General features: G+C 69.3%; 54 protein-coding genes and 4 tRNA genes (1 of these 58 running past the window's edge). 27 read left to right on the top strand and 31 right to left on the bottom strand.

Annotated elements, in window-relative coordinates; translation table 11 throughout:
* A protein-coding gene (locus ACIG5F_RS07865; protein WP_396516665.1) for a lamin tail domain-containing protein crosses the window boundary here: on the bottom strand, window positions 1-828 show its 5' end (the start). Its footprint begins 1,638 nt before the window's first position; the window shows 828 of its 2,466 coding nt (coding positions 1-828); it begins with the start codon at window positions 826-828; its stop codon lies beyond the left edge, outside the window.
* A 218-nt stretch (window positions 829-1,046) separates the two neighbouring features.
* Here ACIG5F_RS07865 and ACIG5F_RS07860 point away from each other — a divergent pair, with 218 nt between their 5' ends.
* The 3 genes from ACIG5F_RS07860 (at window position 1,047) to ACIG5F_RS07850 (ending at window position 4,019) form a co-directional block, all read left to right on the top strand.
* Window positions 1,047-1,487: a hypothetical protein gene (locus ACIG5F_RS07860; RefSeq protein WP_396516664.1), complete on the top strand. Its 441-nt coding sequence runs from the start codon at window positions 1,047-1,049 to the stop codon at window positions 1,485-1,487.
* Window positions 1,488-1,683: 196 nt separating this feature from the next.
* The gene (locus ACIG5F_RS07855) at window positions 1,684-2,115 is read left to right on the top strand and encodes a hypothetical protein (RefSeq protein WP_396516663.1); all 432 of its coding nucleotides are present in this window, start codon (window positions 1,684-1,686) and stop codon (window positions 2,113-2,115) included.
* Between the two features lie 494 nt (window positions 2,116-2,609).
* The gene (locus ACIG5F_RS07850) at window positions 2,610-4,019 is read left to right on the top strand and encodes a HEPN domain-containing protein (protein ID WP_396516662.1); all 1,410 of its coding nucleotides are present in this window, start codon (window positions 2,610-2,612) and stop codon (window positions 4,017-4,019) included.
* Between the two features lie 46 nt (window positions 4,020-4,065).
* Here ACIG5F_RS07850 and ACIG5F_RS07845 read toward each other — a convergent pair whose 3' ends face one another.
* Both ACIG5F_RS07845 and ACIG5F_RS07840 read right to left on the bottom strand, forming a co-directional pair.
* Window positions 4,066-4,632: a class IV adenylate cyclase gene (locus ACIG5F_RS07845; RefSeq protein ID WP_396516661.1), complete on the bottom strand. Its 567-nt coding sequence runs from the start codon at window positions 4,630-4,632 to the stop codon at window positions 4,066-4,068.
* Window positions 4,633-4,645: 13 nt separating this feature from the next.
* Window positions 4,646-5,479, bottom strand: a complete 834-nt coding sequence (locus tag ACIG5F_RS07840) for an XRE family transcriptional regulator (protein ID WP_396516660.1) — start codon at window positions 5,477-5,479, stop codon at window positions 4,646-4,648.
* A gap of 78 nt (window positions 5,480-5,557) precedes the next feature.
* Between ACIG5F_RS07840 and ACIG5F_RS07835 the strand changes: the two genes are divergently transcribed.
* Complete coding sequence (locus ACIG5F_RS07835) at window positions 5,558-5,770, top strand: hypothetical protein (RefSeq protein WP_396516659.1); 213 nt, start codon at window positions 5,558-5,560, stop codon at window positions 5,768-5,770.
* A 12-nt stretch (window positions 5,771-5,782) separates the two neighbouring features.
* Here ACIG5F_RS07835 and ACIG5F_RS07830 read toward each other — a convergent pair whose 3' ends face one another.
* Window positions 5,783-6,508 carry an NAD(P)-dependent oxidoreductase gene (locus ACIG5F_RS07830; RefSeq protein WP_396516658.1) on the bottom strand — a complete coding sequence of 242 codons (726 nt, stop codon included), beginning with the start codon at window positions 6,506-6,508 and terminating at the stop codon, window positions 5,783-5,785.
* 213 nt (window positions 6,509-6,721) lie between these two features.
* A complete protein-coding gene (locus ACIG5F_RS07825; protein ID WP_396516899.1) occupies window positions 6,722-6,967 on the bottom strand; it encodes a hypothetical protein in 246 nt (81 codons plus the stop codon).
* Here ACIG5F_RS07825 and ACIG5F_RS07820 point away from each other — a divergent pair.
* Window positions 6,890-7,210: a tyrosine-type recombinase/integrase gene (locus ACIG5F_RS07820; protein WP_396516884.1), complete on the top strand. Its 321-nt coding sequence runs from the start codon at window positions 6,890-6,892 to the stop codon at window positions 7,208-7,210. The genes ACIG5F_RS07825 and ACIG5F_RS07820 overlap by 78 nt on opposite strands.
* Window positions 7,211-7,275: 65 nt before the next feature.
* Here ACIG5F_RS07820 and ACIG5F_RS07815 read toward each other — a convergent pair.
* From ACIG5F_RS07815 to ACIG5F_RS07805, 3 genes are all read right to left on the bottom strand, one after another.
* Window positions 7,276-7,360, bottom strand: a tRNA-Ser gene (locus tag ACIG5F_RS07815).
* A gap of 32 nt (window positions 7,361-7,392) precedes the next feature.
* A complete protein-coding gene (locus tag ACIG5F_RS07810; protein WP_396516657.1) occupies window positions 7,393-7,854 on the bottom strand; it encodes a nucleoside deaminase in 462 nt (153 codons plus the stop codon).
* Window positions 7,841-8,329 (bottom strand): tRNA adenosine deaminase-associated protein, encoded by a 489-nt coding sequence (locus ACIG5F_RS07805; protein ID WP_396516656.1) that lies wholly within the window; start codon window positions 8,327-8,329, stop codon window positions 7,841-7,843. Before ACIG5F_RS07805 ends, ACIG5F_RS07810 begins: the two co-directional genes overlap by 14 nt.
* 102 nt (window positions 8,330-8,431) lie before the next feature.
* On the opposite strand from ACIG5F_RS07805, the gene ACIG5F_RS07800 reads away from it, so the two are divergent.
* Entirely contained in the window at window positions 8,432-9,670 is a 1,239-nt protein-coding gene (locus ACIG5F_RS07800; RefSeq protein WP_396516655.1) for a M20 family metallopeptidase, read from the top strand.
* 40 nt (window positions 9,671-9,710) lie between these two features.
* Window positions 9,711-10,688, top strand: a complete 978-nt coding sequence (locus ACIG5F_RS07795) for a prephenate dehydrogenase (protein WP_396516654.1) — start codon at window positions 9,711-9,713, stop codon at window positions 10,686-10,688.
* Here the strand turns inward: ACIG5F_RS07795 and ACIG5F_RS07790 are convergent, their stop codons facing one another.
* Together ACIG5F_RS07790 and ACIG5F_RS07785 are read right to left on the bottom strand one after the other, a co-directional pair.
* The gene (locus tag ACIG5F_RS07790) at window positions 10,689-11,321 is read right to left on the bottom strand and encodes a putative glycolipid-binding domain-containing protein (protein WP_396516653.1); all 633 of its coding nucleotides are present in this window, start codon (window positions 11,319-11,321) and stop codon (window positions 10,689-10,691) included.
* Window positions 11,322-11,430: 109 nt separating this feature from the next.
* A complete protein-coding gene (locus ACIG5F_RS07785; RefSeq protein ID WP_396516652.1) occupies window positions 11,431-12,786 on the bottom strand; it encodes a thioester domain-containing protein in 1,356 nt (451 codons plus the stop codon).
* 559 nt (window positions 12,787-13,345) lie between these two features.
* Here ACIG5F_RS07785 and coaA point away from each other — a divergent pair.
* Complete coding sequence (gene coaA / locus ACIG5F_RS07780; RefSeq protein ID WP_396516651.1) at window positions 13,346-14,272, top strand: type I pantothenate kinase; 927 nt, start codon at window positions 13,346-13,348, stop codon at window positions 14,270-14,272.
* Between the two features lie 321 nt (window positions 14,273-14,593).
* Here coaA and ACIG5F_RS07775 read toward each other — a convergent pair whose 3' ends face one another.
* From ACIG5F_RS07775 to ACIG5F_RS07765, 3 genes are read right to left on the bottom strand one after another with little or no spacing between them, the layout of a single operon-like run.
* Window positions 14,594-15,505, bottom strand: a complete 912-nt coding sequence (locus ACIG5F_RS07775) for a LysR family transcriptional regulator (protein WP_396516650.1) — start codon at window positions 15,503-15,505, stop codon at window positions 14,594-14,596.
* On the bottom strand, window positions 15,505-16,647 hold the full coding sequence (locus ACIG5F_RS07770) for an NAD(P)/FAD-dependent oxidoreductase (RefSeq protein ID WP_396516649.1): 1,143 nt from the start codon (window positions 16,645-16,647) through the stop codon (window positions 15,505-15,507). The genes ACIG5F_RS07775 and ACIG5F_RS07770 overlap by 1 nt, the downstream gene beginning before the upstream one ends.
* A gap of 10 nt (window positions 16,648-16,657) precedes the next feature.
* Window positions 16,658-16,963 carry a hypothetical protein gene (locus ACIG5F_RS07765; protein ID WP_396516648.1) on the bottom strand — a complete coding sequence of 102 codons (306 nt, stop codon included), beginning with the start codon at window positions 16,961-16,963 and terminating at the stop codon, window positions 16,658-16,660.
* A gap of 208 nt (window positions 16,964-17,171) precedes the next feature.
* On the opposite strand from ACIG5F_RS07765, the gene ACIG5F_RS07760 reads away from it, so the two are divergent.
* A complete protein-coding gene (locus ACIG5F_RS07760) occupies window positions 17,172-17,828 on the top strand; it encodes a GntR family transcriptional regulator (RefSeq protein ID WP_396516883.1) in 657 nt (218 codons plus the stop codon).
* On the opposite strand, the gene ACIG5F_RS07755 is transcribed toward ACIG5F_RS07760, so the two are convergent.
* On the bottom strand, window positions 17,809-19,287 hold the full coding sequence (locus ACIG5F_RS07755; RefSeq protein ID WP_396516647.1) for an aromatic amino acid ammonia-lyase: 1,479 nt from the start codon (window positions 19,285-19,287) through the stop codon (window positions 17,809-17,811). The genes ACIG5F_RS07760 and ACIG5F_RS07755 overlap by 20 nt on opposite strands.
* 161 nt (window positions 19,288-19,448) lie before the next feature.
* On the opposite strand from ACIG5F_RS07755, the gene ACIG5F_RS07750 reads away from it, so the two are divergent.
* Window positions 19,449-19,880 (top strand): SEC-C domain-containing protein, encoded by a 432-nt coding sequence (locus ACIG5F_RS07750; protein ID WP_396516646.1) that lies wholly within the window; start codon window positions 19,449-19,451, stop codon window positions 19,878-19,880.
* Window positions 19,881-20,055: 175 nt separating this feature from the next.
* On the opposite strand, the gene ACIG5F_RS07745 is transcribed toward ACIG5F_RS07750, so the two are convergent.
* Both ACIG5F_RS07745 and ACIG5F_RS07740 read right to left on the bottom strand, forming a co-directional pair.
* Window positions 20,056-20,128: transfer RNA gene (locus ACIG5F_RS07745), tRNA-Arg, on the bottom strand.
* A gap of 35 nt (window positions 20,129-20,163) precedes the next feature.
* Window positions 20,164-20,252: transfer RNA gene (locus ACIG5F_RS07740), tRNA-Ser, on the bottom strand.
* A gap of 193 nt (window positions 20,253-20,445) precedes the next feature.
* On the opposite strand from ACIG5F_RS07740, the gene ACIG5F_RS07735 reads away from it, so the two are divergent.
* Together ACIG5F_RS07735 and ACIG5F_RS07730 are read left to right on the top strand one after the other, a co-directional pair.
* Window positions 20,446-21,198, top strand: coding sequence for a CoA transferase subunit A (locus ACIG5F_RS07735; RefSeq protein WP_396516645.1), 753 nt, complete (start codon window positions 20,446-20,448; stop codon window positions 21,196-21,198).
* Window positions 21,198-21,842 carry a CoA transferase subunit B gene (locus ACIG5F_RS07730; RefSeq protein ID WP_396516644.1) on the top strand — a complete coding sequence of 215 codons (645 nt, stop codon included), beginning with the start codon at window positions 21,198-21,200 and terminating at the stop codon, window positions 21,840-21,842. The genes ACIG5F_RS07735 and ACIG5F_RS07730 overlap by 1 nt, the downstream gene beginning before the upstream one ends.
* Here ACIG5F_RS07730 and ACIG5F_RS07725 read toward each other — a convergent pair whose 3' ends face one another.
* From ACIG5F_RS07725 to ACIG5F_RS07680, 10 genes are all read right to left on the bottom strand, one after another.
* Window positions 21,843-22,517: a dienelactone hydrolase family protein gene (locus tag ACIG5F_RS07725; RefSeq protein ID WP_396516642.1), complete on the bottom strand. Its 675-nt coding sequence runs from the start codon at window positions 22,515-22,517 to the stop codon at window positions 21,843-21,845.
* Between the two features lie 89 nt (window positions 22,518-22,606).
* Window positions 22,607-23,182, bottom strand: a complete 576-nt coding sequence (locus tag ACIG5F_RS07720; protein WP_396516641.1) for a class I SAM-dependent methyltransferase — start codon at window positions 23,180-23,182, stop codon at window positions 22,607-22,609.
* On the bottom strand, window positions 23,179-23,739 hold the full coding sequence (locus ACIG5F_RS07715; protein ID WP_396516640.1) for a hypothetical protein: 561 nt from the start codon (window positions 23,737-23,739) through the stop codon (window positions 23,179-23,181). Before ACIG5F_RS07715 ends, ACIG5F_RS07720 begins: the two co-directional genes overlap by 4 nt.
* A 64-nt stretch (window positions 23,740-23,803) precedes the next feature.
* On the bottom strand, window positions 23,804-25,378 hold the full coding sequence (locus ACIG5F_RS07710; protein ID WP_396516639.1) for an SdrD B-like domain-containing protein: 1,575 nt from the start codon (window positions 25,376-25,378) through the stop codon (window positions 23,804-23,806).
* A 79-nt stretch (window positions 25,379-25,457) separates the two neighbouring features.
* Window positions 25,458-26,390 (bottom strand): hypothetical protein, encoded by a 933-nt coding sequence (locus tag ACIG5F_RS07705; RefSeq protein WP_396516638.1) that lies wholly within the window; start codon window positions 26,388-26,390, stop codon window positions 25,458-25,460.
* A 76-nt stretch (window positions 26,391-26,466) separates the two neighbouring features.
* Window positions 26,467-27,135, bottom strand: a complete 669-nt coding sequence (locus tag ACIG5F_RS07700; RefSeq protein WP_396516637.1) for a maleylpyruvate isomerase N-terminal domain-containing protein — start codon at window positions 27,133-27,135, stop codon at window positions 26,467-26,469.
* Between the two features lie 402 nt (window positions 27,136-27,537).
* Window positions 27,538-27,924 (bottom strand): PIN domain-containing protein, encoded by a 387-nt coding sequence (locus ACIG5F_RS07695; protein ID WP_396516636.1) that lies wholly within the window; start codon window positions 27,922-27,924, stop codon window positions 27,538-27,540.
* Window positions 27,921-28,199: a hypothetical protein gene (locus ACIG5F_RS07690; protein ID WP_396516635.1), complete on the bottom strand. Its 279-nt coding sequence runs from the start codon at window positions 28,197-28,199 to the stop codon at window positions 27,921-27,923. The genes ACIG5F_RS07695 and ACIG5F_RS07690 overlap by 4 nt, the downstream gene beginning before the upstream one ends.
* 211 nt (window positions 28,200-28,410) lie before the next feature.
* Window positions 28,411-28,495 (bottom strand) — tRNA-Ser (locus ACIG5F_RS07685).
* Window positions 28,496-28,516: 21 nt separating this feature from the next.
* On the bottom strand, window positions 28,517-28,951 hold the full coding sequence (locus ACIG5F_RS07680) for a MarR family winged helix-turn-helix transcriptional regulator (RefSeq protein ID WP_396516882.1): 435 nt from the start codon (window positions 28,949-28,951) through the stop codon (window positions 28,517-28,519).
* Window positions 28,952-29,106: 155 nt separating this feature from the next.
* Here ACIG5F_RS07680 and ACIG5F_RS07675 point away from each other — a divergent pair, with 155 nt between their 5' ends.
* Together ACIG5F_RS07675 and ACIG5F_RS07670 are read left to right on the top strand one after the other, a co-directional pair.
* The gene (locus tag ACIG5F_RS07675) at window positions 29,107-30,801 is read left to right on the top strand and encodes a bifunctional metallophosphatase/5'-nucleotidase (protein ID WP_396516634.1); all 1,695 of its coding nucleotides are present in this window, start codon (window positions 29,107-29,109) and stop codon (window positions 30,799-30,801) included.
* A 458-nt stretch (window positions 30,802-31,259) separates the two neighbouring features.
* Window positions 31,260-32,168 (top strand): neutral zinc metallopeptidase, encoded by a 909-nt coding sequence (locus ACIG5F_RS07670; RefSeq protein ID WP_396516633.1) that lies wholly within the window; start codon window positions 31,260-31,262, stop codon window positions 32,166-32,168.
* Window positions 32,169-32,513: 345 nt separating this feature from the next.
* Here the strand turns inward: ACIG5F_RS07670 and ACIG5F_RS07665 are convergent, their stop codons facing one another.
* The gene (locus ACIG5F_RS07665; RefSeq protein ID WP_396516632.1) at window positions 32,514-33,152 is read right to left on the bottom strand and encodes a GNAT family N-acetyltransferase; all 639 of its coding nucleotides are present in this window, start codon (window positions 33,150-33,152) and stop codon (window positions 32,514-32,516) included.
* A gap of 53 nt (window positions 33,153-33,205) precedes the next feature.
* Between ACIG5F_RS07665 and ACIG5F_RS07660 the strand changes: the two genes are divergently transcribed.
* Window positions 33,206-34,192 carry an NAD(P)H-quinone oxidoreductase gene (locus ACIG5F_RS07660; protein ID WP_396516631.1) on the top strand — a complete coding sequence of 329 codons (987 nt, stop codon included), beginning with the start codon at window positions 33,206-33,208 and terminating at the stop codon, window positions 34,190-34,192.
* Here the strand turns inward: ACIG5F_RS07660 and ACIG5F_RS07655 are convergent.
* Together ACIG5F_RS07655 and ACIG5F_RS07650 are read right to left on the bottom strand one after the other, a co-directional pair.
* Complete coding sequence (locus tag ACIG5F_RS07655) at window positions 34,182-34,811, bottom strand: class I SAM-dependent methyltransferase (RefSeq protein WP_396516630.1); 630 nt, start codon at window positions 34,809-34,811, stop codon at window positions 34,182-34,184. The genes ACIG5F_RS07660 and ACIG5F_RS07655 overlap by 11 nt on opposite strands.
* On the bottom strand, window positions 34,804-36,003 hold the full coding sequence (locus tag ACIG5F_RS07650; protein WP_396516628.1) for a cysteine desulfurase-like protein: 1,200 nt from the start codon (window positions 36,001-36,003) through the stop codon (window positions 34,804-34,806). The genes ACIG5F_RS07655 and ACIG5F_RS07650 overlap by 8 nt, the downstream gene beginning before the upstream one ends.
* 59 nt (window positions 36,004-36,062) lie before the next feature.
* Between ACIG5F_RS07650 and ACIG5F_RS07645 the strand changes: the two genes are divergently transcribed.
* The 9 genes from ACIG5F_RS07645 to ACIG5F_RS07605 all read left to right on the top strand — a co-directional run bounded on the left by ACIG5F_RS07645 (window position 36,063) and on the right by ACIG5F_RS07605 (window position 49,002).
* Window positions 36,063-36,611, top strand: a complete 549-nt coding sequence (locus ACIG5F_RS07645; RefSeq protein WP_396516627.1) for a bacterial proteasome activator family protein — start codon at window positions 36,063-36,065, stop codon at window positions 36,609-36,611.
* An 81-nt stretch (window positions 36,612-36,692) separates the two neighbouring features.
* Window positions 36,693-37,598, top strand: coding sequence for an ABC transporter permease (locus ACIG5F_RS07640; RefSeq protein ID WP_396516626.1), 906 nt, complete (start codon window positions 36,693-36,695; stop codon window positions 37,596-37,598).
* Window positions 37,599-37,612: 14 nt separating this feature from the next.
* Complete coding sequence (locus ACIG5F_RS07635; RefSeq protein ID WP_396516881.1) at window positions 37,613-38,434, top strand: ABC transporter ATP-binding protein; 822 nt, start codon at window positions 37,613-37,615, stop codon at window positions 38,432-38,434.
* Window positions 38,431-39,330: a glycosyltransferase gene (locus ACIG5F_RS07630; RefSeq protein WP_396516625.1), complete on the top strand. Its 900-nt coding sequence runs from the start codon at window positions 38,431-38,433 to the stop codon at window positions 39,328-39,330. Before ACIG5F_RS07635 ends, ACIG5F_RS07630 begins: the two co-directional genes overlap by 4 nt.
* 476 nt (window positions 39,331-39,806) lie before the next feature.
* On the top strand, window positions 39,807-40,217 hold the full coding sequence (locus ACIG5F_RS07625; RefSeq protein WP_396516624.1) for a hypothetical protein: 411 nt from the start codon (window positions 39,807-39,809) through the stop codon (window positions 40,215-40,217).
* A gap of 120 nt (window positions 40,218-40,337) precedes the next feature.
* Window positions 40,338-43,379, top strand: coding sequence for a BTAD domain-containing putative transcriptional regulator (locus ACIG5F_RS07620; protein ID WP_396516622.1), 3,042 nt, complete (start codon window positions 40,338-40,340; stop codon window positions 43,377-43,379).
* 120 nt (window positions 43,380-43,499) lie between these two features.
* A complete protein-coding gene (locus ACIG5F_RS07615) occupies window positions 43,500-45,902 on the top strand; it encodes a hypothetical protein (protein ID WP_396516621.1) in 2,403 nt (800 codons plus the stop codon).
* Between the two features lie 110 nt (window positions 45,903-46,012).
* A complete protein-coding gene (locus tag ACIG5F_RS07610; RefSeq protein WP_396516620.1) occupies window positions 46,013-47,641 on the top strand; it encodes a hypothetical protein in 1,629 nt (542 codons plus the stop codon).
* 74 nt (window positions 47,642-47,715) lie between these two features.
* Window positions 47,716-49,002 carry a hypothetical protein gene (locus ACIG5F_RS07605; RefSeq protein WP_396516619.1) on the top strand — a complete coding sequence of 429 codons (1,287 nt, stop codon included), beginning with the start codon at window positions 47,716-47,718 and terminating at the stop codon, window positions 49,000-49,002.
* 140 nt (window positions 49,003-49,142) lie between these two features.
* Here ACIG5F_RS07605 and ACIG5F_RS07600 read toward each other — a convergent pair whose 3' ends face one another.
* Window positions 49,143-51,080, bottom strand: a complete 1,938-nt coding sequence (locus tag ACIG5F_RS07600; protein WP_396516618.1) for a glycosyltransferase — start codon at window positions 51,078-51,080, stop codon at window positions 49,143-49,145.
* Between the two features lie 7 nt (window positions 51,081-51,087).
* The gene (gene glf / locus ACIG5F_RS07595; protein WP_396516617.1) at window positions 51,088-52,275 is read right to left on the bottom strand and encodes a UDP-galactopyranose mutase; all 1,188 of its coding nucleotides are present in this window, start codon (window positions 52,273-52,275) and stop codon (window positions 51,088-51,090) included.
* 209 nt (window positions 52,276-52,484) lie between these two features.
* On the opposite strand from glf, the gene ACIG5F_RS07590 reads away from it, so the two are divergent.
* From ACIG5F_RS07590 to ACIG5F_RS07580, 3 genes are all read left to right on the top strand, one after another.
* On the top strand, window positions 52,485-54,476 hold the full coding sequence (locus tag ACIG5F_RS07590) for a DUF6541 family protein (RefSeq protein WP_396516616.1): 1,992 nt from the start codon (window positions 52,485-52,487) through the stop codon (window positions 54,474-54,476).
* An 87-nt stretch (window positions 54,477-54,563) separates the two neighbouring features.
* On the top strand, window positions 54,564-55,259 hold the full coding sequence (locus tag ACIG5F_RS07585; RefSeq protein ID WP_396516615.1) for a glycosyltransferase family 2 protein: 696 nt from the start codon (window positions 54,564-54,566) through the stop codon (window positions 55,257-55,259).
* Entirely contained in the window at window positions 55,256-55,618 is a 363-nt protein-coding gene (locus ACIG5F_RS07580) for a DUF2304 domain-containing protein (protein WP_396516614.1), read from the top strand. Before ACIG5F_RS07585 ends, ACIG5F_RS07580 begins: the two co-directional genes overlap by 4 nt.
* Window positions 55,619-55,748 lie beyond the last annotated feature (130 nt).

Genomic DNA, 55,748 nt, shown 5'->3' with positions numbered 1-55,748 from the left:
CGGGTCGCTGTCCGGGTTCGGGTCCTGGAAGAAGAAGCCCTGGCTGCTGCCGAAGGCTCGCACGCCCGTCACGATGCCCGGCACGTCGACCACCTGCTTGCCGACCAGCGGCGAGAGGCGGGTCGTGCCCTGGATGTCGTGGATGCGGGCCGGCACCCCGGTCGGCGGGGTCGTGCCGCCGCCGGTCGTCTCGCCCTTGCTGTTGGTCGGGGCGGGCGCGGCGGCGGCGAAGTCCTTGGAGTTGTCGTCGGTGTCGCCCGCCGTGCGAGTCACCGCCGTCGTGTTGCTCGGGGCCGGGGCGCTCGCGCCCTCGACCACCACCGCGCCGCCGAAGCCCACCAGGTCGTGCACCCTCGGGTCGGCCGCGCAGTCCGCCGCGGTCAGGCAGGTCAACGGATCCGTGCCGCTGACCAGGGCCACCGTGCCGGTCGTGGCCGACATGTTGACGGCGCCCGTGGCGTCCGGAGTCGGCAGCGCCGTCGTGCCGCCCGTGCCCTTGGCCTCGCCCACCAGGTACTTCGCGCCCGGGGCGATGCTGCCGGTCAACGCCGTCGTCTGCCAGGTGCTAGTCGGCTTCGGCGCCCCCGGCAGGTACTGCACACTCCAGCCGTCCACCGACACCGCCGCCGCGGCCCGGTTGGCCAGCTCGATGTAGTCGGAGGTCAGGGTGGCGCCGGCGTTGCCGCCGCCCCCGTACACCTCGGCGATCACGGCGTCCGCGCTCGGCGCGGCCGACGCCGGGGCCGCCGTCACGACCAGGCCGGCCGACAACAGCGCGGTCACCGCCGTGCCGGCCATGGCTCTGCGGCGGTGTGGAGATGGGGTCACCCTCGTCCTCCTAGCTCAGTGGTCGGGGCATCCTCCCCCGGTTGAGTGAACGACGGGAGGCTTTTGCGCAACGGTTACCTGGTAGTACGAAGGGCGGTGGGCCGTTTACCCCGTACGGCCCGTATGTCCGCCATCACCTTCGCCTCCGGAACCCTCGGCCCCGTCGCCCCCTCCTATGCGATGGCGGCGGCGCTCGCCGCCGAAGGGGGGCTTCGGCCATGAAGTGGTGTCTTGTTGCTTCGTTGCTCGGCGCGGCCTCGGCCATCGCCGTTCTCGTGCTGTCCCTGATGTTCGGCCCGGCCCTGCCGATCAGCCCGTTGGCAGCGGGCTCAGCCATCGCGCCCGCCGTCGTGATCGGCGCCTTGGCGCTGCGCGGGACCATCAACGACCGGACCTACCGCGTGCTGCACCGCTTTTCCCCAGCGGCCAAGCGTTTGGCCCTGCTCCACGTCCTGCTCGCGTTGGCCGGCTTTGGTGTGATCCTCAGGTTCAGCGTCGAACTACCGCAGCACCGCGCTGCCGTCACCGCGGCCGAGCAGTACGCCACCCTCGTCGACCCGCTCCGCCTCACCACCGGCATCGCGCTGCTCGTCTACGCCGCCCTCGGCTTGCTGCTCTTGCTGCGAATGCACTACCGGCCGCCAGTAGTCCACCGCTGACGGCATCGATCGCGCTTTGTGGCCCCCGCCGTTCGATGGCAGATCCGGCGGTCTGAGAGCGGGTTTCTGAAGTCGTGGGGCGACAACCCGAACTGGTGATGCTGCTTCACGCACGAGTGGCGACCGGCGCGTAACTCCGTTTGGTCTGGGCAGGGTTGAGGCACTGATCACGACGACCGAAAGGGAACTGTCTCCGATGCGTCTGCCGACTGCGTTCCTGGCCACCGCCAGCGCCGTTGCCCTGGTCTTCACGATGTCCGGCACCGCGTTCGCGGCGGACGGCGAGTTCACCTCTCGCTACCTCGACGAGGAGGGGGACATCCAGATTGGTTCTTTGATCGATCCGCCCAGCGGTCAGTGCATCGAGATCCCCGAAGTCGCCGACCTCGAGGACACCTATGCCTTCCGCCCGCGCAACGACACCAAGTCCCGTTTTTGGTGGTGTTCAAGAACAGCGAGTGCGAAGGTGACGCCCACTTCAGCCTCAAGCCGAACGGTGGACACGGCTCGGACAAGCTCCTGCTGCGCTCGGTGGTCTTCAGCTAGGCCAGCGTCGTTCGAGGTGAGCAACCTCGTGACCGAACGATGGTCACCATGCCGCGATGCCCGGGACAGCCGGCGGCCATGACCGTGATCGTGAGGTCGAGGAACTTCACCGCTGTAGGACGAAACGTCAGAGCCCCGGTTGCCATGATCGGCAACCGGGGCTCTGACCTGCGGTGGCGGTGGGATTTGAACCCACGGAGGGTTGCCCCTCACACGCTTTCGAGGTCTGCGAACCGCCGTCCGGCACAGTTCCTCTGGGTCCACATCGATGCTACGCAGCAGGTCAGCGCATGTGCTCGACCCCCCGAACGAGGACGTACTTGACCGGACACCAGGTAAGTGAGACGACAACTGAGACGGAGTACCGACCGCCGCGAGGGTCTCGCACCCTGACTTTGACCATTGGTGCGGCAGCGATGCCCACCTAGCGCCGCCAACCGGTTCGTGTCGTCGCAGGAGGCGAGCCAACATCGCGACAAGACCGGCGCAGCGTCGACACGACGACGGAGGTGCAGATGGCTAGTACGCTGGACAGAATCGATCGCCGATGAGGTGTCCCAGGGCGAAGGGGACGATGTGGACCCGTTTGAAACACAAGGTTCATGGTGGGTGCCAGGCAAGAAACGTCACCACCACGCGACCGGGAAATTTAAATACTCGCCAGACGAGGGCGGAACGTTAAACGTTTTCGGAAAACGCCTAGAAGCATCCGATTCGCTGCATGTACCAGCACTTTTTGGAGATACCGAGCGCGGTCCGGCCACACTTTTCGGATGCAACTTCAAGGGCGCAGCAGGCCGCCCTGAAAGCCGACATTTTTCACAAGATTTCACCGTGGATCTCATCGTTCTCGGTTGTCACACCGACATTGACTTCGCAGTTAATCACGCATCCGTGCAGGTTGAAAACCTTGACCGATGGGCGAGTATAGGAAAGCTGGATCTCCTAGGCGAAGACGTTCGCAAACTCCTTCCAAACGCCGGATTTGGCGTTTACTTTCAGCACGAACCCGACATGTGGGCAACCCTGGGAAATGGCGACAAGGTTCTACTTAGCGCCCTGGACTCTTTTTTCTTCGGCCGAAACAACGCAACCGTTGCGGTGAAGTACCAGTTCGATATTACATTTGCCCAAGCTAAACGTATTAGCGAAATACGCGAAGACTACATAGTTCCGCTTATTGACCTACTTACCGTCTTCACAGACACACCGTCAAGCCTTCAAAGTTTGACAGTGTCACCTCCCGCAGGAAAAAGGTCTGCGCTGCACGGTCCAAGATTTCAGCCATTGGACATCGGCTTCCAGATCAACCGGAACGAGTCGTCTCGTCAAATCGCAAGCGAATCCCTGTATCCCGTAAAGTTTAGTGAATTCTCTTTCAGGCAACAGTTGCCCCTATGGTTCGAGCTGGCACAGAAGCTCAAGGGCGTCCACGGCCTCACCTTCGGACTTCGCTACGCCGATAATATGTCAGCCGAGAACCGCTATCTAAACTCCACAACAGCCGCCGAAGCTCTCCATAGAGCCACATTTGAATCAGTCAGGGCAAAAATTGACCTAAAGAATGACGCCACAAGGACTTGGATTTCCCAGTTTCCAGCCGAGGAGCAGGCTCTCATTAAAACTAGGCTGAACCAGTACATCAACGATCCAAGTCTAGGCGACCGTCTACACGGATTGATCAAGAAGGCTGGCGTCGCCTTCGATACGCTCGTTCCCGACCCTACAGAGTGGGTCAAGCTCGTCAAACAAGTTCGAAACGATTTGACACACCAGGAGGGAACGCCCAAGGTGCGGGTCACTTCTGAGGAAATGTACTGGTTGGCCGAATCAATCGCACAGCTTGTCACGATCTGCATCCTGGTTGACCTAGGCTATGCGCCAACCGCAATTGATACGCAGATCGTGCGGTCACATAGGGTGCAGGCGCTTATACGACAGATGGCTAGACAATTTTCAAAATCTGCACCAACCGAGTCTGGTTGAGTGACTCAGGCCAACACGGTTGCAGTGACTCACTGGCAGAGCCAGGTCAAAGACCACGCCTGGCCGCCACCGCTCCGGTGTAGGTCTCCGTCGTCAGCTCCCCGTCGGTGATACCCAGTTCGTCCAACACCCGCCGAACCACTCTCGAGCCGCCAGCTACGTCATCGTCAGCGGTTAGCGTCTCGATTTCGACGAACGTCTCGCCACCCAGCTCCGGCACCTCGACCATCGTGGCCAACAGGTTCCGACCGTGGGCGGTGAACCGGAAGTTGGCGCAGTGCTTCTCGAACGCAATCAACTCGACCAGGCCCAGCGCATTGAGCAAGGGAGCGACTGCGGCCGGGTCCCCAATGGACGTCTCGTGCTCCGGTTTCGAGTCGCTCGCGATATCAACCGCCGGCTCTTTGAACGTCAGCAGCGACCGTACGTCGCCGGCGGGTCGGGCGACCGTCCGCAGCCTCACCTCGTAGCCGGCCGCAGTGAGCCGACGGTCCGGGAAGTCGAAGTAGCGATCGGCATAGACGGAGTGCTCGGCGGGCGTTCGCTCGGCAAGCCTTTGCCGGACGTGGTCCGGGTGGAGTAGTCGTGCCTTGAGTTCCGCCTCGACCGCCATGGTCGCCTCCTGGTCAGACCACGCGCCGCGCTGTGCGGCGCAACTCGTCACTGAACCTACGGAAGCCGCGGTGCAGTGCGCCATGCGGCGATCCGGCGATTCGGTACATCGGGGAGGTGTAGCCCTCGTGGGTCTCGCCGAACGCGGACACGAAGAGCGTGTTGTCCAGACCGATGACCCGCCAGGTCGGCAGCAGCGCGTAGGTGTGTGCCTCGACGTGGACGTCGTCGCCGGCGAGCTCGCGGAGCCGCTCGATGGACATGTGAATGCCGCCGCTGAACGTCGTGTAGGACTCGCCGATCTCGGCCGCCCGACTGTGGGCCGCCTCGCAGTCGGGATCGAGCAGAAGGACCCGGACAGACGGCGACGACTTGCGCACACTGGGCCGGAGCACGGAGTCGTTCATGCCGAGGATGCCCAGCCCGCGCACGGCCAGCACGTCAACGACTGCCGCCTTGGCGGCAAGGTCGCGAATCTCAGGCAGGGCGGCCGACTGGGACGGGTAGACGGCAATGAGTTCGGCGCGGCCAGAGGCGCTGAGGTGATCGAGCCCAGCGGGGTCTTGCGGCGCAAGTCCGAGCAACATCCGAGCGTCGTCGGGCATCTGGAAGCCGTCCGCAATGCGCTCGAACAAGTCCAGTGTGGTGACCTTGCGGGCACCGCTGATGATCTCGCTCACTCGCCCTTGGAGTAGGCCTGTGGCGCTGGCGATCCGGGTTTGACTGGCACCGCTGTACTGCTGCACCACCTTGAACAGGGCAGCCATGTCGCGAGCGCGAAGAGCGTCACGGACTTCGGGGCGCTGCCATGCCCAATCGGGGACTGCCACGCCCTTCGGATCGGTCATCCACACAGGGCTACATCTCATAGTGAGATACCCATCTCGGTATGGGCTAGAGCGCGGTCAGTAACCGAAAGTTGTGACATGACGGCCAGCCAGCAGCCGACCCAGCAGCAGGAACGTGCAGCCCGCGCGCTGACGCACTTCCACTTCTGCCTTGGCTTCCTGACGGTTGGTGACGTGTCGGGAGCGAACGACTACCTCAAAGACGTCCAGGCTCGGGATGGCCAGCTGATGTACCAGACGGTCTGCGACATGATCGCTGTCCACACGCGCATCCCCCGTCTGGAGCCGTGAGCCAGGCCAGCCCTAGCGAGCCTGAGCGTTAGGTGGCGTTTCCCCCCTTGCCAGTGCTGCAACCTGCTTAGCAGCCACCTCGTAGCAGAGGCGATTGGTGCCCGGAACGGTTCGAGCACCGTGCGGGCTCACGATCACGCCTGGGCACGTCCACAGTGGATGGTCTTCCGGAAGCGGCTCGGGCTCGGTGACGTCGAGAGCAGCGCGCAGGCGCTGGGCGGTCAGCTCGGTGACCAAGGCGTCGGTGTCGACCACGCGGCCACGCCCAGCGTTGACCACCAGTGCGCCGTCCGGCATCGCGGCCAGGATCTTGGCGTCGACCAGGCCGTCTGTCTCCGGGGTGAGCGGGCAGATGACGACCACGATGTCGTGCTCGGCGACCAGGTCCGGAAGTTCGTCAACACCATGAACGCCAGCCCGGGCGGTCCGGCCGACCATGGTGGCGGTCGCGCCGAACGGCGGGAGCAGGCGGGCGACCGCGGTTCCGATCGCGCCGGCCCCGAGCACGAGCACGCGCTTGCCGCTCAACGTGTCGAAGTCGGTGCCGGGGCGACGGTGCGCCCAGGTGTGCTGGTCCTGGTAGCGGATGAGCGCAGGCCAGCGCCGGTAGGTGGTCAAGATCGCGGAGAGGATCCACTCGCTGACCGGGGCGGCATGGGCGCCGCGAGCGTTGGCCAGCATCGCGCCAGAGAGAACGTGCGGACTCCACTCGTCGATCCCGGCGCTGAGCAGCTGCACGAGCCGGAGGTTCGTGCAGCTGCTTGACCAGCGGGATTGGACGCTCGCTGCCCCGGTAAGGCGGGATGAAGACCTCGGCGCTGCGCTGCTGGTCGGACAGGTCGGCGGCGGTCGGGTCGTAGGTGACGACTTCGACGCCAGGCACCTGTCCGAGCAGGTGAACGCCGACCTGGTCGTCCACCTCTGCGCTCACCAGCACGCGCAACGTGGTACTCATGCCGTCACGGTAGCGAGCAGCTGCTCAGCCTGTTCCTGCAATGGCCGAGCGTCCGCAGAGTTGTTGACAATCGTGTGTTCGGTCGCTGGCTCGAACGCCAGGTTGAGCCCGGAGAGGTAGCCCTCCCAGTTCGCAAACTTGGCCGTGTCGCGGGCCGCGCCTCGGTGCCTGATGTAGCGCCGCATGGACTCGGCGTCGAGCGCGCCAAGGTGCCGGACCGCCGGCTGCACGACGCCAGGCACACGGCGGCACCGGTGCTGCTCTTGCTCGGTGTCACCGAGCGGACGGTCATGGCCATCATGGGCTGGTCCAACACGGCGATGGCCGCGAGGTACCAACACGTGATCGCCGCTATCCGGAAGGACGTGGCCACCCAGGTCGGCGGGCTGCTCTGGGAGGCCCCAAGAAGCGCAAGAAGGCCAAGAAGCGGAAGACCGACGACCCTCCGGCCGGTACCGAGTCAGCAGCCTGAGCGGACGAACTGAGACTAGAACTGAGACGAAACGTCAGAGCCCCGGTTACCAGGATCGGTAACCGGGGCTCTGACCTGCGGTGGCGGTGGGATTTGAACCCACGGAGGGTTGCCCCTCACACGCTTTCGAGGCGTGCTCCTTCGGCCGCTCGGACACGCCACCGGTAAGAACATTACAGGAGGGGCGCGAGGGACTTACACGCGGGGGCGGCGGGAGGCGAAGAAGGAGTCCATGAGGGCGGCGCAGTCCTGTTCGAGGACGCCGCCGAGGACCTCGGGGCGGTGGTTGAGGCGGCGGTCGCGGACGACGTCCCAGAGGGAGCCGACGGCGCCGGTCTTGGGTTCCCAGGCGCCGAAGACGAGGCGGGAGACGCGGGCGAGGACGAGGGCGCCGGCGCACATGGTGCACGGTTCGACGGTGACGGCGAGGGTGCAGCCTTCGAGGCGCCAGCCGTCGCCGAGGGCGGTGGCGGCGGCGCGGAGGGCGAGGATCTCGGCATGGGCGGTGGGGTCGCCGAGGCGTTCCCGGGCGTTGCAGGCGGAGGCGAGCTCACGGCCGTCGGCGTCGACGACGACGGCGCCGATGGGGATGTCGTCGCCGGCCTCGCGGGCTACCCGGAGGGCGGCCCGGACCAGCTCCTCGTCACTGCTGGACACGGTCGACGACGGCCCCGAACTCGGCGCTGAAGCCGCAGCGCTGGGCGATCATCTGGAGCTGCTCGTCGGGGTAGAGGTCGACCTCGTCGATGATCACCTGGAGCTCGCCCTCGGGCAGCCCCAGGTCGGCGAGGACGCCGAGGTCGCCCTCGGGCCACAGGCCGTCGTCCTCGTCGTCGGGCGGCTCGACGCGCAGCAGGTCCAGCACGTCGGCGGCGATGTCGTAGTCCAGCGCGGCGGCGGCGTCGGACAGCAGCAGGGACACCCCGCCGGGACTGGGCCGCAGCAGCACGAAGAACTCGTCGTCGACGTTGAGCATGCCGAACAGGGCCCCGGTCGACCGGATCTTCCGCAGCGCGGTGATGGCGGCGTCGAGCTCGTTCAGGGTGGCCAGTTCGAGCGAGCTGCAACGCCACTTGCCGTCCTCGCGGACGACGGCGACACCGAAACCACCCACCGGCTCGTGCACCGACATGTGCACACCGTATGCGCCCGGGCCGGTCACCCGGAAGCACTATCCCCCAAGCCGGCCTCACGAAGATCGGCCGGACGGTGGTTACGGTGGGACCATGGCGGGATGACCACTTCAGCGGCACGCCCAGCAACCACCCACTCAGGTGACCCCAGGCTCGCTGGTCTCATCGAGGCCGCCCGCGCGTTGCAGCCACGGACCGTGGCGCTGCGCAGGCAGGTGCACAAGCGCCCTGAGCTGGGCCTGAGGCTGCCCCAGACGCAGGCGGCGGTGCTGCACGCGCTGGAGGGCCTGCCGCTGGAGGTCACCACCGGCAAGTCCACGGACTCGGTGGTCGGGGTGCTGCACGGGGCCCGTCCGGGCCCGACGGTGCTGCTGCGCGCCGACATGGACGCCCTCCCCCTGACGGAGCAGACCGGCTGCGCCTTCGCCTCGGAGGTGCACGGGACGATGCACGCGTGCGGACACGACACGCACGTGGCGATGCTGGCCTCGGCGGCCCGCCTGCTGTGCGCCCGCAAGGAGGCCCTCAACGGGCACGTGGTGTTCATGTTCCAGCCCGGCGAGGAGGGCCACCACGGGGCCAAGCACATGATCGACGAGGGCGTGCTCGGCGCGTCCGGCCTGCTCGCGAACAAGGCGTTCGCCCTGCACATCACCTCGACGGTGCGGTCCGGCGTGATCACCAGCCGGCCGGGCCCGATCATGGCCGCCGCCGACGTGTTCCGGGTCCGGGTGATCGGCCGCGGCGGTCACGCCTCGCAGCCGCACAAGGCGCTGGACCCGGTGCCGGCCGCGGCGGCGATGGTGGGCGCCCTCCAGTCGATGATCACCCGCCGGGTCAACGCCTCCGAGCCGGCCGTGATCACCGTGGCCAAGATCGCCGCCGGCACCACCAGCAACATCATCCCGGAGGTCGCCGAGCTGGAGGGCACCATCCGGACGTTCTCCGAGGCCACCCGCAGCCTCGTGCACACCGAGGCCAAGCGGATCTGCGAGCACACCGCCGCCGCCTACGGCTGCTCGGCGACGTTCCAGATCGAGCGCGGCTACCCGATCACCATGAACGACCCCGAAGTCGCCGCGAACGTGCTCGACCTGGCCAGTTCGGTGCTCGGCTCCCGCTACAGCGAGCCGATGACCGACCCGATGATGGGCGCCGAGGACTTCTCGTACGTGACCAGGCAGGTGCCCGGCACAATGGCCTTCCTGGGCGCCTGCCCGCCGTCGATCGGGCTGGACGAGGCCGCCCCCAACCACTCCAACCGGGTGCTGTTCGACGAGGCCGCGATGGAGCACGGCGTGGCCATGCACGCCGCCTTCGCCCTCGACTCGCTGCGTTAACACCCGGGGTGGTTTCGCCAGGTCGGCCCGTGCCGGCAGGATGGGACCCGTGCTGCCTGTTTGTGTGATCGGGATGGGTCTGATCGGCGGGTCCGTCATGCGCGCCGCGAGCGCGGCCGGCCGGGCGACCTGGGGTGCCACCGCGTCGACAACGGATGCCGAGGCGGCACGGGCCGCCGGCTTCACCGTCGAGGACAGCGTGGACGACGCGCTGCGCCGGGCCGACGAGGAAGACGCCCTCATCGTGCTGGCCGTGCCGCTGACCGCGCTGGCCGAGGTGCTGCGGTCGGTGTCGGCCTACGCGCCGGGCTGTCGGCTCACCGACGTCATCAGCGTCAAAGGCGCGGTGTCGGAGGCCGTACGCAAGATCAACCCGTACGCCCGGTACGTCGGCGGCCATCCGATGGCCGGCACCTCGCGGTCCGGCTGGTCGGCCGGCTCGGCCGAACTGTTCCGGGACGCGGCGTGGGTCGTGACCACCGAGGACGACAGCGACCAGGAGGTGTGGACCGAGGTCGTGCAGCTGGCGCTGGCCTGCGGCGCCCACGTCGTGCCCGCCTCCGCGTCCGCGCACGACGACGCCGTGGCCCGCATCTCCCACCTGCCGCACCTGCTCGCCGCAGTGCTGGCCAGCGTGGGCGCCTCCGGCGGGCCGCTGTCGTTGGCGCTGGCGGCCGGCGCCTTCGGCGACGGCACCCGGGTCGCCGGCAGCCGGCCCGAGCTCGTGCAGGCCATGTGCGAGGGCAACCGGGCCGCGCTGCTCGACGCCGTCGACGACGCCCTCGGCCGTCTCGGCGCTGCCCGCGGCTCGCTCGCCTCCACCGGCGGGCTCGCCGCCACCGTCAACGCCGGGCACCTGGCCCGGCGGGAGCTGGAACAGCACCGCTCCGGCGCCCGGCACGGCGTCAAGGTCGACCTGGAGGCGCGGGACGCCCTGGCCAACCTGCGCGACCTCGGCAACAAGGGCGGCCGGCTGACCTCGCTGGACGGCAGCGTCGCCGTCGTCCAGATGCTCTGATCAGACCCGGCGGGCCAGACCCGGGTAGTCGACGACCAGGCCGTTGGCGTCGACCGTGAGCTCGACGGAGGCGTCGCCACGGTCGAACTCGAGCACGCTGCCGCTCTCGTCCACGGAGACGGTGCGGTAGCGCTCGTGGACGAGGCTGACCGACAGGTCCGGCAGCGACACCCAGACCACCGGCAGCTCGTGCTCGCCGGCCTCGCGGTGCAGGCCGAGGCGGCGCACCGGCAGGGCGTTGAACAGGACGCTGCTCTGCAGGTTGACGTCGAGCGCGCCCTCGAAGTCACGGCGCTCGACGCCGCGGCCCCGGTCGACGATCCACAGGCCGTCCTCGGTGCGGCTGAGCGACATCGTGCGCTCTTCCTCGGCGGTGGTGCTGCGCAGCAGCAGCCGGCTCACCACGCCGTCCTCGCCGACCGACAGCTCGAACGAGGCGTTGTAGGCCTCTCGACCCTCGATGGCCGCCGCGACCACCCGGCCGCTGCCCTTGATCCGGTTCTCGGACAGCACGAGCCGGGCCGACTCGAGGCGGGGACCGGTCAGGCCCTGCCACGTCACCATCACCGGACGGCGGCCGGCACGGGGCGTGCTGTCGGACTGCGCGGGCTCAGTCGCGTTGGGGACGTTCACTGTCCACCTTTCGAGGTCAGGGTCGACAACGGAGCGTACCTAACCGAAACAACCGTGGGGCCTCCCGTTTACACGGGAGGCCCCACTTGGCTCAGCGGATCAGCTGGTGTCAGCTGTGGTTGGCCTTACGGCGGCGAACGAAGAACAGCGCGCCGATGCCCGCGCCGATCAGCACGACGCCGGCGATGGCCGGGCCGATCACCGAGGCGCCGGTGTAGGCCAGCTCGTTGGTGTCAGCCGACGTGGTCGGGGTCGGCGTGGCACAGGTCGGAGCCGGGCTGGTGGTGGTCGTGGAGCCGCCACCGTTGCTCGTCGTCGTGGTCGGCGTCGTGGACGACACGCACGGGGTGGTCGTCGTCGTGGTCGGCGGCGCCGTGGTCGTGGTGGTCGTCGTCGTGGTGGTCGAGGTCGGCGCGACCGTCCAGGAGACGCTGGCTTCCTTGTGCAGCTTGATGTCGGTCGGCTTGGCGACGATCAGCGACTGCGAGATGGCCTTCTTGCTCGGCGTGCCGTCGGAGTTGGCGCCGACGAACAGGCGGCCGGCGTTGAGGTGCGCGCTCGCGTCGACGGCGAAGGAGCCCTTGCCGGCGTCGGCCGTGGCCGGCACCTTGACGTAGATCTGGGCGCCGTTGGCGACGTCACCGAGGGCCTTGCCGTCCTTGTCGGTCAGCGTGACGCCGTTGGGCAGCGTCGAGGACACCTTGACCGAGCCGGCGGTGGTGGTGACGGTGAACGGACCGATCAGGTCGCCGGCCTTGCCGGACAGCGAGGGCGGCGTCAGGTCCAGCGACGGGGTCGGCTGGGGCAGGTCCGTGGCGTGGGCCAGCAGGAAGTTGTACGCCGCCAGCACGTCGGCGCCGGCGTCCTTGCCGCTGAACGGCGTCGGGTCGCTCTCGTCCAGCTTCGCGCCGTCGGACAGGTGCCAGATGGCGGACTGGGTGGCGCTGATCGCCTCGGCCTCGCTCAGGCCGTTGTGCAGCTTGACGCCGGCCTTGGTCAGCGCGTCGGTGAGCGTCGCGGCGGAGACGTTCGGGTAGCTGTTCTGCAGGATCCAGTTGATCTGGCCCGCGTGCTTCTTGAAGCCGCCGTCGGTATCGCCGGGCGCGTCCTCGTAGGGGTACTTGTCCCACGGGACCTCGACCATCTTCACCTTGCCGTCGATGTCGACGTTCAACTCGACGCAGTAGGTGTAGACCTTCTGACCGTCAACCGTGATCGGGATCAGCAGCGTCCGCTCGGTCGCGTACTTGTCGCCGACGAGCTTGACGTTGAGGCCGGTGGTGGTGCCGATCTTGGCGTCCGACTGCGCGGACGGGGCCTGGTCGCGCGGGCCACGCGGCGTGGCGTAGCCGCCACCGTGGCTGTCGTTGTCGCCCGCGAACGCCAGCGGCGCCGCCGACATCAGGGCGATCGAGGCGCCGAGCACAGCGGCGGCGATACGACCCGGGTGGAACCGGTTTGCCATGACTCTCCTCGTTTGACTGCCTGCTAGCGCTGGTCCCCGACCTCTGACCTGCCCTGCGGTGTCACGGTTCGAGCAACACTGCCCCGAAAGGGCGTATCCGAAGCTCGTGACACATACTCCGAACAGGCGATATGCGCCTCGTTCGGTGAAAGTCCTGTGTGGAACGCGGCGTCACAGTACTCGACAGGGTGACGACAGCTTCCGTTGCCTCACCCGATAGTGGTTGACCTGCGGAAACGTCACCCGGACGTGGCGCGACACGAAGATCGACTAGCCGAGCTGGACTCGGTTATCACCGAGCGTCACGAAAATTGCCGACGCCGCCAATGAATCAGAGTCGGGCCAAGTTATCCACAGGCCAACGTTTCCGCTGGTCACATCGACGCAAACGATTACGCCCCCATGAAACGTGGGCTTCTCGCGATAAGATCGTTATCTAACGGAGACAACTTGATCTCGACCATTGCTCCATTCGTGGCAAACCCTCCGCTGCTCAGCGTCGTCAACATCACGTGTCGCGGGGGTGAACGAAACCCGGACCGACGGGGACACTGTGCACGTGACCCGAGCCCGGGACCTGACCCCGTACGTGGAGCTGGGGCGAGAGCACTGGCGCGAGCTGCGCGCGGCCACGCCCATGAGCCTCACCTCCGAGGAACTGCACCGACTGCAGGGCCTCGGCGATCGGGTGTCGCTGGACGAGGTCGCCGACATCTACCTGCCGCTGTCCCGGCTGATCAATCTCCAGGTCGCCGCCCGGCAACGGCTGCACGCCGCCACCACCACGTTCCTCGGCGAGCCGTCCGAGAAGGTGCCCTTCATCATCGGCGTCGCCGGCAGCGTGGCCGTGGGCAAGTCCACCACCGCCCGCATCCTGCAGGCGCTGCTGGCCCGGTGGAGCGACCATCCGCGGGTCGACCTGATCACCACCGACGGCTTCCTGCTGCCCAACGGCGAGCTGGAGCGGCGGGGCCTGATGACCCGCAAGGGTTTTCCGGAGAGCTACGACCGCCGGGCGCTCGTCCGCTTCGTCGCCGACGTCAAGGCCGGCGCCCCCGAGGTCGAGGCGCCCGTCTACTCCCACCTCAGTTACGACATCGTGCCCGGAACCCGGCAATTGGTGCGGCGGCCCGACATTCTCATCGTCGAGGGCCTCAACGTGCTCCAGCCCGGCGCCCGCCTCGCCGTCTCCGACCTGTTCGACTTCTCGATCTACGTCGACGCCCGCACCGACTGCATCCAGCAGTGGTACGTCAGCCGCTTCCTCAAGCTGCGCGACACCGCCTTCGCCAACCCCGCCTCGTACTTCCACCGCTTCGCCTCGCTGACCGACGAGCAGGCCGTCGCCAGGGCCACCCAGATCTGGCAGGAGATCAACGAGCCCAACCTGGTCAACAACATCCGCCCCACCCGCGGCCGCGCCACCCTGGTGCTGCGCAAGGAAGCCGACCACTCCATCAGCCGCGTCCGCATGAAGAAGCTCTGATCAGCGCTGGCGGACGTCGTAGTTCGCGATCAGACGGGCCGGTACCACCGTGCCGGTCCCGATCAACTGCCCTGTCCACATTGCTCACGCCCATGACAATCCCGTCAGTGGCAAGGTGATCCCTTGCGGGCGCGGCAACCGCCGGCCATGCCGGCGAGAGAAAGCAGTCTGATCAGCGAACCCCAGACCTAGCCGGCCCCTGGCCCAACCGCAGTGCCCACCCAACCCAAGGGGGCGTCCCCCGCTGCCAGCCTACTCAGCCGCAAGGGCTTCGTGGCGGGTGAAGATCCAGATGTGGACAACTCGGCCCCTGTGGACAACTCAGGCCCAGCGTTGGGCGATGGCGGCGCACTGGGCACGGAGGGCGTCCAACACGATGGGCAGCAGGGGGTTGGTGTTGCTGGGGCGGTGCAGGGCGAGAATGCGGCGGAAGACCTCGGAGTCGGCGATGCGCAGGACGCCGAGGCCGGAGTCGGCGCCGATGGCGAGTTTGGGCACGACGGCGACGCCGAGGCCGCGGCGGACGAGGGAGCAGACGACGCCGTAGTCGTTGCTACGCAAGGTGATTCGGGGGACGAAGCCGGCGGTGGCGCAGAGGCGTTCCAGGGACTTGGAGCCGGCGGTGTCGCTGCGGGTGCAGATCCAGCGCTCGTCGGAGACCTCCACAAGGGACGCGTCGGGCCGGGCGGCCAGGCGGTGCGCGGGCGAGGTGACGAGCACGAGGGGCTCGGACAGCAGCGGGGTGGCGACCAGTTCCCGGGGCCAGGTCCGAGGATCGAGGTCGTAGGCGAACACGACGGCGGCGTCGCGGTCGCCGTCGAGCACGCCGGCGAGGACCTCGTCGGGCTCGCCTTCGTCCAGCAACACGTCGGCGCCGGGGCGGCGTTCGACGATGGCGGCGAGGGTGGAGGCCATGATCCGGGCGTTGGCGGTGGCGAAGCTGGCCAGCCGCAGGGTGCCGGCGTCGCCCCGGGTCAGGGCCCGCACCTCACGCTCCAGTTCGGACAGTGCGGCGAGCGCGTCCCGGCTGAGCAGGGCCATCCGCTCGGCGATGGCGGTCGGCCGGACGCTGCGGGCGGAGCGCTCGAACAGTTGGGCGCCGACCGCCCGTTCCAGCATGGCGATCTGTTGGGACACGGCGGAAGTCGTGTAGCCGAGCAGGCGCGCGGTCTCGGCGAACGAGCCGGTCCGGACCGCCTCGGTCAGGGTGCGGAGGTGGATGGGGTTCAGCATCAGACGCAGTTCAGTTCGGGACGTTCCGAACTGGCCGCGAAACGGTCGGCGGACAGACCGGACACGTCGACCACGGTAGGCACGCCGAGCACCAGGTCCCGCAGCACCTCGCCGACGGCCGGCCCTTGCAGGAAGCCGTGCCCGGAGAACCCTGTCGCGTACAGCAGCCGGCTGACGCCGCGGGCCTCGCCGATCAGGGCGTTGTGGTCGGGACTCATCTCGTACAGGCCGGCCCAGCGGTGGGCGATGCCGACCTCGGCCAGCGCCGGCGCCCGCCGCTGCACGGCGTCGGCCAGCCCGGGCAACCATTCGTCGCCGGTGCTCAGGTGGAAACCCGGCTCCTGGTCCGGATCGGACATGCCGACCAGCAGCCCCGGCCCCTCGGGATGGAAGTAGAACGTGGTGCCGAAGTCGATGGTCATCGGCAGCTCGGCGGGCAGGTCGGGCATGGCCGCCGTGACGATGATCTGGCGTCGCAACGGCTCCACCGGCAGCGGCACGCCGGCCATCTCGCCGACCGCCGCCGACCACGCGCCGGCGGTCACGACAACTGTTGACGTGTCGACAAGTCCCTGTGTCGTCCGCACACCGGTGATCACGCCGTCCACGACCTCGATGCCGGTCACCGCGCAGTTCCGGCGAATCCGGGCGCCCAGCGCGCGAGCGCCGCGGGCGTAGCCCTGGACCACGGCCTCCGGTGTGCAGTGACCGTCCGTGGGCGAGAAGGCGGCGGCGAGCAGGCCGTCGCCGACGACCAGCGGCGACAGTTCGAGCGCCTGGTCGACGGTCAGCATCCGGCTCGGCACGCCGAGCTCGTTCTGCAGCCGGACGCCCGCCTCGAACGCGTCGACGTCGGCCTCGTCGTCGAGCAGGAACAGGTAACCGTGCTGGCGTAGGTCGATCTCCGCGCCGGGCCGCTGGCCGAACCGCTCGAACGCGGCCAGTGAGCGCCGGGCCAGCTCGATGTTGGCCGGGTCGGAGAACTGGGCCCGCACCCCGCCGGCCGCCCGACAGGTGCTGCCGGAGCCGAGTTCGTCCCGTTCCAGCAGCAGGACGTCCACGCCCGCCTCGGCAAGATGGAAGGCCGTGGACAGGCCCATCACACCACCGCCGACGACGATCACCTCGGCTCGCTCGGTCATGTGATTCACGCTAAGCCAGGATCGCGGCGAGCACGCCGGCAAACAACCCAATTAGCGCACACAGCGCAGCGCCGGTGCGAGGGTACGGCCGACCGGGCGCCCATCGCAGGACCAGCACCAGCGCCTGGGACACCAGCAGCGACGCGGCCACCAGCACGCCGATCGAGCGCAGCCCGCCGCCGGTGAAGCTGCTCGGCACCTGCGGCACGAACAGGGCCGCCGCCGCGATCACCGACAGCCAGATCGACACCACCGGCCCGACGGTCACCACGAGCACCAGCAGCGCGAACAGGTGCGCGGCGCGTTGCTCCTTCACGCCGTCAACCGTAGTTGTCGTGGGCGGAACGGGGTGCCCATCCCCCGTCCCGCCCACGTACCCGCGAACGCCCGGCCGGTCTCACTGTGGCATCGAGGCCGTCACACGCTGGGGTGGAGCTTGGCCGCCCGAACCGGTGAAAATATATTGTTCAACGGTTGTCGCCGAAGGGAGCCCAGTGGCCGATCCGACCGGCGGGCCGGTGGAGATGCTCGCCGCCGACCGCCTCCAGCTGGACCGCGTGAGCACCGCCGAACGCGTCTCCGAGGTGCTGCGCACCCGGATCATGGTCGGCGACCTGCCGCCGGGCACGCGGCTGTCGGAGGAGGCGATCGGCACCGCGCTCGGCGTCTCCCGCAACACGCTGCGTGAGGCGTTCCGGCTGCTCACCCACGAGCGACTGCTGGTGCACGAGCTGAACCGCGGCGTGTTCGTGCGGACGCTGACCAAGGACGACGTCACCGACCTGTACCGGCTGCGCAAGGTCGTCGAGTGCGGGGCGCTGCGCTACGCCGAGGTCACCGACGAGGATCTGCGACGCGTGCAGGCGGTCGTGGACGAGGCCGAGGCCGCCGCCGCGCGGTCGGACTGGGTCGCGGTCGGCACCCAGAACCTGCGTTTCCACCAGGCGCTGTGCGAGCTCGCCGGCAGCCCCCGGGTCGTCGACATGATGCGAGGCATCCTGGCCGAGCTGCGGCTGGTCTTCCACGTGATGGGCGATCCCCGGCGCTTCCACGAGCCCTACATCAAGCGCAACCAGGAGATCCTGACCGCGCTGGCCGAACAGGGCCGGGAACGCGCCGAGCAGATGCTGGCCCAGTACCTGGACGACGCCGAGCAGCAGCTCACGCAGGCTTATCTGTGACGCGTCGCAGCTGCTCGGCCATCTCCACGTGCTCGCCGGTGAGCAGCGCGCTGGCCGTCATCAGGTCCACGGTCAGCGGCCGGTCCTCGGTCTCCGTCGGCAGGATGCGCACCGCGTTGTCGAACGCCGCGCGCAGCTCGACGCTGTTGTTCGGGCTCAGCTGACGCATCCGCAGCACCCGGACCGCCGCGATCAGCTCGCACGCCAGCACGATCACGAAGTGCGGCACCACCTCGCCGGTCATCCGCGCCGACTGGGCCGAGAAGCTGGCGTGCTCCTCGACGCCGCGGGACAGCGTGGCGTGGCCGAGCACCGCCGGCATGGCCATGGACCGGAAGCTGGCCAGCGAGGCCGCCGCGGTGTACTCGATCACCATCAGGCCGGAGCTGCCGCTCGCCTCGTCCGCCGCGAACGGCCGCAGGCCCGTGTAGTTCGGCTCGCACAGCATGGCCAGCCGGCTCACGCACAGCTGCGCCGTCTGCAACGCCGACAGCCGGGCCTTGTCCAGGGCGAGGCTGAGCGTGATGCTGTGGAATCCGCCGTGGTGGAAGACGTCGCCGTCGAGCACCGACACCAGCGGGTTCTCCGCGCCGGCGTTGATCTCGATGCTGAGCACCTGCTCCAGCGCCGACAGGCCGTCCACCGCCTCGCCGTGCACCTGCGGGAAACACCGCAGCCCGAACGGGTCCTGCACACGGGCCGGCGTGTGCGTGATCTCGCCGAGCAGGTCTCGGATGCGCCGCGCCACCAGCTGGCTGCCATGGTGCGGCCGCGACTGGTGCACCACCTCCGAGAACGGCTCGGGCGAGCCGTCCACCGCGAGCAGCGACAGCGCCGCCGTCGTGCACGTCTGGTCCAGCAGGGCCGACAGCTGGCCCTGCGCCAGCACCGACTGGCCGATCGTCAGGGCGTTGCTGCTCAGGAAGGCCAACGCGTCCGAGGTGGCGAAGTCGATCGGCGGCAACGGGTGCGGGCCCATCCACGGCTGCTCGCCGAGCAGGGTCAACGCCAGTTCCGCCAACGCCGTCAGGTCGCCCGTGCCGATCGCGCCAATCGAGTGCACTTGCGGGTGGCAGCCCGCGTTGAGGGCCAGCGCCAGCGAGTCGACGACGTGCTCGGACACCCCGGAGTGGCCGGCGAGGATCTGGTTGGCGCGGACGACCATCATCGCCCTCGCCTCCGTCTCCGGGATCAGCGGTCCCGTGCCGCCCGCGTGGCTGCGCAGCAGGCGTCGCCCGAAGGCGGCCACTTCCTGCGCCTCCACGCTGACCATGCGGTTGGCGCCCACTCCCGTGGTCCGGCCGTAGACCGGACGCCGGCCCGTGACCTCCTGGGCCAGGTCCGCCGCCCGCCGCACCCACTCCCGTGCTGTCGGGTCGATGCTCACCGGCTCGCCGCGGACGGCGACCGCGATCACCTCCGCACACGTCAACGACTTCCCGTCGAGCACAACTGCCACGCCCGAAGGTTAACTCCTCAACAACCACAGTCCAGCGCCGTGAGCGGATCCGGTTTCCCCAGCTCGTCGCCCGCGTCCGTGCGCCGTTGCATCCCAGTCCCCAGTAGTAGGCCACCACCGGCGCCGCCGGATCCAGCTCGGCGCCTCCGTATCATCGTCCAATGGCGCTGAGCGACTCGGATTGGACTTCCCTCGGCGGAGATGGCACCTACCACTATTCTGCGACGGCACTCGTGGTTTTCTGGCCTGAGTCCGAACACGAGAACCTGATCGCCCGGTGGCCGGGCCTGACCAGCAGGGTTGGCACGACCTGGGATGAACACCGGCGGCGGGTCGAGCAGGAGTGCGCGCTGATCTCGGACGACGGCTACACGGTCAAGCAGACACCCGGCGACATCCCCGGCCTTGAGGCGTTCCTCCGCGACAAGGACGTCAAGAAGCCGCAAGCCTCCGATCTGGAGGGCTATCCGGACCTGCGTACACAGCCCGACCTGACGCCTTGGCCACCGGCCAGGACCGCGGCCTGCTGGTGCGGCTCTGGACGCAAGTACAAGCAGTGCTGCCGCCCACACGGCCTCGGCTCCCTCGACTGACCTCAACCAGCACGAGGCAAGCCCCGTAACAGCGCCTCACCCAGACACCGGCCCAACAGCGGGGGTGCAGGGGGGCGAAGCCCCTCCTGCCTAGGGGCGTGGGGCGAGAGCCCCACAAATGACAACGAGCGATGTTGGCCGCGCTTTCTGCGGCCACACATCGCCCAATCGCCCGTGCGCCCGAAGGGATTCGAACCCCTAACCTTCTGATCCGTAGTCAGATGCTCTATCCGTTGAGCTACGGGCGCTTGTTCAGTTGTCATCCTAGCAGAGCAGGATGTTGCGGAGGCTCCGGGATTTGAACCCGGGATGGGGGTGAACCCAAACCGCATTAGCAGTGCGGCGCCATAGACCAGACTAGGCGAAGCCTCCCCGGAGCCCTCGGCTACCGTCGATAAGACTACACACTCCGCCCGCAGGCTCCAAAACGGGGGGTCAGAGGGGGTGTGACCTGCGGGTACGGCCTGATGGGTGTGGCGGGGGCCACGTGCTGTGGGTGGTGGACGCCTCCGGCGCCCGGTCACTAGCGTGAGCGGGTCCACATCGACGTGGCCGGGGAGTGACAATGGACAAGGTGCGGCCGTCCGCGGCGGACGCGGTCAGTGATCTGCCTGCGGGGGCGACCCTCGCCGTGGGGGGATTCGGGTTGTGCGGGATTCCGAGCGATCTGATCGGAGCGGTGCACGACCTGGGGGTTGACGACCTGAGGGTGGTGTCGAACAACTGCGGCGTTGACGACTGGGGTCTGGGTGTCCTGCTGCACGACCGGCGGATCTCCCGGATGACGTCCTCGTACGTGGGCGAGAACAAGGAATTCGCCCGCCAGTACCTCTCCGGCGAGCTGGAGGTGGAGCTGGTCCCGCAGGGCACGCTGGCGGAGCGGCTGCGGGCGGGCGGCTGCGGCATCCCGGCGTTCTTCACGCCGGCGGGCGGCGGCACGCAGATCGCGGAGGGTGGCCTGCCCTGGCGGTACGCGCCGGACGGCGGGGTGGCGGTGGCGTCGCCGCCGAAGGAGACCCGGGTCTTCGACAGCCGCGAGTACGTGCTGGAGGAGGCCATCACCACGGACTTCGCGTTGGTCCGGGCGGCGAAGGGCGACCGGCACGGGAACCTGGTGTTCACCAAGTCGGCGATGAACTTCAACCCGCTGTGCGCGATGGCCGGCCGGGTGACGGTGGCCGAGGTGGAGGAGCTGGTGGAGCCGGGCGAGCTGGACCCGGAGCACGTGCACCTGCCGGGCATTTTCGTGCAGCGGGTGGTGCTGGTGACCAACAGCGACAAGCGCATCGAGCGCCGGACCGTGAGGGAGGCCCAGTGATGGGGTGGAGCAGGCAGGAGATCGCCGCCCGGGCCGCGCGGGAGCTCGAGGACGGCCAGTACGTGAACCTGGGCATCGGCCTGCCGACGCTGGTGCCGAACTACCTGCCCGAGGGCGTCACGGTGGTGCTGCACAGCGAGAACGGCATTCTGGGCACCGGCCCGTACCCGACGGACGACGCGGTGGACCCGGATCTGATCAACGCGGGCAAGGAGACGGTGACGACGCTGCCGGGCGCGGCCTTCTTCGACTCGGCGCTGTCGTTCGGCATGATCCGCGGCGGCCACATCGACACGGCGATCCTGGGCGCCATGCAGGTGTCGGCGTCGGGCGACCTCGCCAACTGGGCCATCCCGGGCAAGCTGATCAAGGGCATGGGCGGCGCGATGGACCTGGTGCACGGGGCCCGTCGGGTGATCGTGATCATGGAGCACACCGCCAAGGACGGCTCGCCGAAGATCCTCAAGGAGTGCTCGCTGCCGTTCACCGGCCGCGGCGTGGTCCAGCGGATCATCACCGACCTGGCCGTGCTGGACGTCACACCGGACGGCCTGCGGCTGGTGGAGCTGGCGCCGGGCGTGTCGGTGGACGACGTCCGGTCGGCCACCGAGCCGGAGATCTCGGTGGCCGCCGGGGTCGCCTGATCAGCGCAGGTGTGAGTCGAACCAGTTGAGGGTGCGCTGCCACGCTTCGGCACTGGCCTTCGGGTCGGTGTCGAAGCGGTGGTTGGCCTGCGCCACCCGGACCACGTCGGTGGCCACGTCGGCCGACGCCGCGGCGTCGCGCAGTTTGTCGACCTCCTCGGCGGTGATGTGTTCGTCCTGCTCGCCGTAGAGGCCGAGCCAGGGGCAGCTCAGCTCGTGCGCGACCTCGACCAGCGAGGGCAATCCGTCCGACAGCGGCGTGAGAATGCCGCGGCCGGACACGCTGACCGCCGCGCCGATGGCGCGCCTGGTCGCCACGATCAGGGCGGCGGCGCCACCCAGGTCGAAGCCGATGACACCGGTCCGGTCGGGGGTGATGCCCCGTTCGGCGAGCCACACACAGGCGACGTCGATGTCCGCGAGCACGGATTCGACGCCCAGCCGCGGCAGCTGGTCGTCGCCCAGCTGGTCGGCTTCCGGGTAGAGGTGCGGCGCCACCACGAGCCAGCCCTCGGACGCCAGCGATCCGGCCAGCAGCCGGACCGTGTCGGTGACCCCGCGGGCTTCGTGCAGCAGCACCAGACCGCCCCGCGCTGCACCGTCGGGTTCCGCGGCTGTCACGCGCAGCTCACGGCCGTCGGTCAACGGCAGGTTCTCGGTCCTGGTTTCCGTCATCTCACCACCCAATCACGCCGGGGTGAACTCCAGTCAACGCGACCGGCCCCCTGGCCCACCGAGTGTTGCCTACCCGTTGTGATCCACGTCTAAACGCCGCGGGGCCGCCGCATCACGTGCACCAGGGCGGGCGGCACGTTGCCCCAGATGGTCCGGGTGAGCACGACTTCCTCGAAGCAGCGCCGAAATCCGGCCAGCTGTCGCTTGGACGGGCCGGCCCAGCGGGTCCAGGTGTAGGTGAACTGGGTGAAGGCGCCGGCCGGGTCCATGGCCGCCGCGACGGCGTCGGTGAGGCTGCCTCGGTATGCCGCCCACGGCAGTCCGCTGATCACCACTTCGGCCCGGATTGCCCGTTCCGCCAACAGTTCCGGCAGTCGCTCGGCGTCGGCGACGATGACTTCCACGTCGGGGAAGCGTGTGGCCAGCACGTCGGCCAGGCGCGGGTTGAGTTCCACGGCGAGGTGCCGGCCGCGGCCGTCCAGCCGGGACTGGATCACCTCGGTGAACGCGCCGGTGCCGGGGCCGAGTTCGACGACAATCGGCTCGCCCCGTTCGGGAATCGGCGCCACCATCTGCTCGGTCAGCGCCTTGGAGCTGGGGATCGCCGACGCGGTGGTGAGCGGGGAGCGGACGAACTCCCGGAAGAAGACTCCTGTGTTGCTCACGGCGCGGCCCCAGTCAGTCGGCGGTCGGTGCGGCGCACACCGTACGGACCGAGCGCTAACAGGAAGCAAACTGCGGTGAGTGGGATCAGGTCGAGACTGCACACGGCCAGCGCGGCGCCGATGGCCAGCAGCACCGGGCTCCACCATCCGAGTTCACGCCGGTTGAGCAGGGCCAGCGCGATCAGGCACGCGTAGAACAGCGCCGGGCCGACCACGTAGACGCCGGGCAGCAGGCCGGGCACCGACTCGACCTGGTCGTACAGCGCGGTCATTCCGGCCTGGTCGCCGGCGAGCGCGCCCACCACGATGTCGATCACCGCCTGGGCGACCGCCGCGGTCGCCCCGAGCAGGCCGATCGCCGCCACCACCGGCGCGGCGCCCTCGCGGTCGCCGAGCGTCAGCAGCACCGGCACGAACAGCACGAACCCGGCCAGGAACAGCAGGTGGGACACCGTCCAGGCGACGCCCGGCCCCTGATCGGTGAGCAACCGCACCACGCCGTAGCCGCCGAGCAGCAGCGGCGCGGCGACAAACGCCATGTCCCGTACCTTGACCATGCTTCGAGCCTGCGCCGTGGCCCAGGCTCGAAGCATCAGGGTTCGACCCTGGCGTTGCCCTGGTTCAGCTGGTCCGACGTCGCCGGGACAGCAGCACCAGCGTGAGGCCGATGACCAGCGCGCCGATGGCCGCCCCGGTCAGGGTCGCCACGTCGGCGGCGCCGGTGTTGGCCAGCACCGGCGAGGCCTGCGGGGCCGGCGTCGTCGGGGCCGTGGGCGTCGTCGGGGACGGGTCCGGCTGGTCCTGGCCCGGCGCCACGGCGATGTCCGCTCCGGGGTTGTCGCCCTCGAAGAGGGTCCACGGCTGGCTGTCGACCAGCTTCCACGGGCCGACCAGGCCGATGTCGTACAGGCCGGCGGGCACACCGGTGAACTTGTACTTGCCGGCGGCGTCGGTGACCGTGCTGGCGACGATCTTCTTCACGATGTGGTCGGTCAGGTAGATCTTGACGCCGGCGACCGCGGTCTTGTCGTGCAGCAGCGTGCCCTCGACCGACGCCACCGCGCCGGTCACCCGCGCGAGCACCATTTCCGCGTGCACGCCCTCCGGGTACGCGGGGAACTGGCCGAAGTCGCAGGACAGGTCGGTGTAGCCGTAGCGGTGCGCCTCGGCGGGCACCGGCGACGTCACGTCGACCGTCACCGTCCCGTGCGCGAGCACCGTGACCCCGCGTTGGCCGATGGCGAGGTCGCCCCAGCCGCTCAGGTCACCGCCCATCGCGTGCGACTCACCGCTGCGGTCGCAGGCCGCCGTGATGCCAGCCAGGTTGTAGTCGCCGCTGTTGGTCAGCGTCACCGTCACGTGGGCGGTGTCGCCGACCGCATAGGTGTCGGCGTTCAGCTTCACCGACGCCTTGAGGGTGTCGGCGACAGGTCGCCGACCCTGCACCGTGACTTCCAGCGCCTTGTCGTCGACCTGCCACTGCGCGGCCGGCAGCACATAGCCCTGTGTGGCCCCGAAGCTCGCCGTGTACGGGCCGGACGGGATGTCCTTGAACGCGAACTTGCCGTCGGCGTCGGTCTGCGCGGCCGGCAGCGTCTTGCTCGGCACGCCACCGGTGATCGTGACCTGGACGCCGGACAGGCCCTCGCCCTTGTCGAACTTGCCGTTGCCGTTGACGTCGCCGTACAGCGTGCCGTGGATGCTGCCGGTGGTCGGCGTGACGGTGGCCGCGTCATCGGCCCGGAACGTGCTGTCCACCGGCTCGTAGACGCGCACGATGGCCCAGCCCTTGATCGGCTTGCTGGGGTCGATGACGGAGCCGGTGAACGTCCGGACCTCGGTGGCGCCCGGGGCCATGGCCACGCCGGGCCCGTTGAGCCAGATGCTCTGCCAGTCCTTGATGTCCCACTTGAGGTTGTCCGACCCGGCGACCAGTCGCACCGCGGGCACCAGGGCCTCGCCGGTGTTGGTGATCTTGATCGAGCCGGTGACCGTGTCGCCCGAGTGGTACGACGGGTGGTCGAACTTGATCGACACGTCGAACTTCGGCGTGGGCTGGTCGGTGTGCTGCTGAACGCTCGACCCGTCGCCGGTCGGCGTCTCGTCGGCCGCCGCGACACCGCTCAGTGCCGTGGTCAGCGCAATGGTCAGCGCACCGGATCCGACCGCGATCCGGCGCAGCAGGGTGTGCGTCAAGAGAAGAACCCCTCCCCTGGTTCGGTCACCCGGCACAAGCCGGGTCTATCGCCAGGATCGGCGGTTACCGCTCGTCGCGTTACACAATCGACGGAACGGACCTCAGAATCGCCCATTGCCCGAGCTCGCGGCGCAGCTCCGGATCCCACACCCAGTCGGCCAACCTTGTCGCCGCGTCAACCAGACGCTTATCCCCGTGCCGCAACGGTTCCCGCACCGCGATCTCGGCCAGGCAGGCCCTCGCGACCTCGTCCGCCGACGGCAACACCGAGGCGAGGTCCTCGAATTCGTCCGGAAACCAGTCAGCGACCGTCGACACCAGACCCGCCGTCGCACGGGCCTCTTCAGCCGCTGTCACCAGTTGCAGCTCACGGCTTCGGGTCATGGCCCACCGGTACAGCCCGACCCATTCCGCTCGCCGTCTCTGGCCGTGGGCCCAGGTCGAGCCGCGGGCATGGGACCAGATCCCCGTCAGCTCCGATTCGTGGCCTCTGCCCAGCCAGCGGTCCCGCTCCGCCTCGCTCATCTCCAGCAGGGCCCGCATCCGTTCCTTGCTCACCGACTTCGGCCGCGCGGCCCGGTTGGACGTGATTTTGAGGACCCGCCCGATTTCCTCGTCCGCATCGACCCACACGGAGGTCTCGGACTCGCGTTGCCAGTACTCCCGCACGTATGGCGGTCCGTCATCCACCTCGACCAACTCAACCCCGCGCCGCGTCAGCTCGCCCTTCAACGCCTCGAAACTCAACGCCTTCCGGTACTTCCGCCCGTACCTCTCGACCACCGCGGCACCGACTGTGCTGCGCCGATCCCGGGCTCGCCCGTACCCCAACCGATGCGTCTGCACCGAGAAGTGCGTCCCCCACCAGCCTCGCCCCCTCGACCGCGGCTCGTAGAAGAACTCCACCAGGCCGTAGTCGCGCCACATCCCGCTGCCGTTGCGGTTCTCCCAGTGTCGGCCCAGCACCTTGGCCACCGCGTCCACCGGCGTCCCGTGGTCGACGCCGAGCACCTCCCCGGACTCCACCACATCCCCGAAAAACCCCAAATCACCCACACCGCAACCCTATCCTCGCCCGCCAACCAGTTTACGACAACAACGGAAACTTCTCACCCCGTTCACCCAACACCTCGCGCTCACTTTCCGTCAATTCCCGCCGCCCAGTCCCCACCACCAGAAATTCCTGATCACTCCACCCCAACTCCTCCGACGGCTCTTCCCCCAACAACTCCACAAACACCGGCCTCACCACCCCCAACGCCGCCTCCGTAGTCCACGGCTCCCTCCCCAACGTGATCGCCACATCCACCCCGTGCGCCGCCACCGCAATCACCCGCGTCGCCACCCAATCCCCCAACCGCATTGCCCCCTTCCCCCGCACCTCCACAACCCTCCCCAGGTCATCACCCTCGAACAACCCCACAGCTTCCCTCGCAACCCTCTCAAACCACCCCACCGCCGACTCCCTCGCCAACACTTCCCCAGCCAACTCCCGCGTCCTATCCACATTCCCCTGCCGATACTCCACCGTCCCCCGCTCCGCCCGCCGATAGTAATCGGCCGCACTCACCAAATTCGCCCTCTCCTCGCCATGCGGCAGCCTCCCCTTCAATCGAACACTATCCCCCATATGCACCACCAACTCCCCCAAATCCCACGGCGGACAATTAGTCAACACCCCAAATTCCGTCACCTCTCCGAGGACGCCAAGCAACGCCCCGCACTCTTCCTTCAAGGCCCCCACTACATCAGTCATACCCCCAAACTAATGCCACCGAGGCCAAACGAGCCAGGATCCCAGTGCAGGGCGAGCGCAGCGAAGCCCCCGAGTGCAATGGCAAGCGCCAGCGAACCGAGCCGAAGGGGGGTGCAGGGGGGCGAAGCCCCACCTGCCTCGGGGCGTGGGGCGAGAGCCCCACAAAACACCTGGAACGCCCCAGCGAGGCGCCAAAGGCGCCGAGCAAGGCACACCGACGAGCGGAAGCGGATGCGATCCCCCCGGACCCTTGCGGGTCTTCCGCTTTCAAGCTGGACGAGGCTCAGCACACCGTGCTCGTCTGTCGCTTAGCTGGACAGATGCACCGTAGCAACGAGCGCAGGTCATCGAAGGTGTGATCATGCCCGCGCGTCGCGAGCCACCGTCACCCGTGAGGCACCCTCACACTTTCACGACGGTCACGAGGTGACCGCACAGCATCGCGATGTCGTCCGGGTCGGAGGTGAGGATGGTCGTCGGCCCGCGAGCAGCAAGTGCTGTGGCGGCCAGCATCGCGTCGATGGCGTACTTGTGGCCATGGTATCCGGCGCGCTCCAGGAGAACGCCCGCTTGCTTGGCTATTTCGGCCGTAACCGGCTCGACAGTCAAGCGAGAGGTCACCCAGTCGAACGCGGCTCGGTTGATCCGGGGGTGGATCACCTCAACCAGGGTCGCGGCGCTGGTGATCACCCGCTCGTCCGCGGCACGTGCCGCGGCCAGCCAGGCTGTCAGCTCACGGTCGCGAAGCACCGCCTTGGCAAGCCCTTCGCTGTCCAACACCAGGGTCATGTGGCACCAGCGCCGCGCTGCTTGTCGCGCAGCTGCGCGAGCTGCTGACGTTTGACCTCGATCTCCTCCGCGGTGACGGGCCCATGCTCGGCCTCAGCCGCAGCTATGAGCTCATCGAGGTTGTCGCGTTCGATCTGCCGCTGGACCGCCGCCTCGATGTAGGCGGACACACCTCGCGGACCGACCCTCCCTCGGACAGCACCGATCGTCCCGCTGTGCATCGACACCGAGACAACAGTGGTGGCGCCTTCGCCCGGGACCTGCTCGTCCGCCATGACCCCACATTAACAAAACTTCTAACAATCAGCCCTGGCGCAGGCGCACCGAAGCCCCCCGAGTGCAATGGCGAGCGCCAGCGAGCCGAGCCGAAGGGGGGTGCAGGGGGGCGAAGCCCCTCCTGCCTTGGGGTGTGGGGCGAGAGCCCCACAAAACACCTGGAGCGCCCCAGCGAGGCGCCAAAGGCGCCGAGCAAGGCACACCGACGAGCGGAAGCGGAGGGATTTGAACCCCCGGACGGTTGCCCGTCTTCCGCTTTCAAGGCGGATGCATTCGGCCGCTCTGCCACGCTTCCCTGGGGTGTCAGGGTAGCCGGTCAGTCGTCGGGGGTCTCGGCCAGCATGGCGCCGATGCGTTCGAAGACCTTGGCCAGGGTGGCCTGTTGGGTCTCGGTGGTGAGGTCGATCATGTGGCGGCGGACGCCGGCGACGTGGGTGGGGGCGGCTTCGCGGAGTTTGGCCATGCCGGTGTCGGTGAGTCCGGCGTAGACGCCGCGGCCGTCGCTGGAGCAGTTGTCGCGTTCGACGAGGCCGGCGCGTTCCATGCGGGCGATCTGGTGGGAGACGCGGCTCTTGGAGGAGGCGACTTCGGCGGCGAGCACGCTCATGCGCATGCGGTGGTCGGGGCGTTCGGCCAGGCGGACGAGCACCTCGTAGTCGGCGAGGGTGATGTCGTGGGCGTCGACGAGCTCGCGGTGCAGTTGGCCTTCCAGCAGGATGCTGGAGACGCGGTAGGCCCGCCAGGCGGCCATTTCGCCGTCGTCGAGCCACTGGGGTTCGCTCACCCGTCAAGGCTAACCGTCACGTCCCGTTCAGTCGCTGAACCCTGGCGTCGTGGCCGGACACGAGGCACACTCCCTCGCCGAACGCCCGAACGGGGAGTCGGGCGCATTCCGGAGGGATCGACATGATCGTTTTGGCTAGACGGCTCGGCGCGCTGGCGGTCACCGCCGCGGCGGCGCTGACGCTGACCGGGGCGCCGGCGCAGGCGTCGCCGGCCCCGATCGACGTGCGCCTGATCGGGTTCAACGACTTCCACGGCAATCTGGAGCCGCCGGCCGGCTCGTCGGGCCGGGTGACGTTGTCGGACGGCACGTCGGTGGTGGCGGGCGGCGCCGCGTACCTGGCGACGCACGTCAAGCAGCTGCGCACGAAGAACACGCTGGTGTTCTCGGCGGGTGACAACGTCGGGGCCTCCCCGCTCGCCTCGGCCTTGTTCCACGACGAGCCGACGATCGACTTCATGAACGACATCGGCGTGAACGCGTCGGCGGTCGGCAACCACGAGCTGGACAAGGGCTACCAGGAGCTGCTGCGCAAGCAGTTCGGCGGCTGCGCCGAGGACACCGGCTGCCAGTTCGACCAGCCGTTCAAGGGCGCCAAGTGGCCGTATCTGGCGGCGAACATGACGTTCGACAACGGGCTGCCGGCGGCGCTGCCGTTCACGGTGGACTTCGCCGGCGGTGTGCCGGTCGGCGTGATCGGCGTGCCGTTGAAGGACCTGCCCAGCGTGACCTCGGCCGACGCGATCAAGGGCCTGAAGTTCGGCGACGAGGTGCAGGCGATCAACTCCTCGGCCGATGTGCTGGACCGGCTGGGCGTGAAGACGATCGTCGTGCTGCTGCACCAGGGTGACAACACCGAGGGCGGCGGCCCGGACGACTGCAAGACTGATCCGGGTCCGGCGCTGGCGATCGCCCAGGCGGCCTCGCCCAAGGTGGACGTGATCTTCTCCGGGCACAGCCACCAGCAGTACAACTGCACGGTCAACGACCCGGCCGGCAACCCGCGGCCGCTGATCCAGGGCGCCTCGTTCGGCCGGCTGCTGTCGGTGGTTGACCTCAAGATCGACCCGAGGACCCGGGACGCGATCCGGAGCAAGACGGTGGCGCACAACGAGGTTGTCACGCGGGACGTCACGCCGGACCCGACCGTGCAGACCCTGGTGACCAAGGCCGTCACGCAGGCGGCCCCGATCGCGAACAAGGCGGTCGGCACGATCACCTCGGACATCGTGGCGGCGCAGCAGCCGTCGGGCGAGTCGCCGCTGGGTGACGTGATCGGCGACGCGCAGCTGGCGGCGACGAAGTCGGCGGGCGCGCAGGTGGCCCTGACGAACCCGGGCGGCATTCGGGCGGACCTGAACTTCAAGTCGGCGACGGCCGGCGTGGCCGACGGCACCGTGACCTACGCGAACGCCTTCACCATCCAGCCGTTCGCGAACATCCTGCAGACGGTGACGTTGACCGGGGCGCAGCTGAAGGCCGTGCTGGAGCAGCAGTGGCAGCCGCAGCCGAACGGCACCGTGTCGACCAAGATGCTCCAGATCTCGTCGAGCCTGCACTACACGTGGTCGGCCTCGGCGCCGATCGGCTCGCGGGTCACGGCGATCACCGTGGACGGCCAGCCGGTGACCCCGGACGCCAGCTACAAGGTGACCGCCAACAACTTCCTGACCGGCGGCGGCGATGGTTTCAGCGTGCTGAAGCAGGGCACGGGCATCGTCGGCGGGGCGATCGATCTGGACGCGTTCACCGCGTACCTGACGGCGCACCAGAATCTGGCGCCGCCGGCCGCGGATCGGGTCACCCGGACCTCTTGACCCTGGGTGACCAGCACAATCAACCGATTCAGGTACCCACAGGGGGTTGTGATCAAGGTCACGTAGGAGCAAGCTCGGAACACGGATGGCCCAGCGGGAACAGGTTCGCGGATCGCCCGGGAAGGGACCAGGTGGTGCTATGGCGGAAGAGCTTCGCTGTGACGGTCGGCGTGTCGGCTGCACCCCCGCGGCCGGACCGGTCGGTGCCTGTCCGGTCGCGATTGCGAGCAGCGCCAGCTAGGTCTCGGGTGCGCACATCCGTTCGCGCACGTCGACGATGTTGAGCCCCACATCGGATGCGTTTCAGGGCGCACCTGGTGAGGTTCCACGCCAACCTCGCGACGACCGCGACCGTCACTTTTCCGGAAGAACCTGGGTGCGGTGGCCTTCGGGGGCACCGCACCCAGGCATGTCCGGGCTCCGCCTATCGTGGACGTCGTCGACGAACGGGAGGAACCGTGCAGTTCAACGACGACGCGGACCTGGACACCTCGCAGGTCCAGGACTACCGGGGATCCGGTGGCGGCGGTGGCGGCGGCTTCGGTTTCCCGCTGGGCGGCCTGGCGCTGGGCGGCGGCGGCATCGGCATCGTCGGGTTGGTGCTGTGGCTGGTGATCAGCCACTTCGCCGGCGGCGGCTCGTCCAACCAGCTGTCCGGACAGCCCAACAACTCCACCATCAACCAGTGCAAGACCGGCGCGCAGGCCAATGCCAGCCAGGACTGCCGGGACGTGGCCCTGGTCAACTCCATCCAGGCCTACTGGGGCGACCAGTTCGCGCGGTCGGGCAAGACCTACCGCAAGGCCACCACCATCTTCTTCACCAACCGGCAGCAGACCGGGTGCGGCACCGGCACCACCGGCATGGGGCCGTTCTACTGCCCCGCCGACCAGCACGTGTACATCGACCTGAGCTTCTTCAAGGAGCTCCAGTCCCGTTTCGGCGCCACCGGCGGCCCGTTCGTCGAGGGCTACGTGCTGGCCCATGAGTACGGACACCACGTGCAGAACCTGCTGGGCACCTCCAAGAACATCGGCAAGGGCAGCGGCGCCACCTCCGGCTCCGTGCGCCTGGAGTTGCAGGCCGACTGCTACGCCGGCGTGTGGGCCAACCACGCCACCAGCACTCCCGCTTCGAACGGCAAGCCGCTCATCACCAACGTGTCGCAGCAGGACATCAGCAACGCCCTGGACACCGCCGCCCGCATCGGCGACGACTTCATCCAGAAGAACCTGGGCAGCGGGCAGGTCAACTCCGGCTCGTTCACCCACGGCACGTCCTCGCAGCGGCAGCACTGGTTCACCACCGGCTACCAGAGCGGAAACCCGGCCTCCTGCGACACCTTCAACACCGACAACCTGGGCTGACGCCGGTTATCCACAGCCTCCGAGTTGTCCACATCTGGATCTTCGCCCGCCCCGCTGCCCGCCCTCCGTCGATAGGCTGGCAGCGGGGGACGCCCCCTAGGGTTGGGCGGGCAATGAGGTTGGGCCGGCAATGAGGCTGGGCCGGCACAAGCATGCCCGCGGTAAGGCGGAGTACGCGCTGTCGGTAACTGCGGCGCACGAAGCACAACCACGCGGCCATCAGCGCAACGCCCGCGGCGGTGGCGGAGAGTCGGCACGCCAAGCCAACCAGCAGCGGGGAGAAGCGCTTCGCCGACCGCGGCATGAACTGCCGGAAACCTACATTCGGTATGTCACCTGCGGGGTTCAGGAGAGAAGGAGGGGGAGGGCTTCGTCTACGCCTTCTACGGTGAGTTTCCAGTGGGGGCGGAAGGTGGCGAAGCGGTCGGCGGTGACGAGCATGCGGAGTTGGACGGCGGGCTGGCCGCGGCGGCTGTCGCGCAGGGTGCCGTCGTCGATGTAGCCGAGGGAGCGGCTGACGCGCAGCGAGGGCTCGTTGTCGACGTAGGCGGAGGTGCGGGCCTGCACGGCGCCGAGGTGGTCGAAGGCGAAGCCGAGGACGGCGGCGCGCATCTCGGTGCCGTAGCCGTGGCCCTGGAAATCACGGCCGAGCCAGGAGCCGGTGCTGACCTCGCGGGTGACGGCGAAGTTCTGGGCCGACATGCCCTGCTCGCCGATCACCTTGCCGTCCAGGCGAACCAGGAAGTGCAGGTGCCAGTTGTCGGGCCGGGTCTTGACCCGCTCGGACCAGTAGTACCGGAGGTTCGAGATGCCCAGCTCCGAGTCGGGAACATCGGTCCACGGCACGGAGAACGGCATGTACTCGGGCGGATGGACGCCGGCGCGGGCGACCTCGATGAGCTGGTAGAGGCCGTAGTCGTCGTCGGGGCGCAGTTCGAGTCGCTGTGTGCGTAGCACCAGGTTCCGCAGTGGCCAAGGCTCCATGACGTGATGGTGCCCGCGAGGCGTCGGCGCGGCCACCGGATTACGGTCGGGCCATGCACGCGATCACGATCAGGCAGCCGGGCGGCCCGGAAGTGCTCGAATGGGCGGAGACGCCGGATCCCACGCCACGGCCGGGCGAGGTGTTGCTGGAGGTCGCCGCGACGGCGGTGAATCGGGCGGATTTGTTGCAGAGTCAGGGTTTCTACCCACCACCGAAGGGCTCATCGGAGATTCTGGGCCTGGAGTGCTCCGGCACGATCACGGCGCTGGGCGATGGCGTCACGGGCTGGCGAGTGGGCGACGAGGTGTGTGCGCTGTTGGCCGGCGGCGGTTACGCGGAAAAGGTGGCGGTGCCGGCGCCGCAGCTGCTGCCGGTGCCGAAGGGTGTGAGCCTGGTCGACGCGGCGGCCCTGCCGGAAGTGGTGTGCACGGTGTGGTCGACGGTGGTGCAGATGGCGGGCCTGACCGAGGGTGACGTGCTCCTCGTGCACGGCGGGGCGGGCGGGATCGGCACGTGTGCGATCCAGATCGGCAAGGCGCTCGGCGCGACGGTGGCAGTGACGGCAGGCTCCGATGAGCGGCTGGCCAAGTGCCGGGAGCTGGGCGCCGACATCACGATCAACTACAAGTCCCAGGACTTCGTCGAGGAGGTCCGCAAGGCGACCGACGGACACGGGGCGGACGTGGTGCTGGACAACATGGGCGCCTCCTACCTGGCCCGCAACATCGCCGTGTTGGCGATGGACGGCCGAGTGGTCAACATCGGCATGCAGGGCGGGGTGAAGGGCGAGTTGGCCATCAACGACCTGATGGCCAAGCGTGGCGGCGTGCTGTCGGCCGGCCTGCGGCACCGCCCGATCACTGGCAAGGGCAGCAAGGAAGAGATCGTCGCGGACGTCCGGACCCGGCTGTGGCCGCTGGTGGAGGCCGGTCAGGTCCAGCCGATCATCGGCCACACGCTGCCGATGGCCCAGGCAGCGCAGGCGCACCGCGCGCTGGAGGCTTCGGAGGCGTTCGGCAAGATCCTGCTCACGGCGTGAGCAACGCGTACCCGATGCTCTGCTCGGTGCGGAAGCGCAGCGCGAACTCCTGCCGCCAGCGGTCCATCACGGTCAGCTCGCCGGGCCGTCCGATGTCGTCGAGCAGCACGGCGGCCCCGGGCGCGAGCACGCCGCGGAAGACGGGCATGGCCGGGTAGCGGATCAGGTCGTCACCGGACGGGCCGTCGACCAGCAGCAGGTCGACGAGCCCGAACCGGTCGACGTACTCGGACACCTCGTCGTGCACGGTCTCGGGCGCGTACCAGCCGGCCTGGCCGATGGCGGCGGGGTGCGGCATCAGGGGCACATGCACGACTCGGGCCACGTGTCCGAGGCCCTCGCGGCGCAGCTGGCTGGCGACGAAGGCGGCCTGCCGCTCGTCGTGCTCCAGCGACAGCAGGTGCCCGAAGCCACGGCGATTCAGCAGCCGGGCGATGAGCACTGAGGCGGCCCCGCAGCCGCATTCGACCAGCACGCTACGGGCCCCGAGCAGCACCTCGTCGAGCAGCACGGTGAGACCGGCCGGCCGCAGGTCCTGGCGGGTGAACGGCAGGTACTCGGTCATCAGCGGCGCAAGCCGGATCCAGGCCGACACGTCGGCCAGCTCGCGGCTATCCAATGTCGGCCAGCGCGCGGATCAGCTGGTCGACCTCCATCTGGTTGGTGTAGTGCGCCAACCCGATGCGCACCGCACCGCCGATCTCGCCGACGCCGAGCACGGAGAACACGCCGTTCTGGCCGGGGTCGGCGAAGGCGCACACGCCCCGTTCGGCCAGGTGCTCGACCGCTTCGACGGCCTTCACGCCGGTCACGGTGAAGGCCAGCGAGGGCACGCGGCGCATGGCGTCGCCGATGACCATGGCGTTGCGGGACCAGCGCAGTTCGTTGATCAGATGCGCGAGCAGCCCGGCCTGGTACGACTTCACCGAGCCCAGGGAGCTCGTCAGCCGTTCCCGGCGCGGCCCGACGGCGGCGTCGTCCAGGGCGGCCAGGTAGTCCACGGAGGCGACGAGCCCGGCCAGCAGCGGGTAGGGGTGCGGTCCCAACTCCAGCCGCTCCGGCCCGCGGGCCCCGGCCTCCAGCGCCACCGACGGCAACCGGTCCAGCAGCTTGGCGTCCCGGAACACCAGGGCCCCGACCGGCGGCCCGCCCCAGGCGTTGGCCGACACGACCAGGACGTCCGCGCCCATGGCCACGATGTCCAGCGGCATGAACGGGGCGGCCGAGGAGGCGTCCACGACCACGAGCGCGCCGGCGTTGTGCGCGGTCTCGGCGATCTTGCCCAGGTCGGGCCGGGTGCCGACCGCGCCGGAGGCGGCGGTGATGGCGACCACCTTGGTCCGGGCCGAGACCAGTTCGTCGTACTGCCAGGCCGGCAGTTCACACGTCTCGATGTCGATCTCGGCCCAGCGCACGGTCCCGCCGGAGCGCTGCGCGGCCCGCTGCCAGGGCGAGACGTTGGCCGGGTGGTCCAAACGGGACACCACGACCTCGTCACCCAACAACCACCCGTCGCCGAGGGCGTCGGCCAGCCGTTGCAGCAACACCGCGGAACTGGGTCCCAGCACCACCCCGGCCGGGTCGGCCCCGACGAGGTCGGCGACGGCGCGACGGGCCGCGTCCACGATCGCCTCGGCCCGCTGGGACGCGGGAAAGATGCCGCCAGGCCCGGAGACCGGGGCTCGCAGGGCGGTGGAGACGGCGGTCGCGACCTGCTCGGGCACCTGCATGCCGGCCGGCGAGTCGAGGTGCACCCAGCCGTCGCCGAGAGCGGGGAAGAGCCCACGGACCCGAGCGACGTCGAACGCCATGGCACACACCGTAGGCGAGCACGCAGCGAAGCGGCACTCCCGGGTGCCAGGATGGTGGCATGACAGCACCCAACGACAACGAGGCAGGCGGACCCCAGCACATCGTGGTGGTGGGCCCGGACGGAGCCCAGCTCGGCTCCGCGCGGGTGCCGTCGGCCGAGGAGGCGGAGGCCGGCAAGGACGTGAGCGGACTTGTCGAGCAGCCGGCCAAGGTGATGCGGATCGGCACGATGATCAAGCAACTGCTCGAGGAGGTGCGGGCCGCGCCCCTGGACGACGCCTCCCGCAACCGGTTGCGGGAGATCCACAAGGCGTCCATCACGGAACTGGAGGACGGCCTCGCCCCGGAGCTTCGGGACGAGCTGGAACGGCTGTCGCTGCCGTTCACCGACGACTCCACCCCGTCCGACGCCGAGCTGCGGATCGCTCAGGCCCAGCTGGTCGGCTGGCTGGAGGGCCTGTTCCACGGCATCCAGACCGCCCTGTTCGCGCAGCAGATGGCGGCCCGGGTCCAGCTGGAGCAGATGCGCGGCCGCGCGCTGCCGCCGGGCATGACCGCCGGTGACGCCGAGGCGCCGCACATCCGGGGCGGCGGCCAATACCTGTAGTGACGGTGGTCCGGCGTCGTCACCCGAGGAGTGCCCGCCCAGGCGTAACACCACGGAATGACGCCGGTACCCTCGTTCCTCGTGCATCCCTCAAGCACCATCGACCGCCCCGTGGAGCCGCTGGCGTCCTCCACCCGCAGTTGGTCGCGCGCCTTCGCGGACATCCGCACGGGCCTGGCGAACCGGCAGCTGTGGGCCCACCTGGGCTGGCAGGACATCAAGCAGCGCTACCGCCGCTCGGTGCTGGGCCCGCTGTGGATCACCATCGGCATGGGCGTCACCGCGCTGGGCATCGGCCTGTTGTACGGCCTGTTGTTCCACAACGACCCGCGGACGTTCCTGCCCTACGTCACGGTCGGCTTCATCGTCTGGAACTTCATCAGCGGCTCGCTGCTGGAGGGCATGGACACCTTCATCGCCAACGAGGGCCTGATCAAGCACCTGCCGGCCCCGCTGTCGGTGTACGTGCTGCGCACGATCTGGCGGCAGACCCTGATGCTGCTGCACAACCTCGTGGTCTACGTGATCGTGACGGGCATCTTCTTCTTCAGCGTCGACCACCCGTACCGGATGTCCGACAACGGCACCGGCACGCTGCACCCGGGCCTGAGCTGGACGATCCTGCTGGCCGTGCCGGGCTTCGTGCTGATCGCGGCCAACGGCGCCTGGGTGTCGATGCTGCTGGGCATCATCAGCACCCGCTACCGGGACATCCCGCAGGTGATCAACGCGATCATCCAGCTGCTGTTCTACGGCACGCCGATCGTCTGGTCGATCGACACGCTCGGCGACCACGCCGACGCGGCCCGGGTGGTGCTGGAGTGGAACCCGCTCTACCACCTGGTCCAGGTGATGCGGGCGCCGCTGGTCGGCCAGGTGATCGAGCCGCTGAGCTGGGTCGTCTGCGTCGGAATGGCCATCGTGGGCTGGGCCTTGGCCCTGCTGGCGATGAAGAACTACCGTGCCCGCATCTCCTACTGGGTGTGAGTGAGGCTTCCAACATGGTCAGCATCGAGGTCTGGAACGCCTCCGTCGACTTCCCCATCTTCGACGCCAAGACGCGGTCGTTGAAGAAGGCCGTGCTCGGCAAGGCCGGCGGCCGCATCGGCACCGAGAACAGGGTCCCGATCATCGAGGCGCTGCGCGACATCACCCTGTCGCTCAAGCACGGCGACCGGGTCGGCCTGGTCGGCCACAACGGCGCCGGCAAGTCCACGCTGCTGCGCATGCTCGCCGGCATCTACGAGCCGACGCGGGGCTCCGCGCAGATCAACGGCCGGGTGGCCCCGGTGTTCGACCTGGGCGTGGGCATGGACCCGGAGCTCTCGGGCTTCGAGAACATCATCATCCGCGGTCTGTTCCTGGGCATGACCCGCAAGCAGATGGAACAGCGGATGGACGACATCGCCGACTTCTCGGAGCTCGGCAACTACCTGTCGATGCCGATCCGCACCTACTCCACGGGTATGCGGGTCCGGCTGGCGCTGGGCGTGGTCACGTCCATCGACCCGGAGATCCTGATCCTGGACGAGGGCATCGGCGCGGTCGACGCGGCCTTCCTGGACAAGGCCCGGGACCGGCTCAACGACCTGGTCAAGCGGTCCGGCCTGCTGGTGTTCGCCTCGCACTCGGACGAGTTCCTGATGGAGCTGTGCAACTCGGCGATCTGGATGGACCACGGCCAGATGAAGATGCGCGGCGGCCTGCGCGAGGTGCTGACCGCCTACAAGGGCCGGGACCCGTTCGAGCACATGTCCAAGGAGACGCTGGAACGCCTGGGTCTGGCCGGCGATCCGGTGCTGCCCAACGGTGAGTCGGCATGAGCTCGCGGCTGCCCAAGGGCGCGGTCGTCGGGGTCGTCGTCACCCACAATCGGCGTGAGCTGCTGGCCACCTCGCTCAAGGTGATGGCGGCCCAGACCAAGCCGATCGACCACCTGGTGGTGGTGGACAACGATCCCGAGCACCCGGCCAAGGACGTGGTGGAGGCCGCCGGCATCCCCACGACCTACCTGGTGTCGCACCGCAACCTGGGCGGCGCCGGCGGCTTCGCGCTGGGCATGCTGACCGCGCTGTCGCTGGGCGCGGACTGGGTGTGGCTGGCCGACGACGACGGCCGCCCGGCCGACGAGAACGTGCTCCAGATCCTGTTCGAGGAGGCGACCAAGCGCCGCCTGGCGGCGATCTCGCCGGTGGTCGCCGACATCGACGACCCGAACACGCTGGCCTTCCCGCTGCGCCGCGGCCTGACCTGGAAGCGCGGGGCCGACGAGCTGGGCGAGGACTTCCTGCCCGGCATCGCCTCCCTGTTCAACGGCGCGCTGTTCCGGGCCGAGGCGCTGGACGTGGTGGGCGTGCCGGACTACCGGCTGTTCTTCCGGGGCGACGAGGTGGAGATCCACCGGCGGCTGGTCCGCAGCGGCCTGCCGTTCGGCACCAGCCTGCGCACCCAGTACCTGCACCCCAACGGCAGCGCCGAGTTCAAGCCGATGCTGGGCGGCAAGTTCCACGCCCAGGACCCGGAGAACGAGGTCAAGCGGTACTACACCTACCGCAACCGGGGCTACCTGCTGTCCCAGCCGGGGCTGCGCAAGCTCGGGCTGCTGGAGGTGGCCCGCTTCGGCCTGTACTTCCTGACCGTCCGCAAGGACCCCAAGCTTTTCGCGCAGTGGCTCAAGCTCGTCCTGCAGGGACGGCACGAGCGCTTCTACCGCAAGTGAGAGTTCCCGATCAGGGCCCCGGTCACGTCGTGACCGGGGCCTTCGTCGTTTGCGACGGCCGCTGACCTGCGTCTCAAGGTTTCCTCAAGGTCTCGCGAATGGTCCCGTATTAGGGTTTGTCGCAGCACCACCGCTAGCCGTTCCGGTTCCTGGAGGGGAGAACCGGAACGGCTTTTTTGTGCGCCCGGATGCCGCGGCGGCAGACCTTGAGCCCGGGCCGGAGGTTGTCTCAAGGTTTTCCCAAACCCCCGTTCCTAATGTCGTTCCTGCAAGCAGGGGAGCACAACGAGGGGGCACGAGATGACCGGCACGAAGCGGGTCGCCGTTGGGGCGGCGGCAGCGGGGGTCGTGCCGGCTCTCACCGGGGCGTCGGGGGGCGCCCCGTGCATCTTCGCGACACCGCACTGATGGGCGTCGGCGCGCAGAGGGGACGCGCCGACGCCGGACCCGGCCACAACCACGAGAGGGGACTCGCCATGGCACGCCGCACTTTCACTCCTGACCAGGTCACCGACATGCTGGAGCGCTGGCACCGGGGCGCGTCCACCACCGATGTGGCCGCCGCCGTCGGCGTCGACCGCAAGACCGTGAAGAAGTACGCCGACTGCGCGGTGGCCGCCGGCATCCGCCCGGGCGGCGCGCCGCTGACCCCGGCCGACTGGACGGCGCTGATCGCCCGCCGCCACCCGGTGATCGCCGAGCCGCGGCTGCGCCGCACCACCTGGCGCGAGCTGGACGACAACCGCGAGTTCATCGCCGAGCTGCGCACGGCCGGGGTGCCGCAGGAGCGGATCTGGCGCCGGCTGCGCTCGGAGCGGGGCGTGCTGTCCAGCCTGGCCACTCTCAAGCGCTGGGTCGCGGCCAATCTCGTCGAGGCCGTGAGGTAACAAAAGCAACGCCCGCCGCCGATAAGGCGGTAAGGGCGGGAATTGTGTGAGCGGGCTCTACTTGACCGCTCCTCGACCTGCCGGTATCCGTTGGTACAGGCAGGCGAGGGGGGATCGGGTTTGCACTTTCGGCTTCTCGGCCCGGTCTGCGCGGTGTCCGGGGACACCACGGTGGAGTTGAGCGGTCGCAAGCCTCGGGCGCTGGTGGCCCTGCTGGCGGTCAACGCGGGCCACGTGGTGCCCATCGACGTGCTGATCGACGCGTTGTGGGGCGAGGAGCCCCCGGACAGCGCCCGCGCCGGCGTGCACTCCTACGTCTCGACCCTGCGGCGGACGCTGGGCGAAGGCGTGATCATGCGTCGGTCCGCCGGCTACGAGCTGGCCGTGCCGCCCGAACGCGTCGACGTGCACGTGTTCACCCGGAAAGTCGCGCAGGCCCGGCAGGCGCTGGCCGCGGAGCGGTTCGCCGCCGCCGCGCAGGACCTGACCGAGGCCCTGGAGCTGTGGCGCGGCCCGGCGCTCGGCGGCGTGGACGGCGACTGGGCGGAGCGGGAGCGCAGTCGGCTGGGCCAGCTGCGGCTGGCCGCCCTTGAGGACCGGATCGAGGCGGACCTGCGGCTGGGCCGCGGTCCCCGGCTGATCGCCGAGCTGACCGCCCTGGTGGACGACAACCCGTTGCGGGAGCGGCCGCGCTGGCAGCTGATGTTGGCCCTCTACCAGGCCGGACGGCAAGCCGAGGCGCTGGAGAAGTACGAGTCCGGCCGCCGGCTGCTGGTGGACGAGCTGGGCGTGGAGCCGAGCCCGGAGTTCCAGGCGATGCACGGCCGGATCTTGCGCGGCGAGGTGCCGGAGCCGGTGCCCGACGACGGGCCGCGGGCCGAGACCCCGGCGCCCGAGCCGAAGGCCGCCCCGCAGCAGCTGCCGCCGGACGTCGCCGACTTCACCGGCCGTGAGGCCGAGATCGCGCTGCTGAGCCGGCGGCTGCGGCAGTCGACCCAGGCCACCACGGTGTGCGTGATCGCCGGGACCGCCGGCGCGGGCAAGAGCTCGCTGGCCGTCCACACCGCGCACCTGGTCCGGGAGCACTTTCCCGACGGCCAGCTGTACGTGAACCTGCGCGGCGTGCACTCGGCCTCGTTGGAGCCGATCGAGGTGCTGGCCCGGTTCCTGCGGGCGTTGGGCGTGCCGGCGGCGTCCATTCCGGACGGTCTCGAGGAGCGGGCCGACCTGTATCGCACGCTGCTGGCCGACCGCCGGGTGCTGATCGTGCTGGACGACGCGGCCGACGAGCGGCACGTGCGGGACCTGCTGCCGGGCGGCTCGGGCTGCGCGGTCCTGGTGACCAGCCGGCGGCGGCTGCCGGCGCTGGCCGGGGCCCTGCACGTGGACCTGGCGGTGTTCGCCGAGACCGAGGCGACCGAGCTGCTGGAGACGCTGATCGGCGCGGAGCGGGTGGCCCGCGAGCCCGACGGCGCCGCCGACATCGTGCGGCTGTGCGGCTGGCTGCCGTTGGCGGTGCGGATCACCGGCGCGCGGCTGTCGGCCCGGCCGCAGTGGCCGTTGCACCTGATGGCGACCCGGCTGCGGGAGCGCCACCAACTGCTGGACGAGCTCTCGGTCGGGGACCTGGAGGTGCGCGGCAGCCTGCTGCTCAGCTACGAGGGCCTGTCCGAGGCGGAGCGGCGCACGCTGCGGCTGCTGGGCTGGCTGGGCACGATGGAGTTCGCGTCCTGGTTCGTCGCCCCGCTGCTGGACGCCACGGTCGGGGCCACCGACCGGCTCCTGGAGCGGCTGGCCGACACGTACCTGCTGGACACGGTCACCGTGGACGCGGCCGGCTCGCCGCGCTACCAGCTGCACGACCTGACCCGGGCGTTCGCCATCGAACGGGCCGAGGCCGAGGAGCCCGTGCCGCCGACGGAGGCGGTGGAACGGGTGGTGCACTGCGCCGTGACGATGATCGACGAGGCCACCGCCCGGATGCCGCGCGGCAGCTCCACCCACGTGTCGGGCCGGCCCCGGTTCTCCTCGCCCGACCCGGCGACCCTGGCCCGGCTGGTGGCCGACCCGGTGGGCTGGTTCGACGCCGAGCGCAGCGTGTTCGTGGCACTGGTGGAGCGGGCCAGCGAGCTGGGCCTGGTGACCGCGTCGACCAGCCTGGCCGCCGCCCTGTCGGCCTCGGCCTTCACCGCCCGCAACCAGTTCGACCAGTGGTGGCAGACGCATTCGGCCGCGTTGCAGGCGGCCGACCTGGCCGGCGACGACGCCAGCAAGGCCTCGCTGTACGTGGGGCTGGGCCGGCTGCGGCTGGAGCAGGACCGGTTCGACGAGGCCGCCGACTACTACGGGCGAGCGCTGGCCGTGTACGAGCGGCTGGGCGACGCCAACAACGTCGCGGTGTGCAAGCTGGAGCTGGCCAGCGTGCTGCGTGAGCGCGGCGACCTGGTCGAGGCCAAGCAGACCCTGCTGGCGGTGGCCCCGGAGCTGGCGTCGGGCGGGCACTCGCCGCAGGTCCAGGCCCGCGCCTGGCACGGCCTGGGCATGGTGCTGACCGAGCTGGGCGAGTTCGACGCCTCGCTGGTGCAGCTCAACCGGGCGCTGTCGGAGTACGAGCGGCTGGCCGACCGGTTCGGGCAGGCGCTGATGCTGCGGTCCATCGGCATCACCCACCGGGCCATGGGCGATCTGGTGGCGGCCGAGAAGTTCTGCGGCGAGGCGCTGCGCGGCATGGTGGAGCTGGGCGACTCGCACATGCTCGTCTACACCGTGCAGTCGCTGGCCAAGGTCCGGATCCGGCAGGGCCGCGGCGACGAGGAGCGCGAGGCGCTGCTGGACGGGCTGGAGACGTGCAGCCAGTTGCAGGACGGCTTCGGGCAGGCGCTGATGCTGCGCACGCTCGGCGAGCTGGACCTGGCCGCCCGCCGGTTCGACGACGCCGAGCAGCATCTGCAACGCTCGTTGCAGTGGTGGACCGCGCTGGCCGCGCCGCTGGGCCGGGCCCGCACCCTGCGTGACCTGGCCACGCTGTTCGCCGCCACCGGCCGCGCCGCGGAGTCGGAAACGACCTGGCAGGAGGCGTTGCGCCTGTTCGAACGGCATCACGCGCGGGAGGCGCGTGAGCAACGTCCCTGGGTTGCAGACAGCGCGGGACTGCCCGGGTAGGGTGACCGCGAGATCGAGCCGGGGGGATCAACGATTTCGGAATACGTGCGGTCACGCTTGTCCGAAATCGCCGCTTTCTTGATCGAATACGAGCCGAATGGCGTATCTAGGGTGGGACGAATGGCATCAGGCAGAATTGTCGTGCTGGCCGCCGGCGTCGCTTTCGCGGCCGCCACGGCCGGCGCGCTGCCGGCACAGGCGCAGGCTTCGCAGTGGACCGCGCCACCGCAACCGACGACACACCACGCCCCCGACCTGTCGGCGCCGCCGGCGGTCGCCGGCCCCAGCCACGCGCTGACGCCGCACAACGGGCCGGGCGTGCCCAACACCGCCGGCCTGGCCGGCGGCTCCACCTTCACCCCGGTGACGCCGCAGCGCGTGCTGGACACCCGGGACGGCACCGGCCGCGGCGGCCAGCCCGTCGGCCCGGTGCCCGCGGACAGCAGCATCACGCTGGACCTGAAGAGCGTGCTGCCGGCGGGCGCCACGGCCGTCGTCTTCAACCTCACGGCCACCAACGTCACCGCCAACACCAACGTGACGGCGTACCCGACCGGCTCCGGGCCGCGGCCGACGACGTCCAACCTGAACCTGCTGCCCGGCCAGACCCGGCCGAACCTGGTCACCGTCGCGCTGAACAGCAACGAGGCCGTCGACTTCTACAACCACGTCGGCAGCGTTGACCTCATCGCCGACCTCGCCGGCTACTACGCGGTCGGCACCGGCGGCGGCTACACATCGCAGAGCCCCAGCCGGGTCCTGGACACCCGCGACGGCACCGGCCAGAACGGCACGGTCGCCCCGGTCGGCAGCAACGCCAGCATCACGCTGGACCTGTCGGGCGTGCTGCCCAGCAACGCCACCTCGGTGGTGTTCAACCTGACCGGCACCAACGTCACCGGCAACACCAACGTCACGGCCTGGCCGGACGGGGCCGCCCGCCCGTCGGCGTCCAACCTGAACCTGACGCCCGGCCAGACCGCGCCGAACCTGGTGACGGTCGCGGTCGGCGCGAACCGCAAGGTGGACTTCTACAACCACACCGGCAGCGTGGATCTGATCGCCGACCTGGCCGGCTACTACGCCACCGGCAGCGGCAACCCGTTCTACTCGCTGACGCCGGTGCGGGCCTTCGACAGCCGTGACGGCGAGCCGCTGGGCCCGAACCAGGCCGGCAGCGTGCCGTTCACGCCGTGGATCCCGGCCGCCGCCAGCGCGCTGGTCTACAACCTGACCGGCACCGACGCCACCGCGGCCACCAACGTCACCGCCTGGCCGACCGGACAGAACCTGCCCAGCTCGTCCAACCTGAACCTGGCCGCCGGCGAGACCGCGCCCAACCTGGCCATCACCGCGCTCGGCGCCAACGGCCAGATCAGCTTCTACAACCACGCCGGCACCGTGAACCTGATCATGGACATCGCCGGCTACTTCTCGCCGGCCCCGCCGGCCTGCACCACCGGCTGCGTCTACGCCACCGGCGACAACTACTACGCCGAGCAGGCCAACGGCACCATCGGCGGCTTCGACACCGGCAGCTACCTCCAGATCCCCAACCTGCCGCGGGTGACCGCGGTGACCGGCGGCCGCGAGAACGGCTACGCGCTGCGCGCCGACGGCACGGTGTGGGCCTGGGGCCAGAACGAGTTCGCCGGGCTGGGCAACGGAGTCGGCTTCGGCTTCTCGGTCGTGCCGACCCCGGTGTCCGCACTGGACGGTGGCGTCACCTCGGTGGTGGCCACCGAGTACGGCGCCTACGCGTTGAAGTCCAACGGCACCGTGTGGGCCTGGGGCGACAACTACTACGGCGAGTACGGCAACGGCGCCAGCGGCGACGGGGCCACCAAGGCCAGCCCGGTGCAGGTGCCCGGCCTGACCGGCGTGACCGCGCTCGCCTCGGCCGGCGGCACCGGCTACGCGCTGAAGTCCGACGGCACGGTGTGGTCCTGGGGCTACAACGGCAACGGCGAGACCGGCACCGGCTCCACCGCCGAGATCGTCACCAGCCCCACCCAGGTCTCGGGCCTGAGCGGCGTGGTGTCGGTCGGCGGCGCGATCACCGGCGGCTACGCGGTCAAGTCCGACGGCACCGTCTGGTCGTGGGGCTCCAATGTGTACGGCGGCCTCGGCACCACCGCGGTTCCCGTGGGCGGCAACAACTTCACCGCCACCCCGGTGCAGGTGCAGGGCCTGAGCGGCATCAAGTTCGTCGGCAACGGCCTGTCCGACACCGGCTACGCGGTCAACGCCGGCGGCAACCTGTTCGCTTGGGGCTCCAACACCGGCGGCGAGTACGGCAACGGCACCTACACCGGCGGCGCGACCGTCGTGCAGGTCCCGGGCATCACCAGCGTGACCGCGCTCGCGCCGGGCGGGGGCATGTCGGCGATCGCCGGCGGCAAGGCGTACGCCTGGGGCAACGCGAAGTTCGGCGCCACCCCGGCGGCACTGCCCGGCGCGGCCACGGCCTCCGCGGTCGGCGCCGGCGTCTTCGCCCAGTACGCCATCGTGATCACGCCCTGACCGACCGGTAGTTCTCCACCAGCGCGCCCGCTTCAGCCGACCAGCTGGGGCGGGGCGCGTCCGTTGCCGGCGGTTACGATGCCCCGGGCCGACGAGTTGAGGAATTCCCCATGCACGATGATGTCGCAGTCGCGCCGACGGTCGCGATCCCGCCGGTGACCGACGAGCCGGACCCGGCGCCGCCGGCGCCGGCCCGATCCGGCGCGTCCGTGCTGGGCCTGATCGCGGAGGGCGCGATCGCGCTCGGCGCGGCGGCGGTGCTGACGCTGCTGAGCACCTCGGTCAACGTCAACCCGCTGGACCGGATCGGACAGGTCAGCGGCCTGGCCGGGATCCAGCTGCGGTTCGCGGTGCTGGGCGTGCTGGTGATCGCGGCGGTGCTGGTGGTCTCCCGGCTGCGCGGCCTCGGCACGCTGCCGACGCTGACCCGGTTCGGCAGCGCGGCCATCGCCGGCCTTGCCTCCGGCTTCACCGCCGGCGGCCTGGTGCTGGCCCTGCGCGGCACCAGCGAGCCGTTGAACGCGACCCGGGCCGGCGGCGACTTCAGCGCCATCGCCGGCTGGGCCGAGTCGATCATCGCCGGCCACTCCACGATGCCGAACTTCTACCCGCCGCTGCCGGTGTACGTGGTGGCGTGGCTGTCCGAGCTGACCGGGCAGCCGGTGGCGTTCTCCTTCAAGGACTTGGAGATCGTCGGCACCGCGCTGTTCGGGCCGGTGGCCTACCTGGCCTGGCGGCTGCTGCTGCGGCCGCTGCCGGCGCTGGTGATCGGCGTGGTGAGCGCGCTGCCGCTGGTGTACCCGTACAAGCCGTACGAGAACCTGGTGTTGATCGCGCTGATCCCGATCCTGATCCGGGTGCTGCAGAACGTGCGCAACGCGCCGGAGCGCAGCCACAAGCAGCTGATCCTGCCGGGCGTGATCACCGGCCTGGCCCTGGGCATCTGCTTCCTGTCCTACTCGGGCTGGTTCGTCTGGTCCGCGCCGGGCTTTTTCGTCGCCGTGCTGTGTCTGGCCCCGTGGAAGCGCGGGCTGCCCAAGGCAATCACCTACGTGGCGATCTCCGGCGTGGTCATGCTGGCGCTGTGCTGGCGGCAGATCGCCTCGCTGCTGCATGCCGGAACCACGGTGAAGGACAACTACTTCTACTTCGACACGTTGACCGATCCCGCGTATTTCGCCATGTGGCGCGGGGATCTGCCCGGCGACGTCGGCCTGTGGCCGCCGCCCGGCGAGCTCGGCGGGGTCGGCCTGTACACGATCATCCTGTTCGCCGGCCTGGCGCTGGCGCTGTTCCTGGCCCTGCGCAACCCGATCGTCGTCACGCTGGCGTGCTGCTTCGGCGGCGCGTGGCTGCTGCGCTTCTACTTCGCCTCGCAGATGTACCAGGCGCAGTCGGTGCAGCTGTACCCGCGCACCACCATGGAGATCGTCTACACGCTGCTGGTGCTGACGCTGTTCGCGGTGCTGACGAGCTGGGAACGCGTCCGGGACTGGCTGACCGCCCGCGGCCAGGGCGGCATGTTCGGGCTGACCGGCGGCGTCGTCGGGGCGTTCGCCGCGTTGCTGCTGGTCTTCGGCTCGGCCGGTTCAGCGACGGCCAACAACTACTTGCCGCGCAACGACAACTCGGAAGGTCACCTGGCGTGGGTCGGGCAGACCGAACGGATGCCGAACGGACACTGTTCGGTCTATCTCCAGGACGACTGCACGACCCCGGTCGGCACACCGGGTAAATGACTTGATCGGCCTACGTGTCCCTGCGTCACCGAAGGGCTACCGTGTGATCAGGACCTAGACCTCCGGGAGCGCACATGGCCGACAACGCAGTCGATCAGGCGGGCGCGGCAGCCGCGCCGAGAGACATCAGCGGGCTCCCCCTGCTCGGCGGTCCCCAGTTCCCGATCGGGATCTTCTGGCCGCCCCCGCCCGACCAGACCACCGCGACCCGCTACCAGCAGATCGCCGACGCCGGCTTCACCTTCGTGATCTCCGGCAACTACATGGATGACGGCAACATCATCCAGTACGCGTTGCAGCAGTGCGCCAACCACGGCCTGAAGATGCTGATCTCGGACGACACCCAGATCCGCAACCTCACCCGCTGGTTCACCATCAGCGACGACCGCTCGGTGCCGATGTCGATCACCACCGCCGACGGCCGGGTGCTGGTGCAGCGGGCCCTGGACGCCTACGCCGGCTATCCCTCGTTCGCCGGCTTCAACCTGTTCGACGAGCCGTGGCGGGACATCTTCCCCTCGCTGGGCAGGGCCTACCAGATCGTGCGCGGCATGACGCCCAACAGCCTGTCCTACTCCAACCTGCCCGACAGCGAGTGGACCACGCCGGCCGACTGGGCCAACTTCGTCGAGCAGTACATCACCACCGTGCAGCCGACCCTGCTGTCCTTCGACCGCTACCCGATCCGGCCGGCCGGCGTGGACACCGGGTACTTCAGCGACTGGGTCACCTTCCGCCGGCTTGGCCAGAAGTACGGGCTGCCGACCTGGATCTTCATCCAGTCGGTGAGCAACGACCTGTACCGCGCCACCAACAAGGCCGAGCTGCTCTGGCAGATCAACGTCAGCCTGGCCTACGGGGCCAAGGGCATCCAGTACTTCACCTACTGGACGCCGGATCCCGCCCGGGGCGAGGGTTTCGGGCCGGCGCTGGTCGCCCTGGACGGCACGCTGACCAGTCGCTACCAGGCGGCCAAGCAGATCAACACCCAGTGGCTGGCCCAGGTCGGCCGCCAGCTCAAGCCGCTGGTGTCCGAGACCGTGGTGCACTTCGGCGATCCCGCCCCGGTCGCCGGCATCACCGCCTTCACCCCGGACGACATCGTCGGCTCGGTGGCCGGCGACCCGGTGATCATCGGCCGGTTCCGCGACGGCTCCGGCTCGCCCACGCGCTGGCTGTTCGTGGCCAACCGGCTCACCGACGCGCCGGCCAACACCACCCTGGGCATGACCTCCCAGCACGTGGTGACCAAGTTCGACCCGCGCACCCAGACCTACCGGGCCACCAGCAGCACCAGCCAGATCTCGGTGTCGCTCCAGGCCGGCGAGGCCGCCCTCTTCGAGGTCAACCCGCACAGCTGATTCGTCATGAAGGGCCCCATACTGACGTTCAACGTCAGTATGGGGCCCTTCATGACGTCAGGATCGGTCCCTTGATCTTGGCGGGACAACGAGAAGCGGGGTGCCTCCAGTGTGGAGGCACCCCGCTTGTCGTTGCTGGATCAGCCTTCGAAGACCTTGCGCCAGGAGTCGATGGAGGTCAGCTCCGCCTTGGCCCGGCGGTACTCCACCGCCAGCCGCGGGAACTCCTTGGCCAGGATGGCGTGGTTCTGCGCGGCCTTGCGCAGCATGCTCCAGAACAGCTTCGGATCACGCTTGCGATAGGTCACGCCCCGACCGTCCGCGGTGGACACGGTCGCGCCGTCCAGCCGGGCCAGCAGGAACCAGCGGGCGTCCTGGGCCGGGATGTTGAGCTGCGGCCGCTCGTGGTGCTCGTGCTTGACCGGCAGCAGGTTGTGCACCAGGCCGCTGGCCAGGGTCTTGCCGATGGTCACCGGGTTGGCCGGCGGCTTGAGGAAGTGCTCGGCCACCAACGGGTCCATGGTCGGCAGCGGGAACTGCTTGGCCGAGGGCAGCACCTGGCCGTCCGGGAACTGCGCGCGCAGCTCGCGGATCTCCGGCAGGGCGTTGGGCAGCAGGCCGAACAGCTTCTGCGGACCGGCCAGGAAGTCCTGGATCGCGCGGTCGTGCAGCGCGACGGTGGAGTACTCCAGCGACAGCAGGTGCTTGAGCGACATCTTCATGGTCTGCTTGAACAGACCCTCGGGCCGGCTCGGCCCGTACATGGCCGCGACCACCAGCCGGTTGCGCAGGTGGAAGTAGGCCTGCCAGTCGGTGACGTCGTCCTTGTCCGACCACGGCATGTGCCAGATGGCCACGCCCGGCAGGCTGGCCGTCGGGTACCCGGCCGCGCCGGCCCGCAGGCCGTACTCGCTGTCGTCCCACTTGATGAACAGCGGCAGCGGCAGGCCGATCTCGTCGATGACCGTCCGGGGGATCAGGCACATCCACCAGCCGTTGTAGTCGACGTCGATGCGGCGGTGCAGCTTGGCCGAGTCCTCGTGGCGCAGCGGCTCCTCGTCGAAGTCGTGGTCGTACTCCGAGTTGGGCGCGCCCCGCCAGGCGAACTGGTACCGGTCGATGACCTCGCCCATGGAGTGTAGGTGCGAGCGCGCCTGCAGGTTGAGCATCTGGCCGCCGACCAGCATCGGCCGCTCCGCGTAGCGGGAGAAGGCCAGCGCCCGCAGGATGGAGTCGGGCTCGATGACGATGTCGTCGTCCATCAGCAGCACGTGGTCGCAGTCGGTCGTGGTGACCGCCTCGTACATGCCGCGGGCGAAGCCGCCGGAGCCGCCCATGTTGGCCTGGTCGACGATGCGCAGGCGGTCGCCGAGGCGGGCCTGGCCGACGTCGAAGCCCTTGGCGTCGCGGACCTTCTTGTTGCCCTGGTCGGCCACGATGACCGTGCCGACGCTGGCCAGCACCGTCGGGTCCTCGCCGATCGCCTGCAACGCCGCGACGCAGTCGTCGGGACGGTTGAAGGTGGTGATGGCGATGGCGACGGAGCGCACCTCGCGCGGGGCTGGGGTGGTGGCGTACCAGCCGCCCTCGGACACCGTCACCGGCTGGTCCTCGGTGGTTATGTCGAACCAGTACCAGCCGCCGTCCTCGAACGGGGTCAGGTCCAGCTCGAAGACCACCGGGCCGCCCTGGTCCAGCACCTTGCCGCTGACGTGGACCTGGAGGCCGTCCGCCTTGGACCGGTAGATGTCCACGCGGCACGGGCCGTCCACGGTCAGCCGCAGCTCGACGGCGTTGACCGTGGTCCAGCGCCGCCAGTAGCTGGCCGGGAAGGCGTTGAAGTAGGAGGCGAACGAGACGCCCGCCCGCTCCGGCACGCTCAGCGAGGTCCGCGACAGCGGACGGGTGCGCTGCTCGTTGGACGAGTCCTCGTCCAGGTACAGCGCCCGGACGTCGAGCGGGTCGCCGGCGCGCGGCGCGATGACCCTCTGGAGCAGCGCGTTGTTCGGCCCACCGGCCGCGTCACGGGCGCCCGCGGGCGCGGCCTGGGTGCTTCGGTCGACTGTCTTGCTCGCCATCAGGGCGTCAGTCCTCCAACGAGCCGCTCGGGGTACGGCCCTCGACGAAGTACGGGGTGATCTTGTTGTCGAACATGCTCAGCGCCGAGCCGATCGCCATGTGCATGTCCAGGTACTTGTACGTGCCCAGGCGCCCGCCGAACAGGATGTTCTTCTCGGCCGCCTCGGCCTTGGCCAGCTCCCGGTACTGGAGCAGCTTGGCCCGGTTGTCCTCGCTGTCGATCGGGTAGTACGGCTCGTCGCCGGGCTCGGCCGACCGCGAGTACTCGCGCACGATGACCGTCTTGTCGGTCGGGTAGTCCCGCTCCGGGTGGAAGTGCCGGAACTCGTGGATCCGGGTGTAGGGCACGTCCTGGTCGTTGTAGTTCATGACCGAGGTGCCCTGGAAGTCGCCGACCGGCAGGACCTCGGTCTCGAAGTCCAGCGTGCGCCAGCCCAGCTCGCCGGCGGCGTAGTCGAAGTACTTGTCCAGCGGGCCGGTGAAGACGGTGAGCGTCTTGGCCGGGATCTGGTCGCGCACGTCGAAGTAGTCGGTGTTCAGCCGCACCTCGATGTTCGGGTGGTCGGCCATCTTGTTCAGCCACGCGGTGTAGCCGTCGACCGGCAGGCCCTCGTAGAGGTCGTTGAAGTACCGGTTGTTGAAGGTGTAGCGGACCGGCAGCCGGGTGATGATGGCCGGCGAGAGCTCGGAGGGCTCGGTCTGCCACTGCTTGGCGGTGTAGCCCTTGATGAACGTCTCGTACAGCGGACGCCCGATCAGGGAGATCGCCTTCTCCTCCAGGTTGGCGGCGTCGGCGGAGTCGAACTCGGCCGCCTGCTTGGCGATCAGCTCCTTGGCCTCGTCCGGCGTGTGGGACTTGCCGAAGAACTGGTTGATCAGCGCCAGGTTCATCGGGAAGGAGTAGACCTGCCCCTTGGCCCGCGCGAACACCCGGTGCTGGTAGTTGGTGAACTCGGTGAACTGGTTGACGTACTCCCACACCCGCTTGTTGGAGGTGTGGAACAGGTGGGCGCCGTAGCGGTGCACCTCGATCCCTGTCTCCGGCTCCGCCTCCGAGTAGGCGTTGCCACCGATGTGGTCACGCCGGTCGAGCACCAGCACGCGCTTGTTCAGCTGCGTGGCGGCACGCTCGGCCACGGTAAGGCCGAAGAATCCGGATCCGACGACAATCAGGTCATAGCCCGAGAAGCTCACGGTGAGCCAGGGTACCGGTGTCCGAGGGCGGCATCGAACGGCCCACCGGATAGCGGTGTATCCACAGGAATTGTAACAAGCAGTGAACCCGGCGCACAGCGTTATTACGCAGGGTGTCGCGGGTGGGCCGGCACCTGGATCCGTGGCCGCCACGCGAGTAGGGCACACTTCCGGGGGCCGTGCTGTCACCCGACTGACGAGGCAAGATGATGAGCTGGTTCGAGGCGGTGCCGCCGGCACTGGTCTTCTGCGGCTGGTTGGCACTGCCGGGACTGCCCATCACCTATCTGCTGGGGCTACGCGGCGTGGCCGCGTGGGGTTTCGCCCCAACGGTGGCCACGGGCATCGTCGGCGTGACCGCCGTGCTGGCCCCGATGGCCGGCCTGACCTGGGGATTCCTGCCGCCGCTGGCCGCAACCGTGGCGCTGTCGGCCGTGCTCGGGGTGTACCGCCTGTTCCGCCGCGGCCGATCCGGCCCGGTCGACCCGCGGGGCGTGCGGCTGTGGGCCGCCCTGGGTTTGGTCCCGGCGCTGCTGCTGGGCGTGGTCACCGTGCTGCGGGCCATCCCGGCCCCGGGCAGCGTGGCCCAGACCTTCGACAACATCTTCCACTACAACGCGGTCCGGCTGATCCTCGATTCGGGCAACGGCTCGTCGCTGTCGCTCAGCGCGCTCGGCCAGCCCGGCGCCCCCGCCGGCTTCTACCCGGCGGTCTGGCACGACCTGGCCGCGCTGACCGTGCAGGCCACCGGCGTGAGCATCCCGGTCGCCGCCAACGCGGCGGCCATCGCGATGTCGACGATCGCCTGGCCGCTGGCCTGCCTGCTGCTGGTGCGCCAGATCATCGGCCCGTCCCGGCTGGCCATGGCCCTGACCGGGGTGCTCAGCCTGGCCTTCGGCGCGTTCCCGTGGGGGCTGCTCGGCTTCGGCGTGCTGTGGCCGAACACGCTGGGCCTGGCCCTGCTGCCGGCCGGGGTCGCCGGGGTGCTGGCCATCACCGGGCTGGCCCGCGAGGACGTGCTCGGCAAGGGCCGGGCCTGGCTGCTGCTGGCCGTCACCTTCGTGGCCGGCGGCCTGGCCCATCCCAACACCATCTTCAGCCTGGCCGTGCTGTCCGTGGTGCCCATCGCCATCGCGGTGGTCCGCTGGGGCCAGGCCAAGCGCGCGGCCGGCAAGCCGGGGCTGGCCTGGGTCGGCATGGGCGGCGCGCTGGTCGCGGCGCTGGCGCTGGCCCGGTTCGTGGACACCTCGCCGCTGTTCAACGACGTCAAGGCGATCACCCGGCCGCCCATCGAGACGCCGGCCCAGGCCGTGGGCGAGGCGCTGCTCAACGGTCCGAACAGCAAGAGCGCGGCCTGGCTGCTGTCGGCGTTCGTGCTGGTCGGCCTGTACGTGACGCTGCGCCGCGGCTCCACCCGGCGGTGGCTGGCAGCCAACCACGTGATCTCGATGCTGATGTTCGTGATCGCCGCGACCACCACCGGTTCGCTCGCCCAGCACATCGTCGGCTACTGGTACAACGACTCGTTCCGGCTGGCCGCCGTGCTGCCGGTGACCGCGCTGCCGCTGGCGATCATCGGCGTGCTCGCGGCCATCGCCTTCATTCGTGACCGGATCGAGACGATGCGGTCGGACGCCTGGCGGACCCGCCTTCAGCCGGCGCTGAAGTCGACCATCGCCATCCCGGCGCTGGTGGCGTTGGCGCTGCTGGGCGGGACCAAGGGCTTCTACTCGGGCGAGCACTCCCGGGTGGTCACCGCCATCTACGGGCTGGACGCCAAGCCGGCGACGCAGCCGCTGCTCGACACCGAGCAGCGGGCCTTCTTCGACCGCATCAGCCGCGACGTGCCGGCCGACGCGGTGATCGCCTCCAACCCGTGGAACGGCAGCGTGCTGCTGTGGTCGCTGGAGAGCCGCAAGGTGCTGGTGCCGGCGTTCAACCTGGCCATGGGCCCGGACCAGACCTTCCTGGCCAAGCACCTGGACGACGCGGCGACCAATCCTCTGGTGTGCGCGGCGGCCAACCGACTGCACGTCCGCTACGTCTATGTGGACACGCGCCGTTTCTGGCCCACCGACAAGCGGATCCACGACTATCCGGGGCTGGCCGACCCGACCGGGCGGTCCGGCTTCGAACTGGTGGACCAGCAGGGCGCGATGAAGCTGTTCCGGATCACCGCCTGTGCCGCCCAGGGGCGGTGAACTGGGCGGGTGTCGCTCTGCTCTACGCTGGATACGAGAAATTCAGGCCCCGACTATGACTCGAGACAAGACGTCCTGGAGGACCCCGTGACCGAGTGGTCCGATGTCTGGCTGGTCGTCCCCGTGTACAACGAAGCACAGGTCATCGGCGACGTGGTGCGGCACGCACGGGAGACTTTTCCGAATATCGTCTGCGTGGACGACGGCAGCCGGGACGGCTCCGCCGAGCAGATCCGCGGGGCCGGCGCGCACCTGGTGCGCCACCCGGTCAACCTCGGCCAGGGCGCGGCCCTGCAGACCGGCGTGAACTACGCCCGCGAACAGGCCGGCGCCCAGTACTTCGTGACCTTCGACGCCGACGGCCAGCACCAGGTCGACGACGTGGTGCGGATGCTCAAGCGCCTCAAGGACGAGGACCTGGACATCATCGTCGGCACCCGGTTCAAGGCCGGCGCGGACACCAGCCACATCCCGTGGATCAAGCGCCTGGTGCTCAAGACGGTCGTGATGCTCAGCCCGCGCACCCGTCGACTGGGCCTTTCGGACGCCCACAATGGGCTGCGTGCCTTCAACAAGAAGGTCGCCGACGCGCTCAACATCACGTTGAACGGAATGGGCCACGCTTCCGAGTTCGTCGAGATGATCGATCGTTTCAAGTGGAAGGTCGCCGAAGAGCCGGTGACGATCCTCTACACGGAGTACTCGATGGCCAAGGGCCAGTCACTCATCAACGGCGTCAACATTGTCTTCGACAGTGTCGTGCGGTCGGGGGCGAAGCGATGATTGTCATCCAGATCGTACTGATCATCGCGGTCGTGCTGTTGTTGCTGTTCTTCCTGCGGCACCACGGCAAGAGCAAGACCGCGGCCAGCGTGAAGATCGGTTTCTCGCTGTTCATGGTCTTCGGCGTGCTGGCCGTGCTGTTCCCGGACGAGGTCACCACGGTGGCCAACTGGCTGGGCGTCGGCCGCGGCACCGACCTGCTGCTCTACGGCATGGTGGTGGCCTTCGGCTTCGCCACCATCAACACCTACCTGCGGTTCAAGGAGCTGGAGCTGCGCTACGCCAAGCTGGTGCGCGCGGTGGCCATCCAGAACAGCGAGCAGCCCCAGGACGAGAAGGAGCCGGTCAAGGTCGACTGACCCGGTTCCACTGAAAAGGCGGGGGGGGGGGGGGGGGGGGGGGGCGGGGCGGGGGGGGGGGGGCCCGCGGGGGGGGGGGGGGGGGGGGGGCCGCCGGGCCCCGGCCCCGCCGGGGGGGGGGGCCCCGAGC

Origin of the sequence: Kutzneria sp. NPDC052558 (assembly GCF_044547355.1) — a bacterium.
Classification (GTDB): domain Bacteria; phylum Actinomycetota; class Actinomycetes; order Mycobacteriales; family Pseudonocardiaceae; genus Kutzneria.
This window is presented reverse-complemented; position numbering and strand designations above follow the sequence as displayed.

Excerpts from the sequence above, each read along its gene's own strand:
- ACIG5F_RS07860 (WP_396516664.1), top strand. The coding sequence starts at position 1,047 with ATGAAGTGGTGTCTTGTTGCTTCGTTGCTCGGCGCGGCCTCGGCCATC.
- ACIG5F_RS07855 (WP_396516663.1), top strand. The coding sequence starts at position 1,684 with ATGCGTCTGCCGACTGCGTTCCTGGCCACCGCCAGCGCCGTTGCCCTG.
- ACIG5F_RS07845 (WP_396516661.1), bottom strand. The coding sequence starts at position 4,632 with ATGGCGGTCGAGGCGGAACTCAAGGCACGACTACTCCACCCGGACCAC.
- ACIG5F_RS07840 (WP_396516660.1), bottom strand. The coding sequence starts at position 5,479 with ATGACCGATCCGAAGGGCGTGGCAGTCCCCGATTGGGCATGGCAGCGC.
- ACIG5F_RS07835 (WP_396516659.1), top strand. The coding sequence starts at position 5,558 with ATGACGGCCAGCCAGCAGCCGACCCAGCAGCAGGAACGTGCAGCCCGC.
- ACIG5F_RS07805 (WP_396516656.1), bottom strand. The coding sequence starts at position 8,329 with ATGTCGGTGCACGAGCCGGTGGGTGGTTTCGGTGTCGCCGTCGTCCGC.
- ACIG5F_RS07800 (WP_396516655.1), top strand. The coding sequence starts at position 8,432 with ATGACCACTTCAGCGGCACGCCCAGCAACCACCCACTCAGGTGACCCC.
- ACIG5F_RS07795 (WP_396516654.1), top strand. The coding sequence starts at position 9,711 with ATGGGACCCGTGCTGCCTGTTTGTGTGATCGGGATGGGTCTGATCGGC.
- ACIG5F_RS07785 (WP_396516652.1), bottom strand. The coding sequence starts at position 12,786 with ATGGCAAACCGGTTCCACCCGGGTCGTATCGCCGCCGCTGTGCTCGGC.
- ACIG5F_RS07775 (WP_396516650.1), bottom strand. The coding sequence starts at position 15,505 with ATGCTGAACCCCATCCACCTCCGCACCCTGACCGAGGCGGTCCGGACC.
- ACIG5F_RS07770 (WP_396516649.1), bottom strand. The coding sequence starts at position 16,647 with ATGACCGAGCGAGCCGAGGTGATCGTCGTCGGCGGTGGTGTGATGGGC.
- ACIG5F_RS07760 (WP_396516883.1), top strand. The coding sequence starts at position 17,172 with ATGCTCGCCGCCGACCGCCTCCAGCTGGACCGCGTGAGCACCGCCGAA.
- ACIG5F_RS07750 (WP_396516646.1), top strand. The coding sequence starts at position 19,449 with ATGGCGCTGAGCGACTCGGATTGGACTTCCCTCGGCGGAGATGGCACC.
- ACIG5F_RS07735 (WP_396516645.1), top strand. The coding sequence starts at position 20,446 with ATGGACAAGGTGCGGCCGTCCGCGGCGGACGCGGTCAGTGATCTGCCT.
- ACIG5F_RS07730 (WP_396516644.1), top strand. The coding sequence starts at position 21,198 with ATGGGGTGGAGCAGGCAGGAGATCGCCGCCCGGGCCGCGCGGGAGCTC.
- ACIG5F_RS07725 (WP_396516642.1), bottom strand. The coding sequence starts at position 22,517 with ATGACGGAAACCAGGACCGAGAACCTGCCGTTGACCGACGGCCGTGAG.
- ACIG5F_RS07715 (WP_396516640.1), bottom strand. The coding sequence starts at position 23,739 with ATGGTCAAGGTACGGGACATGGCGTTTGTCGCCGCGCCGCTGCTGCTC.
- ACIG5F_RS07700 (WP_396516637.1), bottom strand. The coding sequence starts at position 27,135 with ATGACTGATGTAGTGGGGGCCTTGAAGGAAGAGTGCGGGGCGTTGCTT.
- ACIG5F_RS07695 (WP_396516636.1), bottom strand. The coding sequence starts at position 27,924 with ATGACCCTGGTGTTGGACAGCGAAGGGCTTGCCAAGGCGGTGCTTCGC.
- ACIG5F_RS07690 (WP_396516635.1), bottom strand. The coding sequence starts at position 28,199 with ATGGCGGACGAGCAGGTCCCGGGCGAAGGCGCCACCACTGTTGTCTCG.
- ACIG5F_RS07680 (WP_396516882.1), bottom strand. The coding sequence starts at position 28,951 with ATGGCCGCCTGGCGGGCCTACCGCGTCTCCAGCATCCTGCTGGAAGGC.
- ACIG5F_RS07675 (WP_396516634.1), top strand. The coding sequence starts at position 29,107 with ATGATCGTTTTGGCTAGACGGCTCGGCGCGCTGGCGGTCACCGCCGCG.
- ACIG5F_RS07665 (WP_396516632.1), bottom strand. The coding sequence starts at position 33,152 with ATGGAGCCTTGGCCACTGCGGAACCTGGTGCTACGCACACAGCGACTC.
- ACIG5F_RS07660 (WP_396516631.1), top strand. The coding sequence starts at position 33,206 with ATGCACGCGATCACGATCAGGCAGCCGGGCGGCCCGGAAGTGCTCGAA.
- ACIG5F_RS07650 (WP_396516628.1), bottom strand. The coding sequence starts at position 36,003 with ATGGCGTTCGACGTCGCTCGGGTCCGTGGGCTCTTCCCCGCTCTCGGC.
- ACIG5F_RS07645 (WP_396516627.1), top strand. The coding sequence starts at position 36,063 with ATGACAGCACCCAACGACAACGAGGCAGGCGGACCCCAGCACATCGTG.
- ACIG5F_RS07635 (WP_396516881.1), top strand. The coding sequence starts at position 37,613 with ATGGTCAGCATCGAGGTCTGGAACGCCTCCGTCGACTTCCCCATCTTC.
- ACIG5F_RS07630 (WP_396516625.1), top strand. The coding sequence starts at position 38,431 with ATGAGCTCGCGGCTGCCCAAGGGCGCGGTCGTCGGGGTCGTCGTCACC.
- ACIG5F_RS07625 (WP_396516624.1), top strand. The coding sequence starts at position 39,807 with ATGGCACGCCGCACTTTCACTCCTGACCAGGTCACCGACATGCTGGAG.
- ACIG5F_RS07615 (WP_396516621.1), top strand. The coding sequence starts at position 43,500 with ATGGCATCAGGCAGAATTGTCGTGCTGGCCGCCGGCGTCGCTTTCGCG.
- ACIG5F_RS07610 (WP_396516620.1), top strand. The coding sequence starts at position 46,013 with ATGCACGATGATGTCGCAGTCGCGCCGACGGTCGCGATCCCGCCGGTG.
- ACIG5F_RS07605 (WP_396516619.1), top strand. The coding sequence starts at position 47,716 with ATGGCCGACAACGCAGTCGATCAGGCGGGCGCGGCAGCCGCGCCGAGA.
- ACIG5F_RS07600 (WP_396516618.1), bottom strand. The coding sequence starts at position 51,080 with ATGGCGAGCAAGACAGTCGACCGAAGCACCCAGGCCGCGCCCGCGGGC.
- ACIG5F_RS07590 (WP_396516616.1), top strand. The coding sequence starts at position 52,485 with ATGAGCTGGTTCGAGGCGGTGCCGCCGGCACTGGTCTTCTGCGGCTGG.
- ACIG5F_RS07580 (WP_396516614.1), top strand. The coding sequence starts at position 55,256 with ATGATTGTCATCCAGATCGTACTGATCATCGCGGTCGTGCTGTTGTTG.